Origin of the sequence: Mesorhizobium sp. M8A.F.Ca.ET.161.01.1.1 (genome assembly GCF_004792105.1) — a bacterium.
GTDB lineage: Bacteria > Pseudomonadota > Alphaproteobacteria > Rhizobiales > Rhizobiaceae > Mesorhizobium.
Window position 1 is genome coordinate 113,242 of sequence record NZ_SRTD01000010.1, and the last position, 56,464, is coordinate 169,705.

Below are 56,464 nucleotides of genomic sequence, written 5' to 3' on the forward strand. Positions count from 1 at the left end.
CAAGAATCGGGTATGTGCGCGCACTCCTCATCCATTGTCGCCAACGAACCATATCGCTTGCCCGCATGACTGAACCTTCGCAGACCAGACTGCTATCCCGCAAAATTTCTGACTACTGCCGCATCCGTCTCGACCCTCTGTTCCCTCCTCAAGAAAGCGCGCGCGTCAGGGCCTTTTTGCTCAACCTCATCTCCTGTGCTGAAACACCGCCGCGAAAACTGCGCGGCTATGATTGGCAAGAAATTGGCATTCTTTGCGACCTCGACGGTGAAGCGCTTCGATCTGCCCGAACTGCAATCGAACCAGCATTGGACGCGATCGCTCGAAATACGAAAGCTGCACCGAGGCGCGCGACCACCGCGGGCCCTCGCAATACTAAACCGCAGTGCCATGAGCTGGAACGTCCACAGCCGCCGGCAGGGAAGGTGCCTCCTCCAAGTCGTTACAAAAAGCTCGAGCGATTGGAGCAGGAGGCTGCTGTAGACCGGCAGAAGCCCGGGATAAATCCGCGTGCTATCGAGGAGTTCCCACAGCCTCTCTTTGAGGACATATCTGATCATCCGAGCTTCCAGGCGGCGCTGGATTTCCAGATGCGCCGCCATGGCGACAGCTATTGGCATCTTCATCGTGCTGTTGTCCGAGACGATGAGAGTCTTGACCGCTCGACAATTCGTCACTGGCTGCAGGGATCAAAATCGCCGCGCAGCGTGGCGAGCATGGAAGTACTAGCTCGGATCGAGCGTCGTTATCGCCTTTCAGCAGGGTATTTTAAAGCGAGACTCCCGCTTCAGGCGCGCTCCGCCTCCGGCCACATTCTCGATGATATCGGCTCGGCTGAACGCCGTCGGCTTGCGTGGCACTTGCCCGACGACTTCAACACGCGTCGTTCCGAGGAGCAGGAAGAAATCTTGGAGTGGGTTCGGCGGGTGATTATCAGCGGGTCGACTGATTACCGGAAATTCCAGGCGGCCGCGTTGAAACAGCGTTACGCTATCCGCTTCCCGGGTATCACCTATGGTCAGTCCGATGTTGCAAATGACGGCTATCGACTTCAGCGCGAGCAACAGGACGATGATGGTGCGCAGTTCACAGACCCCGACCTGATGTCCGGCGTCATAGACGCACCACCCGTCCTTGGCATGGAAATGGCGGATTTGATCCGCTTCAAGACAGCGACGCTCACTGCGTTCGGTTTGCAGCGCAACGGTGTTTGGGGCGAGGAGACGGCATCGCAGAAAGTTGAGCATCTCGGTTTGATGTTCGGTGCGTTGGCCGCGCATCCGCGCGGACCCGTACGTGGCTATGGCGTTCCGACGCAGCATTTAACTTTTGGCCTGCTCGTCTTCCCCTCTGTCTGGGACTGGTATGTGCAATGGCGCGAGAGGCGGCGCGGGTTCTACACTGCTTGGGAGGTGGACATGTTGCGAATTTCGCTCGCGCTCACCCGCAAAGACACGGGCTGGCTGAGGCAGCAACCCCATCTGGCGTCGAGAATCCGCACTATTAATGGACTGGTTTCACAGACAGACATTGATCGCGCCTGCGGGGATTGGGACGACGCCTGCGATGTCTACTTCAAGCACGCCTCCTCCCGCGTGAAGGAGATCCAGCGCGTCGCGCGTGTGCACCGTGATCCCTTTGAACCAATCATGCCGGTGCTGGAAGCCGAGAGCCCAGTCGGCGAGTACCGAAAGATCACGGAAGAGATTCTTCGGCTCATGCCTGATGAACGCATTCATCGCCGTCCTGCCGCCGAAGCAGTGCGCTCGTTCCTGATGCTTCGGTTCGGGCTGCATCTTGGGTTGCGGCAGAAGAACTTGCGCCAGCTGATGGTCAGTGAGCGTGGGAGACTGCCGCGGTCTGAGCGCCAGCTAGCTGACATGAAGCGAGGTGAACTCCGCTGGAGCGAACGTGAACAGGGCTGGGAGGTGCTCATTCCTTCAGTCGCTTTCAAGAATGCGAACTCATCCTTTTTCGGGAGCAAGCCATTTCGGCTCGTCCTGCCGAACCTTGGCGGTCTTTACGAACACATCGAAGCGTATATCGATCGCCACCGCCGAGTGCTGCTTGGAGGAACAGAAGACCCCGGCACCTTCTTCATCAAAACGGTTAAGGCGACCAGCAAGGACGCTGCGTACGATCGAAATACATTCTATGAGGCATGGCGCCAGGTCATCCAGCGATATGGCATCTACAATCCATATACGCATCGCGGCGTGATCGTCGGCCTTCTCCCGCACGGGCCGCACAATGTTCGTGACGTGCTGGCAACGCACATACTGAAACAGACCGGCTCATATGAGCAGGCAAGTTACGCGATCCAGGACACGCCCGACATGGTGGCGCACCACTACGGTCGCTTCTTGCCGCAAGACAAAGCCGCGCTTGCTGCGCGGATATTGAATCAAGTCTGGCAGGCTGCCTAAAGAACGTTAGGGTGTAAGACCAATTTTTATGCTGACTTTGTCGGGATCGCGCGGAGTTTCCGTGGAACGACCGTTGCAATGTTTTACACAAGAGGCAGTACGGTGACCGATACGACGTTGGACGAGGAGCTCGCCGTGTATTCCCTTCTCCCACATAAGCTAGGTCTCTGCGAAGCGTCCAACATCAATCTATAAAGGGTTGCCGTCGCAGTCGACTTGGCTCAGGTTGTATGAACCATAAATGTTCCTTGAGTTATCGTTTCGACCGTCGCCAGCCAGCCGCCACGGCGTCCGCTTCTGAGCAGAACCACCGTTCGCCTTTGGTTTGGTTGATGATGGTTACGCTGTAATATTTTTGTCCCGGAACGTGATAAATACGGTTGCCGTCCACCGAAATGTTACCCTTGATGTTGCAGCCGGCGTTGCCGCTGCCGAACGCGAAGACCGGTGCGGACGTTGTTTGCCCATCGCCACTTTGCTGTACTCGCCAGTCCCAAGGTGTTTGAAACGATCCTACCCACAAGCCGACTTTCGACGCCTTTGCCTTCGCCTGTTGCGATGAAAAAGCACCATCGCTGTATTTTGGCCAATCGAGCGCTTGGCCGTGTTCGACCATCCAGGCGGCTACGCTTGCTCCGTCCGCACGTCGGCAGTCGCCAACATAACGCCCATAGCGATCCCATGTAACAAATGAGCATTTGACGGGCCTGGAGGCCGCTAGAAACCCGTCGAGCGCCTCGGCAGAACGCCGCCCGCAGGGATATTCGAAACCCTTTGCGTCGTCGCAATACTGGCGGCTCTCCGGGGCGTCGATCCCGTTGAAGCGGATGCGTTGGCCGTGCACTTCGATCGTGTCACCGTCAACAACCGATGCGGTTCCGGCTATCGGGCCGGGGTCGTTCATGGTGCCGAGTATTGGAACCCTATCCAAATTGAAGCGGTCAGCGCTGACGAAGCTAGCAGCGGCTGCAAGGCCGACGAAAATTGCGGCTATCCAAATAGGAACACGGAAGAGCCGTTGACCGCGAGGCTGGCGCGACTGCTTCATCTTATATTGAGTTGACTTCGCCATACGGCTAGTTGCCCGCTTCGTGCCCGGTTCGACCGCCATCTTTCGCTTCGGCAGAACGTTCGCCGCAACTTCTCCCTATGCTATCGACTTGCGTCCTTAGATCGCACGGATGGTCACCGTCGTTCCCGACGTTGACAACAATGCCGTTCCGCGCCGGGGGCACTAAGGTTGTTCCGCGAAAGCGTTGGACGACACCCGCCACGCGTTGCCCGTCACTTTGAATGTGCGTGTTTTGACTATTCGGATTGAACGGATCGACGGCCTGCAAAAGCTGGTTGGCGTGGTTCGAATCGCCGGCTGCGAGCGCCACGGTGTCATAATTATTCAAATAGTCAGTAGTGCAGCCCGAGATAAATGCCGCAAATATTGCGCCCGAAATCCAACGCCAATGCATGAAGGTATCCCCCGACACCAAGCTAGATCATGCACGTTTTGCATTTTGTTGTCGAATCTGCCGAACAACAATGATTGTGCGGCTCAGGATTTGTCGCCGGTTGGCGAGCACTTCAATCTCGATCTAAGACGTCACTCTCAGGCGTTTCCTTCAACCGTGCAGTCATCGCCAAGCCCATACGGCAACTCGCGGCTCCGTTAATTGAAGGATTGAAAAATCTATGAGCGTGAGGTGGTCGACGTGAATTGCGTCTGCAGAAATACATGCGCGAGGCGGTTCTTCCAGGAGCGTACGAGCGCGACGGTGCTAGTTTTGTTTCACGCTACGATAAGGAGGCAACATATTTGGTTTTGCTGCAAGGGAGCCCATCTGCCCAATCAATACTGATCCGAGACATATTGCGGAATTGGCGATGAGTCATCTGGTCTTGGTATAGTCGGAATGAAAATCGCCCCGGCCTTAACTACGACCCGGGATATTTGCCGATTACCGGCTCAGAACAGTTGCGGACATAGTTACTTTCCGGTGTAATGCAATCAGATCCGTGTGTGTGGGTTTGGCGGATCGGGGGCGTAATATGCAAACAACGATGAGTCAAAAGCTCGCTACCTATGGGCAGTGGACCTATAGGGGGGCATGGGCGCTTGAGCTCGCAGCGGCGACTATCGGTCTTATGACTGGTGTGGCTCTTGGCTATCAAGCTTTCGCGGCGAGCGAGTCAGTCACTGCGATGGACCTGACGCTTGCAAGCGCACCATTTCTGATGGTCGCCATTGCGGAACTCACCAAGATCCCAATTGCAACTCTGCTTTTCAGCGTGTCTTGGGTTTGGAAGCCCATAGTGCTCGTCTTCCTATTAATCCTCGCAGGTATCACGTTCGAGACCGTTTTCATGGGAATGGAGCGTGCAGGCGCCCTTCGTCAGCTTCGCTACGAAGATTTGGTGAACAAGATTGACGCGCTTGAACAGGAGGCTTCGAAACTTGCCTCGGTAGATGAACTCGGTAGGAAAGCCGATCAGGTCGACCAGGCTCGCGCCGAATTTGAGGAGATGACCGCCCTTGCCGAAAAGTCCCGTGCTGGCTTCCAGGCACAAATTGCAGAGGTGGACGCTGAACTGCAGGGGGCAACAGCTCTAACTCCAGAGGCATCTCGTGTTCGAGACCAGATCGAAGAAAAGAACACGGTTCGATCTTCTCTGATTGAGCAGCGCGATGCTGAGATAAGAGACGCCGTCACCCAATTTGAAGGCCAGCGTGACAGCTTCGTCCAGCGCATCAAGATGGCGCGAGACTCAGGCGACAGCGATTCAGCTCGTAAGTTGGAAGATGAGGTCGCCAAGCTGGCAAATCCGAGGTCCAAAATCGGCGCCAAGTTTGACGCTCAAATCGATCCGCTGGATCAGGAAATAGCGTCACTTCGATCGGATTTTGATCGACAACGCGCAAGCAGTCCGCCGATGACGGCCGACCAGAGGCAAAAGCTTGCAGATCGGCGATCGAATCTTGAGCAGATACGCGATGCAGACGCCGCTAGTTGGCAGAAGCGACTTGACGAGGCGGGCAAAAGGCTAGCCGCCGCCCAAGGCGCTGAAGCCAACAAAGCGACCGTGGCCGCGCAAAATCAGGTTAGACAGGATCAAATAGCCAAGGAGCTCGTGACCCTCGAGAAGGAGCGGATTCCAATGGCGCGTACCGACCAGGTCAGGCGCATCGCTGCAAGATGGTACGGTGCAAAGCCAGAGCAGGTGACTCCCGAACAGGCGGGCGTGATCTCAGTCATTTGGTTCAGCTCGCTTGCCGTGATCGCGGCGCTCGCCGGGCCGATCACAGCCATGGTGGCGCTCGCTCTTCAACGAATAGCCGCTCGCGGCGAAGTTCAGTCCCATAGCCGACTGTCGTCGCTCATTCGCCGCATGCTCTTGAGCTGGCGGTGGCGCCGCATTCGCACGATCGAGGTGCCGGTCGAGAAGGTCGTCGAGAAGGAAGTCGAGAAGCGCGTCGAGGTCCCCGTCGAGATTGAAAAGGTCGTCAAAGAGATACTCTATGTTCCGCTGTTTACCGATGATCCAGAGGTGCTTCGAACGGCTCTGAATAAGGAGCTGCCGCCAGATGTTGCCGATCTGGTCAGGTTATCGATGAAGGGGCAGGGCAATGCTCGTCCGGCATAGCACCGTCCTTCTCGAGCAGGCCGTCGGTCTAATCGTAAAGCGATCTTCTATACCGACACTGCAAGCCGAAGCCGCGGCTCAGGAGAAAATCTCCAGAGCGGCTGCATTGCGTCGGATTGCAACCGGAGGTGCAATTGCGGTAGCCGCAATTGGAATCGGCTTGGGTTTGAAGCTTGGACTTTGGGACACTCGCCCCACAATCCCAGAACCGAACACTCCTCGCACAGAAGTGCCCGCTCAGCCCGCAGAAACCAAAGCAGATAAGCCTTCCATCCCACTACCTACTCCACGGCCCACGCAAGTGCCGACCCCGCCAACGCCTTCAAAGGACCCTGACGTCGTCACCGTGGACTTCACAAAGTTCGCGACGAAGACGATCGACTTCCAGGGAGACAAATGGGAGTTGATTTCAGGCCATCACTTCAAGGACGAGAAGGATAGCTCCTGGGACACTGCGTGGTGCTACTCGCATCGTATGGTCAATGGCGTCGACGTCAACGTTCAACTGGCAAACAGGGTGGGTCCAGAAACACAGCCTGTCTCGCCAATATCTGCACGCGAGACCTTGGCACAGGCCGGTTTGACAGATGCCACGGCAATTCAGCTTGCAACGAATTGTGCATGGCTCGATGGCCGCACTTTTACAGCTTCGGATTTTGCCACCGATCCTCATCGGGAAGTGGGCGGCGTATCCACGCAGCCCCCGGTGATGACCACAGCGACCGATCCTGACACCGGCTTTGTCGTCGTATCGGGATGGGACGCGATTGGAAATGACCTACCCAACATGCCAATCCGTGGCGTTACTGCAGAGCAGTGCCAGAGCGCCTGCGATCGCGATTTTACGTGTTTGGCAGTGACGTATAATACCAAATACCAAGCGTGTTTCATGAAGGGTGACGCGTCCATTCTTGTAAAGAGCGAAGATTCGCTGATGGCTGCGAAGAAGGTTGTTGAGAGCAATCTCCATTATTCGAACCTTGTGTTTGCAAAGAACACTGAAGTTTCGGGAACCAGCTATTGGACGGGACAACTCAGGTATCCCGACTGCATTTTACAATGCGTGAATGAAAAGTCGTGTTTAGGATTCAATTTCCGGAGCAAGGAGATTATGTGCACGCTACTAAGCAGCGTAACCCAATCATCAGACAATTCGGCTGTCGCGTCCGGAATTAAAAGCGTCGGCAACTAGATGAGGTCTCCGAAGGAGTGACCTGCAACGATCACACGACGCACGGCGCCGACTTCGGTGCAGACGGAAGTTGCTTCGCGAGAATAGCAAAGTTAAACGTGCAGCCTGCACAGCACTCGCGGGGGCGCAGTGGGGTTTAGATACAGAAAGTCATTGAGGCTCACTCCCGGCGTTCGCCTAAACGTCACCGGGAAAGGGCTGAGTAGTGCCTCCTTTGGCAAGCCCGGCTCCACGCTGAACATGGGCCGAGGCGGCATTCAGAGCACGGTCGGTCTGCCCGGTTCGGGCATGTCCTATTCTTCCAAGCGCAGTGGTAAATCAGCTCTTTTTCTGGGTTTATTGATCGCAGCACTCGTGACCCTGATCTACCACGCCGCCAGGGGAAGCCGGGTGGCGCAAGTGTCCTTGCTCGCTATAGGCGTCGTCGGTGTGGGGGCGGCCTTGCTGGCCCAGAATTCCGACACAAAATCCGGCGCTGCGCCAAGCGTGACATCGCCACCCCGAACCGTCCGCCAGGAACCAGTACAGATCCAACTGCTGCCGCCGGTAAGACGCGACATCAGCCCTTCGAATCTGCCGCCATTTGTGGAAGCAGCCAAAGCGCCGGTTCAGCAGGACGCTCCCGTTGGCAATAGCTCGCCCACCTCCGCTGGTGTTCAGAAACCGCCAAGCACTTCATCGGGAACCGATCTGGGTTCCTCGGTAGCGGTCGAGCAGCCGCAAAGCGAGCAATTCCCAACGGCAGTCGTGACCAGGACCGCGAATATCCGTTCGGATCCTTCCATGGGCGGCACCGTGGTGAGGCAGGTGCCGGCCGGAACCGCTCTGACGGTGGTCGAAATCAATGGTCGCTGGGCCCGGGTCAGCAAGGACGAAGTCACATTCGGGTGGATCAACCGCTCGCTGCTGGCGGCACAGCCCTCCTACCAGTAGCACACCGGGCTTCTGCCGCCTGGCCTGCTGTAAGCGCTCCGGCCCCCGCACAAACGCCCATTGCGCATCAGGTCGTATGGGCAGTCGCATCTGCCGACCACGGGGTCTCTGACAGGATCGCCCGAAGCATGCTCCGAAACGGTGCCGGCATCTGATACAGCCCCTGGCGCGACCGGTATGGTCGAAGTCAGCTCGACCGGCTTCGCCTCGCTGAGGTAGTCGCCATGGATCCATCCGATCCGTGCCGAGACCGTCACATTGTACCAGTCACCTTGTTGACCATTGGTCTGGACCAGGTCGCCCAGCGGAAGCGTGGTGATGATACGCGCCCCGGTGTCCGGCGCGACCCTGACACGGACGTTTTTCGTGGTGTACAGCCAGCGAACCAACGTGATGGGGTTGGGCTTCTGAGCAGCCACCGTGTCGGGTTTTGCATAGGCAATCGAGCTGTTGTTCGGCTGTGCCTGAGGTGCCGCGGTGGTGGTTGCCGCGGGGACCGCGGGCGGGGCGGGGGGTGGCGATCGGGCGTCGATGCTCGACATGGCCCACCCGATAGCGCAGAAAACCGCGATGCCCCAGCCGATCCGTTGTTGGCTGACCATTTCACCCTCCCTGCACAATACAAAACAGAGCAGTCCACGAAAGTCGAATCGACTTTTCGGTGGCTAAATCTCAAGTCAATTGACAGCAGAAAGCGAGCATCTGTAGATAGGGAAGGGGATTAAAAATTGGGGGCGGGCAAGCGCATCGATGCGCTTTGCAATTCCGGTTTCAATAATTTTTGGACGCTACCTGCCGAATGCCGGAAGACCCGGGCTTGCGGGAAGCGATACCTTGGCGAAAAGGCGAGTAAAATGTCCAACCAGTTTGATCAGATACCATTTGGGGCTGCAGAGTTCGCGGATAACCCAGAACCTCGCTGTCCATGCCTCCTTCTGCTCGACACGTCCTATTCTATGAACGGAGCGCCGATCGACGCGCTGAACCAGGGCCTTGTCGCGTTCAAGGACGAGCTCGCGGCCGACAGCCTGGCGATGAAACGCGTCGAGGTCGCCATCGTCACCTTCGGACCGGTGAACATCGTTGCGCCTTTCCAGACCGCTGACCTATTCACGCCCAGCACGCTGGCGACCAGTGGCGACACCCCAATGGGTGCGGCGATCGAGCAAGGCCTCGAGATGTTGCGACGTCGGAAAGATGAGTACCGCGCGAACGGCATCTCCTATTACCGCCCCTGGGTCTTTCTGATGACGGACGGCGCGCCCACGGACAGCATCGTTGCTGCCGAACACGCGGTCAAATCCGGCGAGGCCGCAAAGGCGTTTTCGTTCTTCGCCGTTGGCGTCGAGGGTGCCAACATGGACATCCTTGCCAAGCTCTCCACGCGCCAGCCGCTGAAGCTAAGTGGCCTCAAATTCCGCGAGCTGTTCTCATGGCTCTCGGCATCGCTGTCGGGCGTCTCGCAGTCGCAGGTCGGACAGACCGTGGCGCTCCAATCTCCCGCAGGTTGGGCCGAGGTGTGATGTCTTGGCGCATAGCGTCGGCTAGCGCCATCGGCACTTCGCATGTCACGGCCGGCAAGCCCTGTCAGGATAATTCGGTCCATGCCCTGATCGAGGGCAGGGAAGGTCCAATCCTGGCGGCCGCTGTTTGCGACGGCGCTGGCAGTGCGGCGCACTCGGAGGTTGGGTCTTGGCTAGCCGGGCAGAACCTGCTGGAGCTCATTTTCGTGCACTTCACAGAGAACGGGGCGCTCGATCAGATCGACCGGCCAAAAGCGTTGGGCTGGGTGACCGAAATTGCCGAGCGCATCGCCGCTCATGCTCGCGCACTCGGACACGAGGTGCGCGATTATGCATGCACGCTGCTGGTTGCCATCCTCGGCCCCACAAGCACCGTGTTCTTTCAGGTCGGTGACGGCGCAATGGTTGTTTCGCACGGCAGTGAAGACGGATGGTCTTACGTGTTCTGGCCGCAGCACGGCGAGTTTGCCAACACGACCAACTTCGTCACGTCGTCAAATGTCGCGGATGTCCTCGAATTCGAGTTCGCGCCGCGGCGCATTGATGAGGTTGCGCTGTTCTCGGACGGTATCGAGAACCTCGTCTTGCACCAGGCTTCGCGCAGCGTTCATCAGCCTTTCTTCGATACGATGTTCCCGGCTGTCAGACGATCGGCGGCGGCGGGCGAGGATTCCACGCTGTCGGATGGATTGAAGGCTTATCTGTTGTCGCCGCAGATCTGCGAGAGGACCGATGATGACAAGTCGTTGATCCTGGCTACGAGATCGCATGCTGGAGCGATGGTGGCCGCAAAATGAACGCCAAGGTCCGCGAGGTGTTCACCCTGCGAGGGGAATCCCTCAAACTTGGCGAGATCGTCGGCCAAGGCGGCGAGGGCGCCGTCTACGATCTGGCTGCACACAAGAACCATGTCGCCAAAATCTACCACCGGCCGCTCGAGCAGCAGAGGATCGACAAGATCCGGGCCATGGGCAAGATCAAGACCGATTCGCTCGAAAAGCTGACGGCCTGGCCGACGGGGCTGGTCTGCTCCAAGGACAGCAAGCCCATCGGGCTGATCATGCCAAAGATCAGCGGTCGCAAGAGCATCCATCAGCTCTACAGCCCCAAAAGCCGCAGAACGGACTTTCAGCGGGTTGATTGGCGATTTCTGACACGTGTGGCGGCAAACACCGCCCGGGCATTTGCGGCTGTTCACGACAACGCCTGCGTCATCGGCGATGTGAATCACGGCGGTGTGCTCGTGGCGCAGGACGCTACCGTGCGCCTGATCGACTGCGACAGTTTCCAGGTCTCCTATCTGGGACAGCAATATCTTTGCGAGGTGGGAATCGAGACCTTCACACCGCCGGAGCTGCAGGGCAGATCGTTTTCGGGAATCGTGAGGACGCCCAATCACGACAATTTCGGTTTGGCCGTGATGGTGTTCCTGTTGCTGTTCATGGGAAAACACCCCTTTGCCGGCCGCTACGCGGGAACCGGCGACATGCCGATTTCGAAGGCGATCGAGGAGTACCGCTTTCCCTACGGGGCGAACGCCGCCGCGGTCGGAATGGCGAGGCCTCCGAGTTCCCCCGAACTCGCCATCGTCGGCCCACGACTTGCAAAAATGTTTGAGGATGCCTTCTCGCAAAGGGGAACGTCGGCTGGCAGGCCGGTGGCCCGGGAATGGGTGGCTGCCCTGGCGGAATTAGAAGCGAACCTCAAGCAGTGCTCCTCCAATTCCAGCCACTGGTCACTTGGCCCATCGCCATGCCCTTGGTGCAAAATGGAAGGCGCTACCGGCGTCCCGCTGTTCTCAACGGTTGTTCCCGCCGGCGGGGCTACGCTTTTCGATATCGCCGGATTCCAGCGGCAGGTGGACGCCATCCCGCATCCCGGGCCGGTGCCGACCGTCCCCGAAAAGAATTTAACACCAGATCCCAACGCCCTGAAGCTCAGGGGGCACGCGCGCCGCACCAACTTCCGGGCAGGAATAGCGGCCGCAGTGGTCGGCGTCGCCGGCTTGATGATGGCGCAGGTCTGGGTGCTGGGCATCGCCTTGGGAGTCTTTCTGGGACTGAGAGGTCTGCTGAACAGGGACAGTGAGGCTGCGGAATACCGGCGCGTCGCCGCCGAGGCCGCCGCCCAGTGGAAAAACGCGCAAACAACGTGGATGCAGAGGGCCGGGCCGGATGCTTTCGACAGGCAAAAAACGATACTCGCCGGGCTCAGGCGCGAATGGGACATCTTACCTTCCAAACGGGTAGCCAGGATCTCGGAGCTCGAGCGCAACCGCCGTCAGGCGCAACTGCACCGGTTCCTAGACAACTTTGAAATCTCATCGGCAAAGATCGAGAGCATAGGACCGGGCAAGAAACAGGTCCTGGAGTCGTATGGCATCGAAACAGCGCTCGATGTCGAGAGAAACAAGCTTTACAGCGTGCCCGGATTCGGCCCTAAAACCGCGCAGAAGTTGTTGAATTGGCGAAAGTCCGTCGAAGCCCGCTTCGTCTTCGATCCCTCACGAGCGATCGATCCACGCGATATCGCGCAGATCGACCAGGACATTCTCGGTGACCGCAAGCGGCTGCAAGGCGCCTTGGTTCTCGGTCTTGAGCAGCTCAAGCAGACAAGAGCCCAGATCCTTGCCGCCCGCGAACACAGTCGCCCGGAAATGGAGCGATTGCGGCTGGCATTGGATCAGTCAACGGCCAACGCCGCCGCGAGTTCAGGTTGAGGCGGCCAACGCTGGTTCGCTAATCAGGCTCGGTGGGTTGTGGCATACCTTCATCACCCTGTTTGTGCGTCGGTGTAAAATACCCATTTCGTACTGAGGCGGTTGTGACCGTTGTGATCAAATGGACGGCTTTGCATTGCACGCCGCTTGCCGACCACCGCTACATTCGCTCCCTCTTTTGGTCTTCATGCCGTTCCGAATCGAACGCCTCCTTTCCCTTCCCGGCCCACAGGTTCCGCGCATGCCCGCCTTCAATACTTTGCAGCTTGGCGGCGATCCAAAGCAGAGCGCCGTATATCGTGGCGCGATCATCATTGGTGAGCTCGACAATGCCCGCCTTGACGATGAGCCCGCCGAGTTCGATCAGATGTCGGGTGCGCCTGCGGCGCTCGATTTGCCAGGCGCGCATGTCATTGCGAGCTTGTGCCGCTTGCCGTCGATTGCGCGCTGCCTGGTTGTGTTGGAGCGCTGCGAGGGTTGCGCTGAGATGCCGGAGGAGTTCGCCGGGACCGGCTCTCGAAAAACATCACTCCGCGCTTGGCCCATGCCTCGCGCTTTGAGGTGTCTTTCGTCTCGGCAATTGCGACCAGTGCGCCGGCCAGTTCGTCGGTATTGAACTGATCGGCACCGGTGGCGATCACCAGCTCGCCAAGTTGCTGCACCTTTCGCGTTTTAAGCTCTTGCGCTTTTTCTTCCAGGGCCTTCAGTTCCGCGTCGAAGTCTCGTGGTTTTCGCATGGCTGTCTCCATTGATTGTTGATGCGGCAATGATAGTTGAGCGTCGGTCGGAAGGCTTCAGAGTTGCCGAGACAGCCCGGGACGGGCTGGTCCATCCCGAGATTTTTTCGAGGGAGGGCGCGCTTATACGTCGTGCCGACGTGCGCTTTGACGTGCAAATGATCCAGTCGCGATGGCGATCTATCATCTCCATGTCAAGGTCATTGGCCGCAAGGCAGGATCGAGTGCTGTGGCGTCTGCCGCATACCGCTCGGCTTCTCGACTGCGCGACGAGCGCATTGATCGAAGCCACGACTTCTCGGCCAAGCGCGGTGTTGTCCATTCCGAGGTGATGCTGCCGGAGAATGCACCGGAGGTCTGGAGTGGCCGCGAACGGCTGTGGAATGACGTTGAGGCGTTCGAGATCAGGAAGGATGCGCAGCTTGCCCGCGAGGTGGAGTTCGCCCTCCCGCGCGAACTGAGCCAAGCGCAAGGCATCGAGCTGGCGCGCGACTTCGTTGAAGCCGAGTTCGTCGGCCGAGGCATGGTCGCCGACCTCAATGTGCATTGGGACAGGACGGAGGATGGCAGTCCGAAACCGCATGCCCATGTCATGCTCACAATGCGGTCGGTGGACGAGAATGGCTTTGGCGCAAAGGTGCGAGACTGGAACCAAACCGAGCTGGTCGAGCGCTGGCGCGAGCGATGGGCGGAGCTTGCCAATGAGCGCTTGGCTGAACTCGACATCGACGCCCGCATCGATCATCGCAGCCTGGAAGCGCAGGGCATTGCCCTGGAGCCGCAAACCCAGATCGGGGCCTCGGCACAACGCATTGAGAACGGCGGCCTCGGCGCTGCCGGCATCGAAGCAGATCGCGCCGAGCTGCATCGCGAGATCGCGCGCAACAATGGCGCGCGCATCATTGCCGATCCATCCGTGGCGCTGGATGCCATCACGCATCAGCAATCGACTTTCACCCGCAACGACATAGCGAGATTTGCGCATCGCCACAGCGACGGAATGGAGCAGTTCGACGCAGTGATGCGAGCGATCAGCAGAGCGCCCGACCTGGTCGAACTCGGCGACGAAGGACGCGGCGAGGATCGCTTCACCACGCAGCAGATGATCGAGACGGAGCAGCGCCTGCATCGCGCGGCAGAACGCATGGCCGGCGAGCGGCAGCATGCGGTTAGTGACCGAGATCGTGCGACGGCGTTGGCGGACACCAAGCGTCGTGGCCTTGGTCTCTCTGGGGAGCAGGCCGATGCACTGGATCACATCACCGACGGCCGCGGCCTTGGCGTCGTTGTCGGGTTTGCCGGCACCGGAAAGAGCGCGATGCTGGGTGTCGCGGGCCAGGCATGGGCAGCCGCTGGCTATGAGGTCCGGGGTGCCGCACTCTCCGGCATTGCGGCCGAGAATCTCGAAAGCGGATCAGGTATCCCGTCTCGAACCATCGCGGGCATGGAACACAGTTGGGGGCAGGGCCGCGATCTGCTCAGCGCGCGTGATGTCCTGGTGATCGACGAAGCGGGCATGGTCGGCACGCGCCAGTTGGAGCGCGTGCTCTCCCATGCCGCGGATGCGGGCGCGAAGGTCGTGCTGGTCGGCGATCCGCAGCAGTTGCAGGCGATCGAGGCGGGCGCTGCGTTCCGTTCGATCCACGAACGCCACGGCGGCGTCGAGATAGGCCAGGTGCGCCGGCAGCGCGAGGACTGGCAGCGTGACGCGACGCGCGATCTGGCGACCGGCAGGATCGGTGCTGCGATCGGCACCTATGACGAGAAAGGCATGGTGCACCAGGCTCCCTCTCGCGACGAGGCGCGCAATGATCTTGTCGAGCACTGGGACCGCGACAGGCAGGCACATCCTGATGCGAGCCGGATCATTCTCACTCACACGAACGACGAAGTGCGCGCGCTGAACGAGGCGGCACGCGAACGCATGCGTGCTGCTGGAGATCTCGGCGACGATGTCCACGTGGATGTGGAACGCGGTGCGAGAAACTTCGCGAGCGGTGACCGGGTCATGTTCCTGCGCAACGAGCGCTCGCTCAGCGTCAAGAACGGCACGCTCGGCGTGATCGAAGAGGTCAGCGGGCAGAGCATGACGGTTCGAACTGACGATGGCCGGTCGGTGCGCTTTGACCTGAAAGACTATGCCCACATCGACCACGGCTATGCCGCGACCATTCACAAGGCACAGGGCATGACGGTCGACCGCACGCATGTGCTTGCGACGCCAGGCATAGATGCCCATAGCAGCTACGTTGCCCTGTCGCGGCATCGCGACAGGATGGACCTGCATTACGCCAGCGATGACTTCACGACCCGCGAACGGCTCGTCCGGACGCTGTCACGAGACCGCGCGAAGGACATGGCGTCGGATTACGAGCAGATCGATCCGGCGCAGACCTATGCGGCGCGGCGCGGCATCAGCTTCCGACAGCGCGTGGTCGAGATCGTGCGCCGGTTCGTTCCTGAGACGCTTCGCGACAGGATCGGTGGGTTGCTCGACGGTCTGCGCTCTCCTGCAGAAGCCGAGCCCGGCCATGACCGTAAGCCTAAGCCGGGAAGGGAAGACGTTGGAGTGCAAAACGGCGAGGCCGGCGCCGCGCCCGGAAGAGAAGTTTCCGCGAGGGGAATGCGGCGCGGAACGGATTTGCCGGTGGACTCGGAAGCGGCGTTGCGTAGCGCTCGCACGAAGGCGCTTGTGCGCCACGTACGCGCGCTCGACGCGATCCTCAGCACTGGAAACGCGGATGGCCAGGGCAGTCCCGAGCAGATGCGCGAATTGAGAGATGCGCGCAATGCTTTCGAGAAGGTTCGGCCACATGGCTGGCGCGACGCCGAAGCGGCTTATGTCAAGAATCCCCAGCTGGTTCGTGAAGCGGCCGCCGGTCGCGTCAACCGCATCGTGCTCGCTCTCCAGCTTGAAACGGAAATCCGCACCGGGCTGGAAGCCGATCCGATCCGCCGCGCCGATCGTTTCGTGGAACGCTGGCAGAAGCTCCACCGGACAAGCCAGGACCAATTCCAGGCGGGCGACATGTCCGGCTACAAGTCAACGCGCTCGGCCATGTCCGACATGGCCAAGAGCCTTGAACGCGATCCGCAACTTGAGTCCCTGCTTGCCAATCATAAGAAGGCGCTTGGCATCCAGTTCGAATCCGGCCGGCGCCTGGGTGTAGAACTTGCGTTCAATCACGGCATTGGCAAAGGGCGCGGCATAGGGATCTAAACCCTCCGATTTGCCGCCGTTCACACGCCCCAGGTCGATGGGGCGACAAATCGAATTGCGCGAGCCTTGGGTGGTCCTGCCTGTTCCAGCAGGTGTCAAATGCTCTCAACGAAAGGCAAGTCGCGATGCCTGAACCTGATCGTATTGTTCGCCTCAGGACCGTCCTCGCGCGGACCGGCCTGTCCCGCTCGACGATGTACCGCAAAATCGCCGAAGGCACGTTCCCAGCTCAGATCAAGATCAGCGTAAATGGTGCCGGATGGCGGGAATCTGATATCAATCTTTGGGTCGCTGATCCTGTGTCCTGGAGAGCGGGACGACAAAACAGCGACTGATGGCGGTCGGATGGAAGTTGCTGCCACTTTGAGCAGCCGCGCATCGGGTGGGCTACGCTTGCAACAGATCAAGTTCAGGGTCGATCGACTCTGCCTATTGGCGAAGCGGTGAAGGCCCGCATCGCCAAGCCAGCCGTCGAAACAGACGATGAGCCGAAGACTGAGGGCTGAAAATCAGAAATGCTCTTGGATGGTACCGGGTTGGGAATCGGTCGAGGCGATGTGCAGCCGGTGTTATCAAGGCCGCTTGGCCAAGCGCACACCTGCCCCTCCGCCGTTTTCTGGGATGAATTGAATCCCCGCAGCTTCAAGGGTTGTTCGGAGTGACGCCACGGTAGAAATCTTAAGCTGTTCGCCTCGTTCAAAGCGGGCGACGGTATCCGGCGATACGCCCGCGTTATGGGCTAAATCTCTTGTTCCCCAACCAAGTGCCACACGTGCCATTTTACATTGAACTGCATTCATTTTCGTAACATCGATACGATTCTTGTTGATCCGCGGTCTCGACCGCGTTATCGTATCCCTGATACGATTGTGCCTGCGACTGCGGCTGCTGACGGTGTTGAGACCACCTCCAGCAGCCTAACCATAACCTAAGCTTTCAGGGAGCTCGGATCATGGCTGATTCCGACCATAGCACGACTTTGTCTTCCGTCACGCGGCGGCTGCTGATGACGCAGATCGTTGCGTGGGCTGCTCTACGGCCGTTCGGGGCACGGGCGCGTGAATACATTCAGGTCAGGGGCCGGCAGGACGATCCTGCTCTTCGCCTGTGTAAGAGCTGGCACGAGATTCACAGCTCCACCTCGGGTCTGTGCCAGGAACAACAGCGACTTGAGACATATCTAGTAAAAACCATCGGCTTTCCCGCTGCTAGTCTGCGGCTTTGCGATGGCCAGGAACAGACGGTCTATTCTCCCGAAAGTCTCAACGATCTCTATTCACCCGAAAATGAGATCGTATGGGGCAGGGCGCTTGCGGACTTAGCGGCACATCAAGCTCGTTGGGACGCCGCTGATGCCGAGATCGGGTATTCGAGAACAGACGAATTAATACGAGAGTCGGAAGTGGCGGAACAGGCTCTTCTGGATGATCTGCCGCAGTCTCCAGCATGCACCGTGGAAGGTGCATTGGCTAAGCTCCTGGTCGTCCTGCGCTACGGCGAGCAATGGGAAGATCCAGACGATTTCCCGTGGCCCCATATCCGCTCTGTGCTTGACGACCTTGCCCGGCATCACAACATCGATCCTGCAAGCATCGGCGCATCAAGCGGAGTGAGGTAGAGGAAGTACAAACAAGCCTGCTCTGGCGGACCCCGTCGAATGACACAAGGTGGGATTAGGCGGAGAGGACACTCCAAGAATGGCGCCATAGCTCTTGCGCTTTTGAAGGACAAGACGTGCGGGATTCGTAGCCTCTTTATGAGATTTCGCGACCCAGTAACAATGCTTTTTCAAAGCCTATGTGTGAATATTTATGCTGGCGATTCACACGGTAGGGGTCACAGGTCCGAATCCTGTACCGCCCACCAATGGTCTCAATCAGTTGAATGATTGTAACACCGTTGGCGCCAGGCCATATCACATTGATGTCACGGAACGGGCTTGTTTTGTAAACCGAAGGTCGGGAGTTCGATCCTCTCTGCCGGCACCATTGTTTTCAATGGTTTCCGTGAAGATTTCCCGTCCGAACTATTTCCATGTAACTTTCATGTAACCGGGGGGGGCGACGTCGAATGCGGCCATTCGACGGGCCGGCATCTCCGAAGTCGATCAACGGGAAATCCCATCGCGTTAGCTTGGCCCCTGGGCGCCAGGAGTGTCAGGGGAGGCGATCGGAATGCAGGTGTCAGGATCCAGGCCATAGAAGTGCTCGAATTGTCTCTTGGCGATGGCGATGAGTCCGGCATTTTCGGAGTGGCCGGTGAGCCATTTGAAGTCGTAACGGAAAGGCCCCGGCTCGAGGACCCATTGCAGAGCGAGGTCGAATACGAGCATCCCGCCAAAGAATGTGTTGACGAGCTTATTGATGTTTTCGGGGCTCCTACCGCGCACGGCGCGCGGAAAAATCTGTTCCGTGTCATCCCTGTCCTGAAACAGGGACAGATGGCTGATAAAGAGCGACCCGGCCTCAGGTGTGAAATTGTTTCCCGCCATCCAGATGCCCGGCCAGCAGAAAAATTCGGGACGCCGCCTTTTGTCCCGGCAAAACGCTATGTAATGCGAGACCATGACCCTGACAGGCACATTCACACTGGCATAGGCGAAGGTACGGTGCTCCTCCATCAGCGCATCAACAGGCCCCTTGTCCCCTAGCAGTCTGATGACGGCATCGAGACCTGTACGCGGATCATCATAGCCACATCGATCGGTCAGTCGTGCCGCGACCTGCTCATATTCCAAAGCAGAGAAGGTCTGAACGGCTTGGGCCAGCTCAGGTGATTCCGCAGCAGCAAGGCAAAGTCGCGTAAAGCGTGCGCCCGGGTCGACGTCGCAAATGAAATCCTCGAAAGACTCGATGTCGAGCGGAAATCCCCTTGTTGGGTTGATAGCAAGATCGCAGACCAACAGAAACAGTCCGACGACCGGGCTGTCGTGTCGCTCAGGCCACTCTATCCCGGTGAGTCGCAGGAACAGTTCAAACGCGTTGACGTAGACAGGCGTAAAATACCCTTGGTCCCGGTACGTCTGAAGGAGTTCGGGACCTCCTGATGAAGCCAAAAACTGGATCTGGCAAAAGCGGGCCTGGCCTTCAAATATTTCTTGTATACCGACCTCTGCATAAGGTGGGCGCGAGCTATGATAAAAGCCTTCGCATCGGCGGAGTTGAAGCTCGAGGAACTGCGGATCCCAGAGGCCTGGATCAGGGAACTGGCCTTCCGTTAGATCACATGAGCCGGTGATTGCGTGGACGGTTTCACCATAGGTTTTAAGGTAGCTGTGGCCCACGCTTTCGAAATAGGGGGTGCGTTCGAGCGCGAGCACAGCCTTCGGCGAGCAAGCGAGTTGTTTGTAGAAGCTTATGTCGAGCGCGTTGTTGACCGCGACGTTGGCGGCAGCAAGAACTGGGTCGGAATGCGTCTTCCCGTCAACCATTGCCTTATGGGCCCAAGCCTTTATCGGTTTCACGCCACCGGCGCCCCGCGCAAAGGTCTGAAGAAACTCCATGCTGCCGTAGATCTGTGCCGGGTACGCCAAGCTGAGGATAAGCCCTGCAGTGGAGCCCATGTGCTGCCACCAATGCACGGTTTCATGCAGATAGGTCGAATACGCCTGGAACAGTTCGCCTATGTCGTAGCCCTCCGTTTGTCCCCGAGTAAGAGCGTCGACGAGCTCATGGGTGCGAGGACTCAGGCGCAGAACGAAATGTTCCGTCGTATAGGTTCCATGGGCCCCCAGCGTCGCGTCGAACACCAACGGATCACGAGCGGGATTGAGTAGGTGGGAATCAAGGTTCGAAAAAAGGAGCATGGGGAAGTATAGCAGAGATTGACGCTGCTTTGCCCCAGTCACGCTAGGCGCAATGTGGTGTAGAGACGTGCCCAAATGCTGCTCACAGGGGCCCGTTTGGTGAGACGGTTGCGCCGTGGCAGGCATTGGGACGGGGCAGTCGACCCCATATCACCGCGCGACATAATTCGCACACCTGCGCCGCAAAATGATGCAACGACAGATAATTTTGGCGCAACAAGTTGCCAAATTTCGCAACGATATTGCTTGCAAATCCATCAACGAGGTGGCAAAATGCAACGCATGTCGGATTCTAACAACCTGAAGGCCAGAACCATGGACCATTTCCCTATTGTGCAGGCGCTTTGTCGCGCCGCCATGGCCACGCCGAACCCTGCCCTTCGGAAGCAGATCGAGCGGCTCTCAGCTGCTCTCAAGGAGTCGGGGGAGGCGAAACAGGCTGGAACGTTGAACAGCATTCTCACGAATGCAGAACGCGCTGCAGAGATGGCACCAAGTCGGCTTGTTCGCTCGAAGGCTGCGTTCGCAGGCGAGACGCTAACGCCGAATACTCCGCTCCCGGTCGACAAGGAAACTTCGAGTGTTTTGGCGGAAGTAATCTTTCCTCAACAGATCAGCGTGACAGGGCCGCTTTTCAGCGCTCCGGTTGAAGCGGCCGTTAAGAGTTTGCTTGACGAATGGAACCACCTAAGCGAGCTCGAAGCTCTCGACGTTGCCCCCGCGAAGTCGTGCTTGATCTTCGGTGCACCGGGAACCGGAAAGACCAGGCTGGCCTACTGGATAGCGAAACAGCTCGACTTGCCGCTTGTTGTCGCGCGCCTCGATAGTCTTATGTCCTCCTTCTTAGGGACGTCTGCCCGCAATATTGGTGCTCTCTTCTCGTTTGCGGGGAGATATCGCTGCATCCTTCTGTTGGATGAATTTGATTCTCTCGCCAAGCTGCGTGATGACCCGCAAGAAGTCGGCGAGATCAAACGCATCGTGAATACGCTGCTCCAGAACCTGGATGCACGCGATGATGTGGGCCTCACAATCGGCATCACCAACCATCCGCAGCTTTTGGATTCGGCTGTGTGGAGACGCTTTGAGATACAGCTCGAAATTCCAAGTCCAGACTTGGCCCTAAGGCTGGAAATGGCACGTGCGTTCATGGTGCCGGCGGATGTTCCGGAGTCGCACATTAAGCTGCTGGCGTGGTTTACGGATGGTGCAACCGGCGCCGAACTAGAAACACTAGTCCGCAGCTATAAAAAGCTCCGTGCTGTACGAGGTGATGCGTCAGAAGAGGTCTTTGACGTGTTCCGGCAGTTCGCCACGATGAACAGCGGCCGGCTTAGCAAGCCTAAGCGCGCGCTTCTTTTCGGAGATCAGGCGAACCTGATCTCCGCACTTCACGATGCAGAAAGCCCACCCTTTTCCATGACGGAGTTGGGCGAGTTGATGGGGCGGGACAAGTCGACGATCAGCCGCATCATTAAGCAGGATCGCAAAACGAAAAAGAGCGATTAGCCATGGCCACTCCCGTTCAAATTGTCCTCAACGCCAATAACTTCTCGGAAGACCGTGACGTGCCATCAGGACGTGGCAACCGGACAGATTTCTTCCAGGACAATGAAAGTGCGTTCCCAGCTCACCGGGAGAAGATCGCCGCGCAACTCGAGGGTGTGGCAGAAGAGATTCGTCGCAACATGGTCTCATTTGGCGAGGTCGGCCATATCAAAGTCATCCTACGCCGCCGCGCCTGGGCGAAAAGCCATCGCCCCTTGACTGCGCTGTTCCCCAACGATCGAACCCCGTTGGTTGGTGGCTTAGATCTCGGCGAGCTCATTTTAGAGGTCACGCCCCGTTCCCTGGACCATGCGGCGGGGCAAGTCCGATTGGCGGAAGACCGTGTGAAGTGGGAAAAGAACAAGATCACCAACAAACTCGAAGCTCACCCGACCGCCCGGCGCAGCGAGACCGGCGCTATCGAAAGGATTGAGATTTATGGCGCTGCCGATCGTCGTCGCTTCGACATCGAAAAGGCCGTCGTCTGGCTCTCAAATAGCAAGACCGGAGGACAGTATGAGGTCGAATTGTTCGATTCTCCGCCACCGCAGGGAGATTGGGACGCGACCGGAGTAAGGCAACGCCTCTACGTATCCTTTCTGAAGGGACTGCAAGGCTTCGGAAGTGGCCTGACGGTAAACCGTCTGGCGGATAAATCATCACGCAGCATGGCGCGAGTATCCGTCCGACTTGAACGCTCTTCGCTTCCTCCCCGCGTCCAGATTACCGGGGAGGGACCCGCCCCAAACCAGAAATTCTCTGCTCCGGCGCCATTCGACGACAGGATGGAGCGTCATATGCAGGTTCTCAAATTCCTTGAGAGCCACCCCTTGGTCAAGCGCATTGAGTTGCCTGGTATCTTGGTGCCGAGCGCAGTCACATCGAAGCCCAGTCGAACATTGCCAAGCGGTTTCGTCATGCCTGTTCGGGATACTGGACGGAGTTGGCCGCGAGTTGGCGTCATTGATGGTGGAATTAGTGACGCGGCCTTGGGCGACTGGCTGATTGGCAGATGGGATCAATTGGCCGATGGCGATATTGATGCGACGCACGGTACCTTTATCGGCGGCCTGTTGGTCGCCGGCTCCACCCTCAATGGACCCGACACGTGCGCCGATCCCGATGGCACTGAAATATACGATGTTGCTGTGCTGCCTTCTACTGACACGGCATTCACAACTTACCATGGCGACCTCAACGGATTTTTTGAGCAGGTCGAATACGCCATCATCGAGGCGCGAACCCGCCATAACGTGCGGATCTTTAATTTCAGCATGAACGTGCAAACGCTCGTGGCCTCCAACAATTACAGCAAGATCGCTGAGCGGCTCGACCAAATCGCGGACACACACGACGTTCTGATCTGCATCTCCGCGGGCAATCTCACTGCGTCCCGTCAAGAATGGAGCGCCGACGTTACCTCTGTGCTGCAGATGATGGCGGCCAGCCAGAATGACGGCATATTTATCCCTGCGGAGAGCGCGCGGAACATCTCGGTAGGGGCATTGAACCCGGCTTCCCTGGACGGTGCTATCGGCCATGTGCCGGCGAACTATTCCCGTCGCGGGCCAGGAATCCAGTGCCTCGTCAAACCAGACTTTGCCCACGTCGGCGGATGCGGGCATGGACTAGCGTCCAAAGCGCATGGTCACTATTCAGTTGATCCAAGTGGAAACGTCACCGAAAGCTGCGGTACCAGCTTCGCTGCACCGCTTCTGGCCAAACAGGCAGCCCTGCTCGATGCACAGATCGAGGGCAATGTGTCGAGGGAGACACTCATCGCGCTGCTGACCCACCATGCCAAAACCCCGTCGGGGATGGGCGCAAAAGAGTTAAGTGTGATCGGGCGCCAGCTGGTTGGGCATGGAACACCGCCCTCGGTAGGCGAGATCCTGGATGGTGACGATAGCCAAATTACCTTGGTTTTCGCGGCACGCCTGATGCCTGGGAAACAACTGAAGTTCGAGTTCGCATGGCCGGCCTGTTTAGTGGAAAACGGCAGATGCCGTGGCAAGGTTCGGCTGACGCTCGTCGCCAGCCCACCGCTCGATCAGCGCTTTGGCGCCGAGTTTGTGCGTGTCAATGTGGAAGCCGCACTCCAGCAGGAAGCGGTCAAGGATGGGAAGCACAGTTGGAAAGGGCAGCTGAAGCCCCTTTACCTACCAGAGTCGTCCGTCGACCATCCGGTCGAGGCAGAACGCATCGAGCATGGTCTGAAGTGGAGTCCGGTCAAAGTCTACGGGGATGAGATGCCGCAGGGCCGGGGATCGTCTTCCACTTGGAGGCTGTTGGTCAGTTATCTTTCGCGAACGGACAACACGGCTGTTCCCCAAGAAGGTATCCCGTTCACCGCCATTCTCACGATTGAAGACATGGCCGGGGAGGAGCCTGTGTTCAATGTCATGCGGCAGCAGTTGGCCGCAAGTCCGTTCCAGATATCTGACATTCGGACGGCCGCTCGCGTGACGACACGCGTTTAGGATCATAGTTGAGGTCTAGCGCGCGGGAATGCCAGATCCGCTGAAACATCATTTTTTGCCGATCTTCTACCTCAAGCGATGGATGCGCCCCGAGGACAAGAAGCTTGTCGAATACAGGAAGGCATTCGACGGCGATGTTCGTGCGAAGTCGGTATACCCGGCGGCCACCGCATATGTTCACCGACTCTATGAGAAGAAAGGTATGGCGCCAGAGGTGGCGCTAGAGTTTGAGAGCACGTTTTTGGCTCCGGTCGACAGCGGTGCGGCCCAAGCCATGCAGTTGATGCTAAGGTGCGAGCATGGTGACACGCTTTCCGCGCATCACCGTCAGGCCTGGACTCAATTCCTGCTGAGCCTAGAGTTTCGGATGCCGGCCGATATCCGTGCTTTGAAAGCCAATGTCCGTGACGACTGGATCCTTTCGATCTCAGACATGGAGGACCGCTATGCGGGGGCCCGCCGCCCTAGTGACCCAGAGTCGCTAGGCGAGTTTTTGGATGCTCAGGATTCCTCGGTTTATGAGGAATCCGCCATGTCGATCGCGAAGCGGATGATCACGCATGAGAACGTCTCGCGCACCATCCGCAAGATGTACTGGTCGGTCGTGTCGCTCGAAGCTTCAGACTTCGAATTGCTGACCTCCGACAGGCCGGTGATAACGACAGAGCAATTCAACCGCCGAGACTCTTATATTGTGCTGCCCATCGGCCCGCGGCATCTGTTCGTGGCGCTCTTCAGCCGTGGCCACTCCACCTTCCTGAGAAGCCGGACACAAACGCAACTTGCGCGGTGGGTGAATTTGCGAATTACGGAAGGTGCGACCCAACTGGTTTATAGCCGAGATGACCGGCAGAAATCGTTCGTCGTCAGCCATTTCGGCATCAACAGGCCACCATCCCACCTCGAACGCCTTCAGGCGTTCCGCCGTGACCGGGCCGCAGACTTGCTAGGACACAGCACCAAGTGATTGCGCGTCCGGCTTTGGTGGTATTTGCCGTCTGCGTGTCTCCACCACGACAACGGCCGTTCAGTGCGTCCACAGGCGGCAGTACCGAAGCTTCAAAAGGGTCGACAGCTTCTGGGTTTTCGTCGCACATCGCGCCGCAGTGATCCGATTTTGCTTACACAAATCCTTGCACATCGAAATCAGAAATGCCAAATATCGCTGTGTAAGCAACAAGTTGTGAGAAGGCTATTCGGTCTCCAAAACCGCTGACCCTCCATCCATGGAATCGATTGAGTCTTATTCCGACAGGCGCCTCGTTCCTTCATCCGCACGTCATGAAAATCGAAGTCGTGGATGTCCAGGTCAGCACACCTTCGGTGGAAGGCGGCGCGACTGACCAATCATTAAAATTCGAGAATTCGATCGTCGTCACTACTTCGCTGGCCAACTGGTCCTCGACGGTAGCCCGAGCGTCGTATCTGGCTGTGGCAGATCTCAACCTTTCCGGCGAACACATGTGGAATGCCGGCGAGGAAAAGCAATCGTTATGCAGCTTCCTTGAATGCGGCTTTACGCTTCTTCTTCGTCAGCATCTCGCGGACAAACTTGTCCCATCGCGCCATGGCAGCGCGCTTTTCCGGCATATAATTCCAGCGATCGTAGCTCTTGGAACTGACGTCCTGCAAAGCGTGGTTCTGTAATCGGTCTCGGATTTCTTTTGAGAGCCCTGCCTTGCCGGCAAGCGTCTTCCAGGTTCGCCGGAGATCGCGGTTCGTCACGACGGGGATGACCTCGCGATCGCGTTGGCGCCACATGAATGAGTAGAGCGTGCCATGGCTGACTGGCTTGGACGGATCGGTCGCGGATGGAAAAAACCAGCCAAATTCATTCGGCTTGATCGACCCGATAAGCTCCGCCGCAATCTTAGGCACGGGGATGGCGTGAGGCTTTCCATTCTTTGTTTTGGACCAATCGACGATGCGTTCGGCCGCATCCCATTGATCGACGTGTAGCCGAGCGATCTCCTCGACGCGCTGGCCCGTCAGCATAAGAATTCTTACGGCACGCGTGTAAGGGGGGTGAACCGGCGCATCGGGAGATTCGAGCCAACGATAAAGACGGACAAATTCCTCTTCGTCCAACCAACGCGTTCCGACGTTTTTCGGTTCGGTCGGAATACCTGCAGCTGGATTGTAGACGAGACGAAAGCGACGGACCGAGGTTGAACGGTAGTCATGCTCGGACTTCAGTCCCCAACTGTAGGCTGAGCGAACATAGCTCCGAACATGATCGGCCATGGACCGTTTGCCTCGCTGATAAATAGGGCGAATGATGTCCCTAATCTCATCAGGCTCGATATCGCGGGCAGGGCGGTTGCGACCGAGCGAATCGGCGATCTTGTTCAACCCCCTTTCGGCCTCCTTCCAGGACGGTTTTCCATCCGCCTTGAGCGACGCCACGTAAGCCTCGAACAGATCGGCGATCGTGCCGGGTCGCGTGTCGCCCACAATCTTGATGCTGCGTCCCTTCTGGATCATGTCGGCGAAGTCGCGTCTGAAAACCTCGCGGGCCTGGCTAAGGCCCATTGACGGATACGAGCCGAGCTTTTTCTTGAGACGCTTTTGGTCTCGCCACTGCTGTGCCATCCAGTCCGCGGTCACGCGGGTCGGCATTGGCTTTATCACGAGAACGAGGCGGCCTGTTCCGTGGCCCTCGCCATCCACAAGGTTCTGCTGCTTTCCGGTCTCGTCGACCTGCTTCAAAGCGCGGCGAATCTCTCCATCGGTAAGGCTTGGCACTGGGATCTCCCGTAGGCTTTCGAGTGGGATCGGCTGACAGGTAGTAGGGGTCTGTGGTTGGGCTCAAAACGGGCTTCGATCCCCCTAAAACCGACCCCAATATGCCACAATGTCCGACTCTGCGACAAGTCGAAAAAGTTATATGTATCAATGTGCTAAAGCGTGATCGTGCGTGATCGAAAAGAGGCAAGTGGGATGATTGTGGACCAGGATGATGGCCGTGGCGGACAGTTCGAGCGCGCGCTTGACCACTTCCCTGGGATAGACGGGCGTGTGGTCGACCGTGCCGGTCTGCTGCACTTCGTCTGATATCAGCGCGTTCTTCTTGTCGAGGAACAGGATGCGGAATTGCTCGCGCGCCTCGAACGCCATGGCCGAGCGGCAATAGTCGAGAAGCTGCTGCCATGAGGCCAGGACTTCGCGGCCGTGGATCTCGCCGCGCGCCATGCGCTGGGCGGTCGCCGCGACCACCTTCAGTTCGAGCGCCACGGCCGGGCCGATGCCCTTGACCTCCTGCAACAGGCCGACGGGCGCGCCGAGCACCTCGGCCAAGGTGCCGAAGCGGGCGAGCAGCGCCTTGGCCACCGGCTTGGTGTCGGCGCGCGGGATCAGGCGGAAGAGCAGGAGTTCCAGAAGCTCATAGTCGGGCAAGGCATCCGGGCCGGCCGACGCAAAGCGCTCGCGCAGGCGATCGCGATGGCCGAGATAATGCGGCTTTTCATCGGCTGCCGCCTTGGCTCTCGCCGCCGACCGCACCGGCACCTCGGAGAAGAAACTCCGCTCATCGTCGTCGCCTTGTGTCGCCATGCGCCGCCCATATCCAGCCCGCAGCTGAGCAATGATCGCTGATCCCCACGAAATACTAGGACGGCGGACAGGGGCGGTCGAGGTCTTTTGTCTTTTCAACGCTGTCAATCAGCCCACAGCCGTCGAGCAGCCGGAATTGCTCCCCAGTCGGCGGCAAGGAATGAGTAGTTTCCAACTTTCGCGCAATGTTGCGGCAATGGGGGGCGCCCAAGCCGGGAGATCCTGCGCATGCTGGATCGCCGCGAGCGTTATCGGGAAAGGCACGACTAATACCCGCGCGAACGCTTCGATCCATGCACCGATGGCAGGGTCAGCGATGGCCGTCCGCGCAGTTGCCGCGAAATAATGCGCTGGTTCCGAGACCAGGACGAGGACGAAGACCGGCGGCCACGCAAACACTGGAAATAGGCGCGAAAACAACCAGACGATAGAGAGGACGGCCTCCTAGGCGGGCAAGCCGGGGCGGTCGAGCTTTTTGGGCGACAGCGTAAAGATCTCGCAGCCGGTGTCGGTTACGCCGACAGTGTGCTCGTATTGCGCCGACAGCGAGCGGTCGCGTGTCACCGCTGTCCAGCCATCCGACAGCACCTTCACATGCGGTCGGCCGAGGTTGATCATCGGCTCGATGGTGAAGATCATGCCGGGGCGCATTTCCACGCCTTCATTGGCATTGCCGTAGTGCAGGATGTTGGGGGCGTCGTGGAACAGCTGGCCGACTCCGTGGCCGCAGAAATCGCGCACCACCGAGCAGCGCTCGGCTTCGGCATAAGTCTGGATGGCGGCGCCGATGGCGCCGGTACGCGCGCCTGGCCTGACGGCGGCGATGCCGCGCATCAGGCATTCGTGGGTGACCTCGAGAAGGCGTTCGGCCGCCCGCTTGATCGTGCCGACCGGATACATGCGCGAGGAATCGCCGTGCCAGCCATCGAGGATGTAGGTGACGTCGATGTTAACGATATCGCCATCCTTCAGCGGCTTGTTGTCGGGAATGCCGTGACAGACGACGTGGTTGATCGAGGTGCAGGACGATTTCGTATAGCCGCGATAGTTGAGCGTGGCCGGCAGTGCGCCGTGGTCCATGCCGAACTCGAAGACGAAACGGTCGATCGTGTCGGTGGTGACGCCGGGGCCGACCATCGGCACCAGTTCGTCAAGGCAGCGCGCGGTGAGGTCGCATGCCTTGCGCATGCCGGCAAAGCCTTCCTCGCCATAAAGGCGGATCTGGCCGGTGTTTCTGAGCGGTGCCGTGGCGGCGTCGAGATAGGTGACCATTTTGTCCGTATAGAAGGTGGCGCGCCGCAGGAGTGCTGGCGCTAAGATGTCACCAGATTTGGCACTTGGGGGCGAAAGGTTCAAGGAAGAACTGCCTGATGCGGCTCCAGCGCCGGGATATTCGCATGCCGAGGCGATCCTTTTCCCGGTTTTGCATGGCGTTCGCTTTCCTTTGTGGCCATCGTGCGTTAGGCGGATTGATGTTTTGGAGATCGCATCCGTTCCCGGCGGTCAGGCGCATCAAGTCCCTTGAATCGCCACTGACGGCAGCCTGCTCATGTCTGATGGGCCTGGTGCTGCTGGCGATGCTGTGTCTCGGCCGGCCGGACACGCCCATTTCCTGGGATGCCGCGCAAGGCGGTGCCAGCGTTGGCCTTGAACGGTCGGGTGAGGTCGCAGCGCTGCTGCGTGTCGCCAACAAGGCCCACGCGCTGGAGGTTCGCGGCGCCCGGCCGGTGCTTGCGAAGTTCGCCGGCGGCCATCCGGCCCTCCCGGTTCCGCAGGCTGTCTTCCGTCGCCCCGCCCCGACGTCGCCGGAGATGTTTGTCGCCGGCCATGGGCCGGTCTGCGCGCCCCGTGTCAGCACCAACCAGCCGCGTGCGCCTCCCTCCACGCGAGCCTGAGCGGTCCGGGACCGCACGTTCACCTCCATTCCAAGCCATTCGCGTCGCAACCCGTGCGGCGGCCGAGAGCCGCGCATTGGTGGCGCGGCGCGTCATTTTCGGATCAATGCAATGCAACAGCGTATCAAGACATTCAAAAGCCTGTCACGCGCGGCCTCGGCTGCTTCATTTCTTTCCGTCCAGGCGCTCATCGGTATCGGAACCGTTTATTGGGCGATCGCCGAGACGCTCTATTTGTCGAGAACCGGAGCGCTCGTCCTCGGCGCCCTGTTCGCCTTGCCGTCAGCCTACGTTCTGCTGACGGTGGCGCGGATGGCCTTCGACGCGGAGACCGATCCGGCCAACCAGTGACCGAGGGTTCAAGACGTCCGTGTTCGAAAGTTCACGGGCGTCTGCTGGTCCTTGCCGCAGCAAACGGTCGCGGTTGACTGCGGCAAATCGTCCGCTTCCGCAGTGGCGACACATTCTCACGACATAAGATGGCGAGCAACTTTTTACGACGAGCGGCGTTGCTTGGGCGATGCCGGTTCGGGAGATGTCGGATGGACAGATTGCAATTCGAGGTGCCGGTGCGCATTGCACCAGGTCCCGGCTTGCCCGTCGAGGAAATCTACGGCGTCGAGCAGGCGCTCGATTTTCTGCAGGACTGGCCGGCACGCCGGCAGGGGCCCGTGTATCAGAAAGCCTTCAATGCCTGTTTTGGCGCGACCGTCGATGTGGTCAAGACCGAAGACGCCTGCCGGGCGTTCATGGCGTTCTGCCGCGTCACCGGACTTATGGCGGGCGACATGATGGCGCCACGCAAGCGCGGCGGTGAGGCGCGAGCACTGCAGGCTTGAGAGCCGCGCCGAATGGCGTAAACCAGTTCAGCTTCGAGTGCGTATGACAATTCGCGTGCGGGGAATGCATTGGCCGGCGCCGTTAAGCTTCCGTTTCCACTTTCGCGGTTAGCCATTGCTTGTTCGGCAATGGTTGATTCGTTGCGTCAGTTTCATGGTTCGGAAGATGTCCCCAGAAAAAGTCCGTGCGTTCCCGATCGATCGTCAGTTATTCTTGGTCAGGGAAGTTGCCGCCAGGCTCGGCAATCTGCATGGCGAGACCGCCACCTCGTTCTGGAAGGCAAAAGCGGCGGAGTTGCTCGATCTCGTTGTCGGGACGGGCAGGGACAGAACGGCGGCCAGTGACGAAGTACGCAGGTTTTTCGTTGCCGTACAAAGAGAACTGTTGGCTGGGTCGGTTGCTGAGCCAGCTCCAGTTCTTTCCGCCTGAAGCAGATATCATCCCAAAGATCGCGCTACTGGTTCGAGTTTTCTTGGCTCATCCTTCGAGTCGGCCACTGCCGGTGCCGTCGCATGTTGTTGGGGCCAGACGGCGCTGATCCCAGTTCGCGGTGATAGGTCCTAAGCCGGGCCGCTTGATCCTGTCCCCATACCGGCTCCCCCATGCAGCGCGGCGTGGTCGTTTCGTCCGGGAACGGTAAACAGCCGGCGCCCCGTCCGTTGGCCCCCTGTTCGTCCAGATGGCCGCGTGCACCCATTAAGAATGGCGGCCTTCATCAAAAATGAGCCAAAGTTTTTAGCGTTCATTCATACATGCGTGTTTTCTAATGGATTATGGCGTTCAACTGCTTCACCCGAATCCGGCTCATGGCGGCCAGCATGCGCCGCAGCAGATCGGCGAATGTCGCCACCATCTTTGCCCTCACCTTGCCGATCGTTGTCGGTGCGGCGGGTTTTGGCGTGGAAACCTCCTATTGGTACTATAACAGCTTGAGACTGCAGGCCACGGCGGATGCCGCGGCCTATGCCGGCGCACTGGAGCAGATCTCGGGTTCGGATACGCCGACGATCGTCGCTGCCGCGACCCAGTCTGCTGCAACGAATGGTCTTGGCGCCGGCACGATCGTCGTCAATACACCGCCGGCATCCGGGCCGAACACGGCCAAGAAAGCGGTTGAAGTTATCGTCGGCCAAAAGCTCAATCGTATGTTCACCCTGATCTTCACCCAGAGTCAGGTTCCAGAACAGGCGAGGGCGGTGGCGCTCATCACTGACGCATCCAAGGCCTGCCTCCGGGCGCTCGATCCCTCGGCCTCGCAGTCGGTGCTCGTCTCCGGCAGCGCCAGCATGAAGCTCACCGGCTGCGTCATCATGACGAATTCGATCGCCCAAGACGCCATTAAGGTGCAGGGATCGGCGGCTCTCCAGGCCGACTGCCTGATCTCGGCGGGCGGCGTCGTGCTGAACAATCCGGTGACCACGATCTGCAAGGCGCCGATCACCCAGGCCTTGCCCATACCCGATCCGTTCGCCAGCGTGCCAGCGCCTGCCGCCAGCAACCCATGCCAGACTCTCAAAAATAATAAGACGACGCAAACAATCCAGCCCGGGACTTATTGCAGTGGCATGGACCTCTCCGGAAATGTCACGCTTTCGCCCGGCGTCTATGTCGTTCAGGGGAATTTGAAGATCAACGCGGGAGCGGTCGTCACGGGCAGCGGCGTCACCATCTTCATGGCGGGCAGCAGCACCGTCAGCATGAACGGGAATGCGACCGTGACGCTCAGCGCGCCTCAGTCGGGCACCTATTCCGGTATGCTGTTCTACGGTGACAGGACAGGCATGGCGGCGCAGAGCACCTTCAACGGTACTGCAGATTCCTTGCTGACAGGCGCCATCTATTTCTCCAAGCAGCAAGTCAACTACCTGGGCAACTTCTCAGGCAAGAATGGCTGCACACAGGTTGTCGCCGACACTATCCAGTGGTCCGGCAATTCCACGATCAATCAGGACTGCTCGAGTCTGGGAATGAAGGACCTCCCGGCGGCGGCGTCAGTCGCGATTGTCGAATGAAGCCCGGGGCCTATCGATTGATTCCAGCCATTCGCGAAGACGCGGGCACTGCCGCGGTTGAGTTCGCGATGGTCTTGCCCATCCTGTGTCTGGTACTGCTCGGCATAGCCGACGGCTGGTCATACGTCACGAGTTCGCTGTCGATGCGCGCCAGCGTGAAGACGGCAGCGAACATGCTCTTGGCGGGCTCGGCCGACGACAGCGCGACGCAGGCCGCAGCACTGGCGAACTGGGAGAGGATGCCGGACGACGGTCAGGTCACGCTGAGCCGGATCTACAAATGCGGAACGACCGTGGTCGACGCTTCGACCTTGTGCAGCGGGCCGAAGGCACCGTCGGTCTTTGTCCAGATCGACGCATCGGCGACATGGACACCTCCCTTCACCTTCGGCGTCTTTTCCGCCCCCAGCACGATCGGCCAGCAGGAGCTGATCCGTGTTCGGTAATGCGGGAGGCTTCAAGGCCGATCGATCGGGCGGAGCCGCGCTCGAATTCGCGCTCATCGCACCGTTCCTTATCATGCTGCTATTCGGAATCTTCGCCTTCGGCTGGTCGATGAATTCGGCCTCCAGCGTTCGCTACACGCTGGAGGCGTCCGCACGGTCCCTGCAACTTAACAACACGTTGTCCCAAACTGCCCTCCAGTCGATCGCGACGCAGAAATTGCAGGCCCTGGGCCTTCACGATGTCAACGTCACGATCGCCATCGATCCGGCGAGCGGCGGCTTTCGCATGGCGCATCTGACCGCCACCTATGCCTTCGTCATAGACTTCCCATACTTCGACGACTTCCCGATCAATTACGCGACGACGGTGACCGTGCCGCTGGTCGGCAGTTAGACACGCAGTCTGACCACGAAGCTGCTGGCCTCGAGCCCCGGGGGCAGGCTCTTTTCCGCAATGGGGTGTTGCCGAAACTTTTACCCAAGACATGAAGAATCTTTAAACTTCTGCACGTTACCAAAGCACGCATGGCCTCGTGGCGGAGCGGCTACGCTAGAGACTGCAAATCTCGGAAGCCTCGGTTCGATTCCGAGGCGAGGCCTCCAAAATTCCGAAGCAATGGACTGGCTCGGGCGGAAGTAAATCCCATTCCCGGTTCATTTCCGCGTCACGCCGAGCGATTCCGCGTGGCCGCAAAAAGCTCTATCGGAACAGATATTTCGAGACCTCGGGATTGCCGCGGCGCCACATCACATTGTCCAGGAAATAGTGGTGCACGTTGATGAAAATCAACACGATGAAGAAGAACAGCGACGATCCCAGCACCTCCTGGTCATAGGGGATAAGGGCCGTCAGCGCGGTCGGAATCAGCCAGAAACCCAGACCGCCGAGGAGGAGGCCAGCACTGATGAACTCCAGAAGCCGCACCCTGTAGGCCGGACCAAGAATGGACAGGATTCCGGACGGCGGAACTTTCTCGGCATCGCGCCCGTCACGCTCGACATTGCTCTGGTAGCGCCATACCACCGCCAGGTACTGCAAGGAATGGAGCGCCGGCACCACGAGCAGCCAGAGCGGATTTGTCCTTACAATCAGAATCCAGAGATAGAGCGACGCGACGTAGGCGATGACGCCGTTATATGGCAGGCTGCCGCCATTCCTGCCCCAACGATTGATCAGCATCACGGCAGTGGCGGCCGTTGACGCGGCCGCGGCCGACAGCGCAATCGCATTGAGCCATGCAGGGGTGGCAAACGTATAATACTCCAGTCCCAGGTACTTTCCCCGGCTGACCGCCGTGTTGGTCTGAAGCCATGCGAACAGCCAGACGGCATAGCTGTTGATCAGCAGGATTTTCTTGTCCGGATCGGTGAAGAACCTGCGCTTCAGGACGGCATCCACCATCAACATGCCGTAGCCTTGCTTGACGTAGTGCCAGCCGACGAAAAAGAACATCGCGTTGGTTGCGTTTCCCAGCAGCCGGGCGTTCGCCGTGATCGAGCCGTAGGCAAAAAATGCGCCCATGAGCAGGGGAACGACGATGCCGGCGAAGATGTAGCGGAGCTGGAGGTTCCTGTCGTAGCCGTCGCCGCGCAGCTTCCGTCCGAAATTGCGGTAGAAGAGTTGGTATGAGTGGGCGAAGTGCGGATAGTTGATCACATAAGCCAGGAAGAGCATCGTCGCCGCCACCAGACTTTCGTACCTCAGTGGCACGAAGTACAGCGCCGGCAATATCAGGAATGCGCTGCCGCCAAGCATCAGAAAATCCGCGAGCGGACCAAAGAGATATTTTGGGGGCGTTGCCGCGGGAGCGCGTACATCGGCCGAAAGGTGAACCGTCATATGAGCGCTCCTTTCGCATCCATTTAATCACCGGCCCGTCCGCTCGACAAGATAGAGGAGCCGAGCGGTCAGCGCGAAGGCATGGCTGCAGCCGACGTCGTAACCCGCGATATTATCGACATGGTGCCGCCCCCGCCAAATCGCATCGGCCAGGCATTCGCCGCGTAGGATCGGGAGAGAGACCGAGGTCTGATAGACTGGCGTTGGTGGCCATGAGGAGCGCGCCGTTGCGGCCTCGCAAGCTCGTTTTTGCCGCGCCGATCGACCATCCCGCCACGAGCGAAAGAGCCGAGACCCGGGTTGTCATTTGAGGATGAAGTAGATTGGGATGAGGATGGAAAAAGCCGCGACGCCAGTGAGAAATAGGTCTGTGGTCATGCACCGTCGCGGTGCGCGACGTACACGAAATGTCGGTATCTACGCAAAACCCGCCCCCATTTGCCCCAACTGAGCATCGCGTAATCACGGCAGGAGCGCAAGCATCGTCTAAATTAGGAGTGCGCAATCATCTAACCGTAGCGCAAGCTTCACGGTTCCGACCGCGGTCTATCCCCGGTCGTGACCGCCTTGCGCGGTACCAGGGGATAACCGATCTGGCCAAAGATGTTTGAGGGGATCGGATCGTCGACGCCGTACTTGGCCGGCATTGAGGCTGTAGGCACGCGATAGGTGCCAAACACCAGGTCGATGAGCGCCAGTTGGCCGGCGAAGTTGCGGTCATAGGCGGCTCGCTCGCCGGCATGGTGCCAGTGATGGAACTGCGGACCGGCGATCAGCCAGGTCAGCGGCCCGAAGCCGATCTTGGTGTTGGAATGGACCAGCATCGTGTGCCCCATATAAATCACCGAATAGAGCGCGATGGCCTCGCCGCTGAAGCCGAGCAGGAACACCGGCAGCAGCGCCGTTGCCTTGGTGACGATCTGGTCGACGGGGTGGACGTGGAAGGCGGCGAGGCAGTCCATTTCCTCGACGCTGTGATGGATGGCATGGAAGCGCCAGAGGATCGGGACGGCATGAAAGGTGCGGTGCGCGGCGTAGACGCCAAGGTCGGTCAGCACGATGATTTCCAGTACCTGCATCCAGGTCTGCTGGCCCGCCACCCCCGTCGTCACCCTGTCCGGCACCAGCAAGGCGAGCGCGCTGAAGATCGGCACGAAGATCAGGCCGCCGACGAAGTTGACGACGAAGCCGTTGAAGGCCGCGTAGGACAGGTCGTTGAAAAAGCCCTTGCGAAAAATCCGTTGCAGCCGCCGCAACGGAAACAGCCGTTCCAGCGGAATGAAGATCAGCAGGCCGATCGCGACCGCCTTCAGGCCGAACAGGTCGGCGATCTGCTGTATCGCATCCACGCCCCCAACCCTCCCAACGGACAGAGAGGATATCCAAAGCACCGCGATCACTGCCGTGCAAGGCGGAAGGTGTATAGGAGGTTAATTCCTGTTCGGCGCTAGGTCAGCCAAAGCGCGTAACGCTTTATCCATGCCTCGTCTCTTTGACGCCTCAGTTCGTATTCCGGCACCAATGCCGAGTTTACGACGGCGGCTGGATGCCTCGGCCATATATGATCGCCGGCTTTCTGCACGCCCCAAATGGCGATCAGCACGACGGTCGTTACACCGCAGACTCGTCCAAAAGATAGTCGTTCCATCGGCACCGGTCCCCTCTGCCGCCAGGGATGATGAGCAAATAGTCCCAACAAAGCATGAACGAGCGGTCCGCTGAACGGTCCCTCGCAAACGTCAACCTCTCTTTGCACGGCTTTCATGGATAATCAGCGCGATTACCAGACGTTCGAATTGGAGGCACTGCGTGCGCGACCACGGACTGAAGGACCGCCGACCAAGGGCTGGACACCATGGAAAGCCGGCGCCGGTATTCCTCCGTCCGCAGCCGAACTGTTCAAGCAAATTCACTGGCGTTATTCGTCGGATATTCGACGCATCGTCTCAAAACGGAGCTCAGTGCTTGAAAGATCTGGTACGCCCAAGGGGAATCGAACCCCTGTTACCGCCGTGAAAGGGCGGTGTCCTAACCGCTAGACGATGGGCGCGCTCAGACGAAGCGGCTTATACTGACGTTGCGCGCAACCGGCAACCCGTTAGGTGCCGCCTTGGACAACTTTTTTCCGGCCCGCCAGATCGGCGATTTCGCCCGGGTTGGCAGGGCCTGGTAATTTGCGGTGACGTCAGTCGCTTCGTCGTCCTCGGGCCGTCGCGGCAAGGCTTCGCGTCTGCTTCGCACAGGAGTGACGAAGTCGAGTCGGCTTCGGCCAATCTTGAAGGTTCACGGGACCGCTATTGGCGGAGCCCAACAGGCTCAGGTCCATTGACGCTGTCAGCCGTCGCCACCGCCACTGCGCCGGCGGCAGCGCCAGTTCCAGTCGCGCTCGGGGCCGACGTCGACATGGACCGATTCGGTGTGGCAATAAGTGCCGACGCCGCCGCGGCCTGGCATGGTCCTGATGTAGTTCGCCAGCTCCCATTTGGAGACGCCGGGCACCTGGATGTCGGCGGCGGCGCAATACATGTGCAGCGAATTCTTGGCGCCGTTGGCGCGGCGGTTGCGGGCCGGGTCGCGATAGCCGGAGGTCACCATCATCTTGCGGCCGTAGTGGCCTTCGATCGTCTTCAGCACGCGCACGAGGGACGGCTTCAGGCAGGCGACGTCCACGCTCTCATTCTGCTTCAGGAGACCGTTGGGCGCCAGGCGGGCCATGCCGGCGGCCGACGCAACCTGATAGCTGCCACCCGAGCCTTCGTCCTCGTTGAGGTCGACGTCGCTTTCGTCGTCGAGGCCGGATTTGCGCTTGATCTCGAACAGGGCCGTCTGGCGCACGCCGGGCAAGGCATCGCTACCGGTGATGTGACCGGCTTCGTCACCGGTCGAAGCCAACTGTATCGGCTTTGCCGTGGAATCGGCCGAGGCCAAAGTGATGATCGGCTTTGCCGGAGCGGGCTTGGCCTGCACGGTCGGCTGTTCGCCCGATCGTGGGTTGAGCAGCGGCGCGGGCGTCGCCGAAGCGGGGGTGGCGCCGAACATCGAGGCCAGGAAGCCTTTCTTCTTCGGAGCCTCGGCTTGCGGCGCCTCGCCGGCGGTCACATAGACCGGATTGTTCATCACCGGTGCCGCGGCCGGCTTCGGCGCCGTCGCGGCGGCATCGGCGGCGGCGATCTTCTGGGCGACCGCGTCGGTCTGCTGCGCCGTCTGTACCGGCTGCTGCAGGGCCTGCGGCGTCTGTCCCGCGATCGTTTCCGCGCCGGCCGGCGTGGGAAGCGGGAAAGCGGCCTGGGGCTTGGCCACGGGTACGTAGGCAACTGTCTCGGGGAGTGCCGCGTCGCTTTCGCTCATCACGGTCGTCTGCTCCGTCGCCACCTGCGACGACGAATCGGTGGCGGCTGGGGGCTTGCCCGTGGAGGCGGCGTGGATGTCCGATGCGGAAGCATTATAGCCCGGCATTCCAACCGACATCGTCGGGTCGCCAGCCGATGTGCAGGAGGCCAGAAGCACGGAGCAGAGCGCTGCCACAATGGCGCGGCGTTCTCCCTTTGCGAGGCTCCATCCTGCTGATTTCAAAGTCAAATTCCCCCTCGACGTCCGGTCGGTACATCCATGTCGCTGACTGGCATGTCCGCGTCAGGGTGACCTTTGTCTCCGATCCGGAAACGAGACCTGTGTCAAATCAGCAAGCCTGTAAGTATTTTTGCAGCGATTGCCGAATTGCGGCTGCTTGATGGTTGACGACACCATTTCGCCCGCTTTTAGGGGGCCGTCAACTCACCACACATTACAGTCCGTTACACACGCACCTTGACATAGGTACCGGGAGCATCGCCCAAGGTTTTCATATGCTTGCCGGGTTTGCGGGCAGGTACGCGGGTGTTGTCCTTGGCCTCTATCCAGCTTTGCCAATGCGGCCACCAGGATCCGGGATGGTCCGTGGCCCTTTCTATCCACTGATCGAAGTCGCCTTTCGGCGGGCCGCCGGTCCAGTACTGGTACTTGTTGGATGCGGGCGGATTGACGACGCCCGCTATATGTCCCGATCCCGCCATCACGTACTCGACCGGGCCGCCGAAATATTTCGAGCCGAGGAAGACGGACAGCGCCGGCGCGATGTGATCTTCCCGGGAGGCGAGATTGTAGACCGGGATGGTGACATCGCCGAGCGAGACCGTGTGGCCCGCCAGCTCCATCGTGCCGCGCGAGAGGTTGTTCTCGAGATAGCAGTTGCGCAGGTAGAAGGAATGGTTGGCCGCCGCCATGCGGGTCGAATCGGCGTTCCAGTAGAGCAGGTCGAAGGGCAGGGGATCCTTGCCGCGCATGTAGTTGTTGACGACATAGGGCCAGATCAGGTCACCCGAGCGCAGCATGTTGAAGGCGGTGGCCATCTTGGTGCCGTCGAGATAGCCTTTTTCGTTCATCGACTTTTCCACCGCCGCGACCTGTTCCTCGTCGACGAACACTTTCAAATCGCCGGCATGGGTGAAGTCGACCTGCGTGGTGAAAAAGGTCGCCGACTTGATGCGGTCGTCGCCTTCCCCAGCCATCAGCGCCAGTGCCGCCGCCAGCAGCGTGCCGCCGACGCAGTAGCCGATCGCGTTGACGTCGCGTTCGCCGGTCGCCTTCTCGATCGTGTCGAGGCCGTATTGCAGGCCCTCCCGGATATAGGCTTCCCAGTTCTTGGCGCCGTGACGTTCGTCCGGATTGATCCAGGAGATGACGAAAACGGTGTGGCCTTGCTCGATCGCCCAGCGGATGAAGGATTTCTGCGGGTTGAGATCGAGGATGTAGAACTTGTTGATCCAGGGCGGGCAGATCAGCAGTGGGCGCTTCAGCACCGTCTCGGTCGCCGCATCATACTGGATGATCTCGGCGACATCGCTGCGCCCGACCACCTTGCCGGGCGTGGTGGCGATGTTCCTGCCGATCTCGAAGGGCGAATAGTCGGCCTGGCGCAATTTCAGGTCGCCCTTGCCTGCGGCGATGTCCTCGGCCAGCATCTTCATGCCGCGCACCAGGTTCTCGCCGTTGGAGGCGACGGTTTCGCGAAACAATTCGGGATTGGTCAGGATGAAATTGGACGGCGAGATGGCGTTGGATACCTGCTTGACGTAGAAGCTCGCCTTGTGGCGGGTATGCTCGTCCAGGCCTTCGGCGTGGTCGACCAGTTCGGACGCCCAGCGCGAGGTGACGAGATAGGCCTGCTTGAGGAAATCGAAGAAGGCGTTGCGGCCCCATTCCGGATCCTGGAAGCGCTTGTCGCCGCGCTCCGGCTTGACGGCATCGTCGGCACCCTCGGCGTTGGGGCTGACGCGCTGGATGGCGTTCGCCCAAACCGTCATATAGCCGGCGAACAGCCGCGTCTGCGCTTCGAGCGCGCGCTGCGGATCGGCAAGCCAGTATTCACTGAGCTTGGAGAAAGTCTTGACCATGTCGACGACAGGCTCGGCGACGTGGTCGCGCACCTCACCCTTTTCGCGCGGTTCAGCCCAGGCGGACGCCGCCTTGCCGGCCTGTTCGATCATCCGCGCCATGTTCAGCGCGAAGCGTTCCGGGTCCTTCACCAGATATTGCTCGACCGTCGAAGGTCCGCCATCTTCCGCTTTGCCCGAATCGGGTGTTTTGGACATGGTTCGCGGGGTTCCTCCGGAAGCGTTTTCTTGACATATTAACATGGGACATCCGACAGGGTCCAATCTCGCTCTACCCCGGCTGCCAAGGAAACAATATGACGATTAAGTTTGGCGAGACTGTTTTTTTCGGTGCGGGCCATTTTTTCCGCATCGGCGCTGCGATCATGTTCGTGGCCATCGCCGGATGCTCGAGCACGAATACCGGCGGTCCGGTGCCGATGGCCACCGACGCGGGGCCGAAGGATACCGGCACCTTTCCGAACCTCAACATCCCGCCGCAAGTGGCGGCGAAACAGTTCACCGAGGCCGAGAAGAACGCCAAGCTGGCCCAGTTGAAGGCCGACGAGAACGCGCAGCGTGCCAAAAGAGGCGGCGCTGCCGTCACCAACCAGGCGGCGCTAACCGATCTCGCGAAGAAACATGGTCCGCAGACGCTGACGCAGATCGAAGGCAAATGCGACCCCGCCCTCGACCCTACCTGCAAATGAGTATATAGCGCGCGCCCAATGCCCTAACATATCCGGGGCTCCCTTTGCTGTCTGGAACTGCCATGGAAGAATTTCACAAGGTCCGCCGGCTTCCGCCTTATGTGTTCGAGCAGGTCAACCGGCTCAAGGCCAGCGCCCGTTCGCGCGGCGCCGACATCGTCGACCTCGGCATGGGCAATCCGGACCTGCCGACGCCCAAGGCCATCGTCGACAAATTATGCGAGGTCGTGCGCGATCCGCGCACGCACCGCTATTCCTCATCGCGCGGCATTCCCGGCCTGCGCCGCGCCCAGGCAAACTACTATGCCCGCCGCTTCGGCGTGAAGCTCAACCCCGACACCCAGGTGGTGGCCACGCTTGGCTCGAAGGAAGGCTTCGCCAACATGGCGCAGGCGATCACCGCGCCCGGCGACGTGATCCTGTGCCCCAATCCGACCTATCCGATCCACGCCTTCGGCTTCATCATGTCGGGCGGCGTCATCCGTTCGCTGCAGGTCGAGCCCGATGACGGCTTCATCCCAGCGCTCGAGCGCGGCGTCCGCCATTCGATCCCGAAGCCGCTGGCGCTGATCCTCAACTATCCGTCGAACCCGACGGCGCTGGTGGCCTCGCTCGATTTCTACAAGGACGTGGTGGCCTTCGCCAAGAAGAACGACATCATCATCCTGTCCGACCTTGCCTATTCGGAAATCTACTTCGACGGCAATCCGCCGCCTTCCGTGCTGCAGGTGCCGGGCGCCATGGACGTCTGCGTCGAGTTCACCTCGATGTCGAAGACCTTCTCCATGCCCGGTTGGCGCATGGGCTTCGCCGTCGGCAATGAGCGGCTGATCTCGGCGCTGACCCGGGTCAAATCCTATCTCGATTACGGTGCCTTCACGCCGATCCAGGTGGCGGCCGCGCACGCGCTCAATGGCGACGGCGCCGATATCGCCGAGGTGCGTGACATCTATCACAAGCGCCGCGACGTGATGGTCGATGCCTTCGGCCGCGCCGGATGGACCGTTCCCGCACCAGCGGCCTCGATGTTCGCCTGGGCGCCGATCCCGGAGCCGTTCCGTCATCTCGGCTCGCTCGAATTCTCCAAGCTGCTCATCGAACACGCCGATGTGGCGGTGGCGCCTGGTGTCGGTTTCGGCGAGCATGGCGATGATTTCGTGCGCGTGGCGCTGGTCGAGAACGAGCACCGGATCCGCCAGGCGGCGCGCAACATCAAGCGCTTCCTGTCGACCAGCGCCAAGCAGCCCAACAATGTGGTGCCGCTTTCCGCCCACCGGTAAATACAAATTCGATCTGATTTGAGGGGCGTCGCCTTCCATGGCTGAAGCACTGCGTGTTGGAATTGCCGGACTCGGCACGGTCGGCGCATCGGTGGCGCGCGTGTTGCGCGACAAGGCGACGGAACTGACCCGCCAATGCGGGCGCGACATCATCGTGTCGGCGGTTTCGGCGCGCGACCGGAAACGCGACCGTGGCATCGATCTAAGCGCCGCGAACTGGTTCGACGATCCGGTTAAGATGGCGCAGACCGCCGAGCTCGACGTTTTCGTCGAGCTGATCGGCGGCGATGAGGGGCCGGCGCGGGCCTCGGTGAAAGCCGCGCTCGAAGCCGGCCGTCATGTCGTCACCGCCAACAAGGCGCTGCTTGCCAAGCATGGCGTGGCGCTTGCCGAAATCGCCGAGAAGAAGGGCGTGCTGCTCAACTACGAGGCCGCTGTAGCCGGTGGCATTCCCGTCATCAAGACGATGCGTGAAGCGATGGCCGGCAACTCGGTCAACCGTGTGTTCGGCATTCTCAACGGCACCTGCAACTATATCCTGACCCGCATGGAGGCCGAGGGCGTCTCCTTCGACGTCGTGCTGAAGGACGCGCAGCGGCTGGGCTATGCCGAAGCCGATCCGACCTTCGACATCGAGGGCCATGACACCGCGCACAAGCTGTCGATTCTGACCAGCCTAGCCTTCGGCACCAGGATCGCGGCGAACGACATCTACATGGAAGGCATTTCCAACATTACCCAGGCCGACATCCGTGCGGCAGGCGATCTCGGCTACCGGATCAAGCTGCTCGGCGTCGCCCAGCGCACGGAGAGCGGCATCGAGCAGCGCGTCCATCCGACCATGGTGCCGACGGCTTCCGTCATCGCGCAGGTGCACGGCGTCACCAATGCGGTGGCCATCGAGACCGATATTCTGGGCGAATTGCTGCTCTCCGGCCCCGGCGCCGGCGGCAATGCCACCGCCTCGGCGGTCATCGGCGACGTCGCCGACATCGCCAAGAGCCGGCCCGGCTTCCAGCATGGTCCTGTCTTCGGCCGGCCGGCGAAGGAGCTGAAACCCTACAGGAAGGCGCAGATGCGCAGCCATGCCGGCGGCTACTTCATCCGGCTGACCGTGCATGACCGCATCGGCGTGTTCGCGGCGATCGCAAAGCGTATGGCCGACAATGATATTTCGCTGGAATCGATCGTCCAGCATGCGGTCAGCGGCGAGGCGGCGGCGCAGAAGACGGTGATCCTCGTCACCCACGAGACCACCGAGGCCGCCGTGCGCAAGGCCGTCGACGGCATCACCAAGGACGGCCATCTGACCGACAAGCCGCAGGTCATCCGCATCGAGCGGGCAGGGTAGCAGGCCCCCGGAATCTCTGGGCATAACCACTGCCGGCACATTTCGGTTCGATGGGGATATCCCGGAACGAATTGGCGTCGGCGCCGTTCTCTTGGTCAGCAACCAAGGGAGCCGCTTCATGGCCGATACCAACAAATCCGACAGCCCTGACATCGGCGACATCCAGAAGACGTTGGAAAAGCAGATCGCAGACCTGCGCAAGGAGATCACCAAGATCAACAAGAGCATTTCGGCGCGTAGCGCGGAAATGCTCGATGATGCCAGCGAACAGGCATCGGATTTCTACGAGACAGCCGCTTCGCGTGCCTCGCGGACGGCACAGCAGTTGCGCAGCCAGGCCCAGGCGGTTTCGGACGTCGCGCGCGAAAATCCGGGCACGACGACCGCCGTGGTTGGCCTTATCGGCCTGCTCGGCTTTCTGGCCGGGATAGCCGTCGGCCAGTCGATGAACGACACGTCGCGCCGCTGGTACTGAGCGCGCCGGCATTGAGCCGGCGCTGCCGGCTCGCTTCGTTTCAGGACATCATTTGAAGGAGGGCACCATGGCTTCGTCCGTGTTGATCGGCATCCTGATCACGTTTCTCGTCATCATTCTCGTTCTCTATCTGGTGCAGCGGCTGCCGCTCGACGCCAGAATGAGGCAGATCGTGCAGATCATCGTCATCATCATCGGCATTATTTCGCTGCTCAAATACCTCGCGGTTTTCTAGGCCACCAACGGCGGCAACTTCCTGTTTCCTGCCGGCCCGGTTCGTCTCGAACCGGGCCGACATTGTTTCAAGAATAAGGTTCAATCGATTGATATTGCTATCCTTTCGATAAAACTGGCGACAGGTCTTGCCGTTGTCATGCTCGTTTGACAAAACAGGCGCGCCTCCGGCGGGAGGCGGCGTCAAACGAGGATTTGCCGAATGAATGTGGCCCAGAATATCGTCGCCGGCCTTGACCGGATACTCACCATGGAACTGGTGCGCGTCACCGAACGAGCCGCCGTCGCGGCCGCCAGGCTGCGCGGCCGCGGCGACGAAAAGGCCGCCGACCAGGTCGCAGTCGACGCCATGCGCGAGGAGCTCAACCGCCTTGCCATCAAGGGCACGGTGGTGATCGGCGAGGGCGAGCGGGACGAGGCGCCGATGCTCTATATCGGCGAAGAGGTCGGTACCGGCAAAGGCCCGGCGGTCGATATCGCGCTTGATCCGCTCGAAGGCACGACGATTTGCGCCAAGAACCTGCCGAACGCGCTCGCCGTGATCGCGATCGCCGAGAAGGGCAGCCTGCTGTTCGCACCCGACGTCTACATGGACAAGATCGCGATCGGTCCGGGTTATGCAGAAGGCGTCATCGACATCGATGCCTCGCCGGCCGACAACATCGCCAGTGTCGCCCGGGCGAAGGGCGCCGCCGTATCCGACATCACGGCCTGCATCCTCGACCGGCCGCGCCACGCCAAGCTGATCGACGCCGTGCGTGCCACCGGCGCCGCGATCCGCCTGATCGGCGACGGCGACGTCGCCGGCGTCATTCACACCACCGACCCGGAAGAAACCGGCATCGACATCTATCTCGGTACCGGAGGCGCGCCGGAAGGCGTTCTGGCCGCGGCCGCGCTGCGCTGCACCGGCGGCCAGATGCAAGGCAGGCTGATCCTCGATACGCCGGAGAAGATCGCCCGTGCGGCAAAGATGGGCATTGCCGATCCGAAGCGGGTTTATCGGGCCGAGGACATGGCGCGCGGCGACGTGCTGTTCGCGGCCACCGGCGTCACCGACGGCAACATGCTGGCCGGCGTCAGGTTCGGCCGCACCTACATCACCACGCATACGATCGTGCTGCGCTCCTCGTCGCGCACCGTGCGGGAGATCAAGGCCCGGCACCAGGATCTGGATAAGTTCTAGACCTGCTTGCGGAGCCGGGTCGCAGTTGTTAGCCATTGGCGGCATCTGAACCTGGCCGCGCAAGGATTGACGATGAAGGCGTTTGACTGGCACGCGGATCCGATCCTGCGTGCCACTCCCATCACAAAATCCTATCGCAACACCCAGAACGCGCGCCGCTTTCTCACCCGTGAATGCGGCGTCACGTTCAGGTTCGATCGACCCTTCATGGCCTGGCTCAAGGACGGTCGGGAAAAGACGAGGGGAGATGCAGCCGACGACAGGCTGAAAAGCGGAAAGCGTAGTTGTTCTTGAATTCTTCTGCGACGCCTACTGCCGCGAACCGCTTGGCCTTGCCGGCCTTTGGCCCTAAAGCGCGTCGCGTTAACGCGACGCGCTTTCGGGTGTTGTTTGTGCATGTGGTTATCCCAAAACCGCTGCACACTTTTTGGCGACATGCATTATTCTGCGGCCAACCATGAGTTGGCAAAGCGCATGACAGGCGAAAGGCGCCTCTTCCTCGATGTCAGGCAGTCGGCTACCGGTCTCTCCTGGGAGCACCGGCTGACCGAACGGCAGGACATGATCGCGCTCGCCATCGCGCAAGGCCATGGCGTGCCGGACATCGTCGCGCGCGTTCTTGCCGGACGCGGCGTGACCGCTGATGAGACCGAGCGGTTTCTCGACCCGACGATCCGCGACCTGTTGCCGAACCCGGCCTCATTGACCGACATGGACAAGGCCGCCATCCGCATCGCCGCCGCCGTCGTGGCCCGGGAAAAAATAGCGATCTTCGGTGACTACGACGTCGATGGCGCGGCCTCGTCGGCCTTGCTGAAGCGGTTTCTCGCGCATTTCTCGGTGCCGTCGGAAATCTATATCCCGGATCGTATTTTCGAAGGCTACGGTCCCAATCCCGATGCCATGCGCGAACTGGTCTCGCGCGGCGCGACGCTGATCGTCACCGTCGATTGCGGCACCAACAGCGCCGCTTCCGTCGAGGCAGCCAAGGAGGCGGGCGCCGATGTCGTGGTGCTGGACCACCACCAGGTTGGCGGCGCGCTACCGGCGGCGCATGCCGTCGTCAATCCCAATCGCGACGACGACCTTTCCGGGCAGGGCCATCTCTGTGCCGCCGGCGTGGTCTTTCTCGCTCTGGTGCAGACTGCGAAGGTGCTGCGCGCGATGACCGACGCCGCGCCGCCGGACCTGCTTTCCCTGCTCGATCTCGTGGCGCTTGCGACCGTCTGCGACGTGGTGCCGCTCACCGGCGTCAATCGCGCCTTCGTCGTCAAGGGCCTGCAAATGGCGCGGCAGCAGAAGAATGAAGGGATGGCTGCCCTTGCGCGGGTGTCGCGCATCGGCGAGCCGATCAGCACCTTCCATCTCGCCTATCTGATCGGCCCGCGCATCAATGCGGGCGGACGCATCGGCGATGCGGCGCTCGGCAGCCGGCTGCTTGCAACGGACGATCCGGTCGAGGCGCAGACCATCGCCGAGACGCTCGACCGGCTGAACCAGGAGCGGCAGCTGATGGAGCAGGAGATGCTTGCCGCCGCGCGCGCCGAGGCCGATGCCGAGCTGGCGGGCGGCAGCGGCCCGGCGATCGTCGTCACCGCCAGCAACAACTGGCATCCCGGCATTGTCGGCCTGCTGGCCTCGCGATTGAAGGATCATGCGCGGCGGCCGGCTTTCGCCATCGCCTTCAACGCTGTGGGCATCGGTACCGGTTCGGGCCGTTCGGTGTCGGGTTTCGATCTTGGCCGGCTGGTACGCGAGGCGGCCATTGCCGGGCTCATCGTCAAGGGCGGCGGCCATGGCATGGCCGCCGGCATCACCGTCGAGCGCGCAAGGCTGGGCGAACTCAGGGCCTTCTTCGAGGAGCGCGCGGCTGCCGACGTTTTCCGGTTGCAGGATGAGGAAAGCCTGGCGATCGACGGCGCGCTTGCCGCGGAAGGCGCGACGCTCGGCCTGCTCGACGCGCTGGAGAAGGCGGGCCCCTTCGGCGCCGGGCATGTCGCGCCGGTTTTCGTGCTGCCGCGCCATCGGCTGGTCGATATCAGGCCGGTCGGCACCAACCATATTCGGGCTGATTTGCAGTCGGAGAGCGGCGGCCGCATCCAGGCGATCGCCTTTCGCGCCGTCGACACCGTGCTTGGCGAATTCCTGTTCAAGAACCGAGGCAAGACCGTGCATGTCGCCGGCTCGCTGTCGGGCAATCACTGGAACGGCAACCGCACGGTGCAGTTTCGCATCATCGATGCTGCGCGGGCATAGCCGCGCGGCGGAAACCGGGCAATTCAGCTGGCCGGTGCATAACGCAGCAACGTCACGCCCTGGGTAAGACTTTCCGTGCCGAGCGGTTTCAGCGTCAGCGACAGGCCGGATTGGAAGTATGGCTTGCCGCCACCCACCACCACAGGATGCATGTAGAGCCGGTATTCATCAATGAGACCGGCTCGTGCCAGGGACGCCGCAAGATCGGCGCCGCCGAGGATGACGAGGCCATCGGCCCGTGCCTTGAGAGACTTTACCGTGTTCTCGGCATCGTCATCCACCAGCCGGGCATTGGCCCCGACTTGCTGAAGCGTGGTCGAGAAGACGATCTTCGGCGTCTCCCGCCATGCACGGGCAAAATCCCGCTCGACCTCGGTGGCGCCGGTCTCGCGCTCAGGGCTGTCCCAGAAGCGCATGGTCTCGTACATGCGCCGTCCCGCGAGCACGGCGGAGGCCTGTCTCATCATGTCGTTGAAATGCTGGTGCAGCTCTGCTTCGGGTACCGGCAAGCCGATGTCCTCGTCCGATCGGGCGATGTAGCCGTCCAACGACGTCAGCATGGAATAGACAATCCTGGCCATCGGCACCTCCGCTTCAATTGGCGCAGATCACCATGACCAATTGCATCTTGCAATCAGTTTGTGCGCAAGCGAATAGAGCTAGATGATCTAGGCGAGAACCGTCTGCAGCCGTGTCAGTTCGCCGATCTGCGCCATCGTCGCCTGGTAACCGAGCTGGATCGCTTCGTCGGCCCGGTGGAATTCGGTCAGGCCGATATGGCTGAGCTTGGGCTGCAGCGACATGTCGGGCGGATCCCCGGCAAGCCTGGCGCGCGAAATGCGGTCCTGGATGATGTTGAAGGCTTCGACCATCACGCCGGTGATGCCCAGACGCGTCTGGTGCGATTGGTGCTGGGCGTTGACCTGGCCGGGCCTTGGGGCGTCCTTTTCGATAACCAGTTCGCCGGCACTGTGCTTGATCACGGCGGCGCGGCCGAACAGGTCGTAGTGCAGGTTGACCGCCACGACGAGCGGCTGCTCGTAGGCGCGGCAGACCGAAACGGGCACCGGATTGACCAGCGCGCCGTCGACCAGCACACGACCATTGCAATCGACCGGCTCGAACACGCCGGGCAGTGCGTAGGATGCGCGCATGGCCGTGATCAGCGAACCGCTCGACAGCCAGATCTCGTGGCCGGTGCGGATTTCCGATGCGACGCAGACAAACGGCTTTGGCAGATCGTCGAAGCGGATACCGGCCACGTGCTCGCGCAGGCGCGCGTCCAGTTTCATGCCGCCGAAGAGGCCGCTGCCGCGCAGGTTGAGATCGAGCAGGCCGAAGATGCGCCGTCTGGTGAGGCTGCGGGCGAACTCTTCCAGCTCATCCAGTTTGCCGGCAAGATAACAGCCGCCGACCAGAGCACCGATCGAGGTACCGGCAATCATCGAAACTTCGATGCCGGCTTCATCGAGCGCGCGCAGCACGCCGATATGCGCCCAGCCTCTGGCGCAACCGCCGCCGAGCGCCAGCGAAATACCTGTTTTCTTGGGGGATTTTGTTTCGGATGCGCCGCCGGTCGAGGACAGGCCGTTGGCCTCCCTGACGTCTGGTCTGCTACGCAATGACGCCCATTCGAGCATCATGATCTCCCTTGTCCCAAAGCTAATATACGGATGGGCCGTATCGAAATGATGAATCTGTGTGGTTGATGTGAGGCAGAAGGTTCAAGCTGATGGCTTCCGATACGTGTTTTCCGCATCGAACAGCGGCTTGCTGCCGTCGTCGGCAAGCGTCCCCTTGCCGTCGATCAGCCCCACCGTCCGATAAAAGCATGAACGTCGGCCAGTGTGACAAGTTGCGTCGTGGCCCAACACTTTCACGCGCAACCACAACGCATCCTGGTCACAATCCGTGAGCATCTCGACGACATGCTGGAAATTGCCAGAGGTTTCGCCCTTCTTCCAGAGCGTGTTGCGCGAGCGCGACCAGTAGTGGGCGATGCCTGTCTCCAGCGTCAGTGCCAGCGCTTGCGCATTCATATGCGCGACCATCAGCAGCATGCCGTCGGCGGCATCGCTGACGACGACGGTGACCAGGCCGTTGGCGTCGAAGCGCGGCGAGAACACCGCGCCTTCTTCCAGGGTCTTCTTGTCTGACGGAGCTTTTGGGAATTCCAGTGCCGACATATCAGGTCTATTTTCCTGTTGACCGTGACGTCGGCAAGGGGCTCACGCCCCGCCGCCGCGCACCATGGTGACAAAACGAACCTGCTCTTCAGGCGTATCCTTGAAGACGCCGGTGAAGGTTGAGGTCAGCGTGGTTGAGCCCTGCTTGCGGATGCCGCGCATGGCCATGCACATGTGCTCGGCCTCGATCATGACGGCGACGCCGCGCGGGTTGAGTACGTCCTGGATGACACCGGCAATCTGCGCGGTCAACGCTTCCTGCGTCTGCAGGCGATGGGCGAAGATATCGACGACGCGGGCGATCTTCGACAAGCCGACCACCTTGCCATCGGGCAGATAGCCGACATGCGCCTTGCCGATGATCGGCACCATGTGATGCTCGCAATGCGAATGGAACTGGATGTCCTTGACGATGACCAGGTCATCGTAGCCGGCGACCTCCTCGAAGGTGCGGCCGAGCTCGTCCGCCGGGCACATGTCGTAGCCGCCGAACATTTCACGGTAGGCCTTGGCCACGCGCTTGGGGGTGTCGATCAAACCCTCGCGATCCGGATTGTCGCCGGTCCAACGTAGCAAGGTGTGCACGGCAGCCTCGACTTCGGCTTCGCTCGGGCGGTCGGTGACCGGCTTTTCCATGTAGGCGGACTGGGGCATGAGCTTCTTGATGACGGCATCCATAAAAGGCGTCTCCCGTAGTTCCTCTCTCAGGAGGAACGAGTTGAACGGACCACGACCTTTCGGTGTCGGAAACTCGCCCCGTTTCCAGCCCCGTAAGCGGCGTGAACTTCCCGGCAAGGACGGTGGCGTTCGCCGCCTTGTCGATACCGGACTGCCAGCATTATATATGGTCGTGCCGAGCGAATGAAAGACGCAACAACGGCAATCGCTGTTCGCTTGGCGGCGACGGATTGGAAAATAATGATCAACGACGTCTACAACGCGAAAATTCTCGGTTTTGCCGGAAACATCGCCCGCATCGGCCGGCTCGATCATCCAGACGCGACCGCGAAGGCGCATTCCAAGCTGTGCGGTTCGACCGTTACCGTCGATCTCAAGATGGAGGACGGCGTGGTTACCGACTTCGCCCACGACGTGAAAGCCTGCGCGCTCGGCCAGGCATCGTCCTCGATCATGGCGCAACATGTCGTCGGCGCCAGCGCCGAGGAATTGCGCGCGGTGCGCGAGACCATGCTGAAGATGCTGAAGGAGAACGGCGCGCCGCCGGAAGGCCGCTTCGCCGACCTCGGCTATTTGGAGCCGGTGCGCGACTACAAGGCGCGCCATGCGTCCACCATGCTGACCTTCGACGCGGTGGTCGACGCGATCGGCCAGATCGAGAAGAAGCGCGCCGACGAAGCGGCCTGAGCGTGGGCTTTGGCCTTACGGCGGCGGGCGGGTCCAGCCAGGGCACAGCCGGTCATTCATGCAATAACCTCATGTTCGCCGGCATTCTTGCCGCTTCACTTGTGTCGAGCGGCGGCTCGTGCGGGGCGGAACCAGCGGTCCAGCGCGATATCGGCGACTATCTCATGAAGGCTATCCAAGCCTGTTGGAGCATGCCCACAAGCATTGCACGCGATCGGATCAGCCTGAACAAGGACGGATCGCTCGCCGGCCCGCCAAAAATCGTCGGCCCCGTGACACCGCCACGGGATAAGGTTGCCGAAGCCGCCATTCGGGCAATCACACGCTGCGCGCCGTTTCCCGGGCTGGCATCCTACGCCGCCCACTATGATTTGTGGCGGGACATCGTCGTCACATTCAACCCGGCAGACGACCCTGCGGCGGGACATCCGCCCCTGGACGTCAACGATCTCGACAAACTTTTCGAAAATACAAAGCAAAGTAGCGGAATCTTGCCAGGGCAATGGCTCAGGCCGGCGCTTTCAGCGCCAGCCTGCTGTCGGCAAATTCGCCCCTCAGCCAATCGGCGAAGGCCGCTGCCGGTTCGGAGAGATCGTGCAAACTCCTGGCCACCAGCCAATAAGCGCCGGACGCGACATCGATGTCGAACGGCTTGACCAGTGCCCCGGTCGCCAATTCTTCGCCAATCTGAAGGATATCGCCCAGCGCCACCCCATGTCCAAGCAGCGCGGCCTGCTTCGAGAGCGAGGCGTCCGCAAGCATCGGCCCGCGCGCGGGCACGGCATCGGCAGGCACGCCCGCCGCCTCGAACCAGCGCGCCCAACCCTGGCGGTTTTCCTCGTGCAAAAGCGTGAAGCGAGCAAGATCGGCCGGCTTCTCGAGGGTTGGGCCCGATGAAAGCAGCGCCGGCGACAGAACCGGCGAATCGACTGTTGAAGCCAGCCGTTCGGCCTCGCTACGGGGCCATGACGTCGAGCGTGAGCTGAAACGCAAGGCAAGTTCGGGCTGGTCGCTGCGGAACTCGATCAGCCTTGGGTCGACTTCGAGGGAAACGTCGATGTCGGGCCGCAACTGCCGGAACCGGTTGAGCCTCGGCACCAGCCACACCGCTGCGAGCGAAGGTTCGACGCTGACGCGAACCACGAACTGGGCCGGGCTGGCGGCCAGATCGTCGAGCAGGCGGTCAATCGCATCGAAGCTCGTCATCAGTTGAGCAAGCAGCCGGCGGCCCGCATCCGTCAGTTCGACGCGGCGATGGTGCCGTTCGAAAAGCGGTTGGCGCAGGAAGGTTTCGAGTTCGCGGATCTGCCGGCTGATCGCCGCCTGCGAGACCAAAAGCTCCTCGGCGGCCTTGCTGAAGCTCACATGCCGCCCAGCCGCCTCGAAGCTCCTCAATGCCGTCAGGGGCAGGCGTCCACGCTTCATTTTCGCATAACCCAGGATTATCCGAAGCGGAAATTATACTCGTTTGAAGGCGAAGGCCAGCAGCGGTCTAATCCGGTCAAAGGAGACACGACCATGATCCAGTTCCTGAACATCCTCGGCGATGTCATGCGGATCGCGACGTTTCAATGGCGTGACGAAAGACGCGATGCAAGGCATCACGACGAGTGGCCCCACCCTGGCCGGTGGGTACCTCCGGTCGACCGGCAGCCATTTCGCCGTTACCGCCCGTGACGGCGGGGCGAGCGGGATTGCGTTCTCCGGCGCAAGCGCACATCTATCAGCTGGAAACGCGGAGATCGCAGTGGGCGACCAGCACGGGCATGCGCATACAGCCGGAGCGTCGAGGCGCGGCCGCAATTGGCCCGGCCCTTGGCGCAAGACACCCGGCCGCGTGCTCGGCACCTCGCTCGTGCGGCTTTACCAACTGACGCTGTCCGGCTTTGTCGGCAATTCCTGCCGGCATCTGCCGACCTGTTCGGAATATGCGCATGAGGCAATCGCCCGTCATGGTCTTTGGGCCGGTGGCTGGATGGGGTTGTTCCGCGTGCTGCGCTGCGGTCCATTCGGCACGCACGGCATCGACCTCGTGCCGGAGGTTCTGGCGCCCCGCTACGCCTGGTTCATGCCATGGCGGTACTGGGGGATCGGCCGTAAGCGAGGCGAAGCGCAGGGATGAGGAAGCTGCTCACGCGGCGCCAGCCGCGCCGGTTTACGATCCGGTAGGGTTAACGCTCGCCTGCACAACAACTGCGCATTTGAGACAAAATCGAGACAAGAGCCCTCGCTAAGCCCGCTCGCGAACCCCTCCTGGAGCGAGCATCCCATGCGCAACATCGACCGTCTTCCCTTCATCTTTGCCGGAATCCTGTTCCTGCTTGCCTGGCTGTTGGGATTTCCGATGCGTGCTCAATCGGCGCCGCTCGCGGATGTGCATTGTACGCTCATCGCCGACGCCCAGAGCGGCAAGACGCTTTACCAGGATGGTACCTGCGACCAGCGCTTCAGCCCGGCATCGACGTTCAAGGTGCCGCTTTCGCTGATCGGCTACGACGCAGGCATCCTCACCGATCAACACACTCCGGCATGGGACTACAACCCTGAGTTCAAGGCGGTGAAGCGCGACCAGAAAACCGTCGATCCGACGATCTGGGAACGTGATTCCATCATCTGGTTCTCACGCGAGATCACCCGCAGGCTTGGAGCCGAGAAATTTGCCGGCTATGTATCGAAGCTCAACTACGGCAACGGCGACGTTTCCGGCAAACCCGGCAAGGATGACGGACTGACCCATTCCTGGGTGAACTCCTCGCTCGAGATCACGCCGGTCGAAAAGGTCGCCTTCCTGCGGCAACTGCTCGCCGGCACGATGCCAGTGTCGGCCAAGGCGCATGAAATGACACGGGCCATCATACCGAGCTTCAAGGCCGGCGATTGGGCCGTTCAGGGCAAGACCGGCAGCACCAGGCTCGTCGAGGGCGGCAAGGACAAGCGCTCGCTCGGCTGGTTTGTCGGCTGGGCGCGGAAAGATGGCCGCCAGATCGTGTTCGCCCGGCTCGTCGTCGATGCGAAGCGGACCGACATGCCGAAGGGGTTGGCGACACGGGCCGCGTTCCTGAAGGACCTGCCGCAGCTGGTGAAATGAGTTTGATTTCCACGCAATTCCCAAGGGGAAGCGCTACGCGCTTCTCCCGGGAGAACGCAGCACGCTTTTCCTGGATTTGCTTAAGCGCTTCGGCGGGCGCGGATGATGTGGCCGCCGGAATTGCTCGTCATTGCCTTCGGTGCTCCGGAAAAGCGAGCGGCGATATCGCCGCTCTTGAGATCTTCGATCTCGTCGAAGCCGAGTTCAGTCAGGGATTTCGCCAGCTCTGCCGGAACAAAGAAGCTGATCCAAGGCTCCCCGACAGACGCGACGCGCGCCGCATGGAAGGCCTGGGCCGCCTGTCCCGCCGCATCGCGGTTCTCGGTCGGCTCGCTGTAGTCGAACACGACCTCCGAGCCGGGGATACCGGCTATCCAGGACAATGTGTTGAAGATCGCTTCCTTCGTCAGGTAGGGTACGACCCCCAGCCAGATGAAGAAGGCCGGCGCGGTCGACTGCAAACCGGCCTCGGCCAGTTCCGCAGACAGGCTTTGCCGCTCGAAATCGACCGGCACGAATCTGGTGGCGGCTGGCTCGGCAAGACCGCTATCGGCAATGCATTTGCGTTTCCAGGCTTGCGTGGCCGGGTGATCGACTTCGAACACGCTGAGGTCCGGATACGGATTGCGCAGCGAAAACGTATCGAGGCCGGCGCCAAGTACGACGAGTTGGCGGACACCGCGACGCACTGCCGCCGCCAGCCAGTCCTCGGCGAAGCGGGCGCGCGCTGCCACGAACAGGCGCATGCGCAGGCGGCGCTCGTCTTCCTGCTCAAGCTCCTGCGCCGCGGGAGCGGCTTCACCCAGAATCGCGATCGCGTAGGCATCGCGAAACAACCCTGCCTGCGGTGAAAATTGATGCAGAGCCCTCATGCGGGCGACGCCAAGGGCGGTTCGGCTGGGTGTTGCGTTTTCCATATCGACAATTCCAGACGATTGCGGGGATGTGCGCAAGCCTGGGCGACGTGTCTGCGACATCTCTGCCGACATTTCCTGACGGCCGGGCCAGTCAGCACTCTTTACCTGGCCCGGCACTGCCTCTAAAACCCGCGCGCTGCCGTTTGTCCATGTGATTGGCGCTTCCGGCTTTATCTTGTGCATGTCGTAATCCAGGACCGCCATACATTTTTGGGCGACATGCATTTCAACCACCCGCGCTCGTTTGCGGGACTGGATAGGAGAACCATATGCTGAATTCCGTTTCCCTGACATTTCCCGATGGCTCCGTCCGCGACTATGACGCGGCAATGACCGGTGCCGGCCTTGCCGAGTCGATCTCCAAGTCGCTGGCCAAGAAGGCCGTGGCCTATGCCATCGACGGCACCGTGCGCGACCTCAGTGATCCCGTGGGCAAATCCGGCAAGGTCGAGATCATCACCCGCGAAGACCCGCGTGCGCTGGAACTCATCCGCCATGACACCGCGCATGTGCTGGCGGAAGCCGTGCAGGAATTGTGGCCGGGCACGCAGGTGACCATCGGGCCGGTGATCGAGAACGGATTCTATTACGACTTTGCCCGCAACGAGCCGTTCACCCCGGACGATTTCCCGGTGATCGAGAAGAAGATGCGCGAGATCATCGCGCGCAACAAGCCGTTCACCAAAGAGGTCTGGTCGCGCGACAGGGCAAAAAAGGTCTTTGCCGACAAGGGCGAGCGCTACAAGCTCGAACTGATCGACGCCATTCCCGAGGATCAGGATCTCAAGATCTATGCGCAGGGCGACTGGTTCGACCTTTGCCGTGGTCCGCACATGGCCTCGACCGGCCAGATCGGCAACGCCTTCAAGCTGATGAAGGTGGCCGGCGCCTATTGGCGCGGCGATTCGAACAATCCGATGCTGACACGCATCTATGGCACGGCCTGGGCCGACCAGGCGCAGCTCGAAGGCTACCAGACGATGCTGGAGGAGGCCGAGAAGCGCGACCACCGCAAGCTTGGCCGCGAAATGGACCTGTTCCATTTTCAGGAAGAGGGGCCGGGCGTGGTTTTCTGGCACGCCAAGGGCTGGAAGATGTTCCAGAACCTGGTCAACTACATGCGTCGCCGCCTCGACGAGCAGGGCTATCAGGAGGTCAATGCCCCCCAGGTACTCGACAAGAGCCTGTGGGAGACGTCGGG

The 56,464-nt window shown here is 60.4% G+C and carries 53 protein-coding genes and 2 tRNA genes (1 of these 55 cut by a window edge); 34 read left to right on the forward strand and 21 right to left on the reverse strand.

What is annotated here, in order from left to right:
* Nucleotides 1–65: 65 nt before the first annotated feature.
* Entirely contained in the window at nt 66–2,426 is a 2,361-nt protein-coding gene (locus EN804_RS23090) for a hypothetical protein (protein WP_135921458.1), read from the forward strand.
* Between the two features lie 253 nt (nt 2,427–2,679).
* On the opposite strand, the gene EN804_RS23095 is transcribed toward EN804_RS23090, so the two are convergent.
* Entirely contained in the window at nt 2,680–3,537 is an 858-nt protein-coding gene (locus tag EN804_RS23095; protein WP_246693468.1) for a thermonuclease family protein, read from the reverse strand.
* Entirely contained in the window at nt 3,503–3,892 is a 390-nt protein-coding gene (locus EN804_RS23100) for a hypothetical protein (protein ID WP_135921459.1), read from the reverse strand. Before EN804_RS23100 ends, EN804_RS23095 begins: the two co-directional genes overlap by 35 nt.
* Nucleotides 3,893–4,481: 589 nt before the next feature.
* Between EN804_RS23100 and EN804_RS37675 the strand changes: the two genes are divergently transcribed.
* The 3 genes from EN804_RS37675 (at nt 4,482) to EN804_RS37300 (ending at nt 8,187) form a co-directional block, all read left to right on the forward strand.
* Entirely contained in the window at nt 4,482–6,062 is a 1,581-nt protein-coding gene (locus EN804_RS37675) for a hypothetical protein (RefSeq protein ID WP_210237372.1), read from the forward strand.
* A complete protein-coding gene (locus tag EN804_RS23110) occupies nt 6,046–7,254 on the forward strand; it encodes a PAN domain-containing protein (protein WP_135921460.1) in 1,209 nt (402 codons plus the stop codon). Before EN804_RS37675 ends, EN804_RS23110 begins: the two co-directional genes overlap by 17 nt.
* A 288-nt stretch (nt 7,255–7,542) precedes the next feature.
* The gene (locus tag EN804_RS37300; protein WP_246693469.1) at nt 7,543–8,187 is read left to right on the forward strand and encodes an SH3 domain-containing protein; all 645 of its coding nucleotides are present in this window, start codon (nt 7,543–7,545) and stop codon (nt 8,185–8,187) included.
* Here the strand turns inward: EN804_RS37300 and EN804_RS23120 are convergent.
* Nucleotides 8,178–8,789, reverse strand: coding sequence for an SH3 domain-containing protein (locus EN804_RS23120; RefSeq protein WP_135921461.1), 612 nt, complete (start codon nt 8,787–8,789; stop codon nt 8,178–8,180). The two genes, EN804_RS37300 and EN804_RS23120, sit on opposite strands and share 10 nt — an antisense overlap.
* 252 nt (nt 8,790–9,041) lie before the next feature.
* On the opposite strand from EN804_RS23120, the gene EN804_RS23125 reads away from it, so the two are divergent.
* The 3 genes from EN804_RS23125 to EN804_RS23135 are packed head-to-tail and all read left to right on the forward strand — an operon-like array spanning nt 9,042 to nt 12,429.
* A complete protein-coding gene (locus EN804_RS23125; protein WP_135921462.1) occupies nt 9,042–9,710 on the forward strand; it encodes a VWA domain-containing protein in 669 nt (222 codons plus the stop codon).
* Nucleotides 9,710–10,507, forward strand: coding sequence for a PP2C family serine/threonine-protein phosphatase (locus EN804_RS23130; protein WP_210237374.1), 798 nt, complete (start codon nt 9,710–9,712; stop codon nt 10,505–10,507). Before EN804_RS23125 ends, EN804_RS23130 begins: the two co-directional genes overlap by 1 nt.
* Nucleotides 10,504–12,429, forward strand: coding sequence for a hypothetical protein (locus EN804_RS23135; protein WP_135921463.1), 1,926 nt, complete (start codon nt 10,504–10,506; stop codon nt 12,427–12,429). The genes EN804_RS23130 and EN804_RS23135 overlap by 4 nt, the downstream gene beginning before the upstream one ends.
* Before the next feature lie 160 nt (nt 12,430–12,589).
* Here the strand turns inward: EN804_RS23135 and EN804_RS23140 are convergent, their stop codons facing one another.
* Nucleotides 12,590–12,838, reverse strand: coding sequence for a conjugal transfer protein TraD (locus EN804_RS23140; RefSeq protein ID WP_135921464.1), 249 nt, complete (start codon nt 12,836–12,838; stop codon nt 12,590–12,592).
* Between the two features lies 1 nt (nt 12,839).
* Nucleotides 12,840–13,166 (reverse strand): conjugal transfer protein TraD, encoded by a 327-nt coding sequence (locus tag EN804_RS23145; RefSeq protein WP_135921465.1) that lies wholly within the window; start codon nt 13,164–13,166, stop codon nt 12,840–12,842.
* Between the two features lie 172 nt (nt 13,167–13,338).
* On the opposite strand from EN804_RS23145, the gene traA reads away from it, so the two are divergent.
* Together traA and EN804_RS23155 are read left to right on the forward strand one after the other, a co-directional pair.
* Complete coding sequence (gene traA / locus EN804_RS23150) at nt 13,339–16,386, forward strand: Ti-type conjugative transfer relaxase TraA (RefSeq protein ID WP_135921466.1); 3,048 nt, start codon at nt 13,339–13,341, stop codon at nt 16,384–16,386.
* Between the two features lie 125 nt (nt 16,387–16,511).
* Nucleotides 16,512–16,721 carry an AlpA family phage regulatory protein gene (locus EN804_RS23155; protein WP_135921467.1) on the forward strand — a complete coding sequence of 70 codons (210 nt, stop codon included), beginning with the start codon at nt 16,512–16,514 and terminating at the stop codon, nt 16,719–16,721.
* A 237-nt stretch (nt 16,722–16,958) separates the two neighbouring features.
* On the opposite strand, the gene EN804_RS38075 is transcribed toward EN804_RS23155, so the two are convergent.
* Nucleotides 16,959–17,186 carry a helix-turn-helix transcriptional regulator gene (locus EN804_RS38075; RefSeq protein ID WP_246693470.1) on the reverse strand — a complete coding sequence of 76 codons (228 nt, stop codon included), beginning with the start codon at nt 17,184–17,186 and terminating at the stop codon, nt 16,959–16,961.
* A 152-nt stretch (nt 17,187–17,338) separates the two neighbouring features.
* Here EN804_RS38075 and EN804_RS23165 point away from each other — a divergent pair, with 152 nt between their 5' ends.
* Nucleotides 17,339–18,004: a hypothetical protein gene (locus EN804_RS23165; protein ID WP_135921468.1), complete on the forward strand. Its 666-nt coding sequence runs from the start codon at nt 17,339–17,341 to the stop codon at nt 18,002–18,004.
* A 510-nt stretch (nt 18,005–18,514) separates the two neighbouring features.
* Here the strand turns inward: EN804_RS23165 and EN804_RS23170 are convergent.
* Entirely contained in the window at nt 18,515–20,134 is a 1,620-nt protein-coding gene (locus EN804_RS23170) for a hypothetical protein (RefSeq protein ID WP_135921469.1), read from the reverse strand.
* Nucleotides 20,135–20,464: 330 nt separating this feature from the next.
* Here EN804_RS23170 and EN804_RS23175 point away from each other — a divergent pair, with 330 nt between their 5' ends.
* From EN804_RS23175 to EN804_RS23185, 3 genes are read left to right on the forward strand one after another with little or no spacing between them, the layout of a single operon-like run.
* A complete protein-coding gene (locus tag EN804_RS23175; protein WP_246693471.1) occupies nt 20,465–21,700 on the forward strand; it encodes an ATP-binding protein in 1,236 nt (411 codons plus the stop codon).
* A 2-nt stretch (nt 21,701–21,702) separates the two neighbouring features.
* Nucleotides 21,703–24,219, forward strand: coding sequence for a S8 family peptidase (locus EN804_RS23180; protein ID WP_135921470.1), 2,517 nt, complete (start codon nt 21,703–21,705; stop codon nt 24,217–24,219).
* 28 nt (nt 24,220–24,247) lie between these two features.
* The gene (locus tag EN804_RS23185; RefSeq protein ID WP_135921471.1) at nt 24,248–25,186 is read left to right on the forward strand and encodes a DUF4238 domain-containing protein; all 939 of its coding nucleotides are present in this window, start codon (nt 24,248–24,250) and stop codon (nt 25,184–25,186) included.
* Nucleotides 25,187–25,710: 524 nt separating this feature from the next.
* On the opposite strand, the gene EN804_RS23190 is transcribed toward EN804_RS23185, so the two are convergent.
* The 3 genes from EN804_RS23190 to map all read right to left on the reverse strand — a co-directional run bounded on the left by EN804_RS23190 (nt 25,711) and on the right by map (nt 29,043).
* Nucleotides 25,711–26,964, reverse strand: coding sequence for a site-specific integrase (locus tag EN804_RS23190; protein WP_135921472.1), 1,254 nt, complete (start codon nt 26,962–26,964; stop codon nt 25,711–25,713).
* Between the two features lie 147 nt (nt 26,965–27,111).
* A complete protein-coding gene (locus EN804_RS23195; protein WP_135921473.1) occupies nt 27,112–27,771 on the reverse strand; it encodes a RadC family protein in 660 nt (219 codons plus the stop codon).
* 444 nt (nt 27,772–28,215) lie between these two features.
* Nucleotides 28,216–29,043 (reverse strand): type I methionyl aminopeptidase, encoded by an 828-nt coding sequence (map, locus tag EN804_RS23200; protein WP_135880661.1) that lies wholly within the window; start codon nt 29,041–29,043, stop codon nt 28,216–28,218.
* Nucleotides 29,044–29,243: 200 nt separating this feature from the next.
* Here map and EN804_RS23205 point away from each other — a divergent pair, with 200 nt between their 5' ends.
* The 8 genes from EN804_RS23205 to EN804_RS23240 all read left to right on the forward strand — a co-directional run bounded on the left by EN804_RS23205 (nt 29,244) and on the right by EN804_RS23240 (nt 33,567).
* The gene (locus tag EN804_RS23205; RefSeq protein ID WP_135880523.1) at nt 29,244–29,666 is read left to right on the forward strand and encodes a hypothetical protein; all 423 of its coding nucleotides are present in this window, start codon (nt 29,244–29,246) and stop codon (nt 29,664–29,666) included.
* A gap of 111 nt (nt 29,667–29,777) precedes the next feature.
* Nucleotides 29,778–30,017 (forward strand): hypothetical protein, encoded by a 240-nt coding sequence (locus tag EN804_RS23210; protein WP_127872640.1) that lies wholly within the window; start codon nt 29,778–29,780, stop codon nt 30,015–30,017.
* A 191-nt stretch (nt 30,018–30,208) separates the two neighbouring features.
* Nucleotides 30,209–30,505: a DUF982 domain-containing protein gene (locus tag EN804_RS23215; protein WP_127276690.1), complete on the forward strand. Its 297-nt coding sequence runs from the start codon at nt 30,209–30,211 to the stop codon at nt 30,503–30,505.
* Between the two features lie 166 nt (nt 30,506–30,671).
* On the forward strand, nt 30,672–30,935 hold the full coding sequence (locus tag EN804_RS23220; RefSeq protein ID WP_127276698.1) for a DUF6074 family protein: 264 nt from the start codon (nt 30,672–30,674) through the stop codon (nt 30,933–30,935).
* A 344-nt stretch (nt 30,936–31,279) separates the two neighbouring features.
* Nucleotides 31,280–32,518, forward strand: coding sequence for a pilus assembly protein TadG-related protein (locus EN804_RS23225; protein ID WP_189524554.1), 1,239 nt, complete (start codon nt 31,280–31,282; stop codon nt 32,516–32,518).
* The gene (locus EN804_RS23230; protein ID WP_127276692.1) at nt 32,515–32,964 is read left to right on the forward strand and encodes a TadE/TadG family type IV pilus assembly protein; all 450 of its coding nucleotides are present in this window, start codon (nt 32,515–32,517) and stop codon (nt 32,962–32,964) included. The genes EN804_RS23225 and EN804_RS23230 overlap by 4 nt, the downstream gene beginning before the upstream one ends.
* Nucleotides 32,954–33,358, forward strand: a complete 405-nt coding sequence (locus tag EN804_RS23235; protein ID WP_135921474.1) for a TadE/TadG family type IV pilus assembly protein — start codon at nt 32,954–32,956, stop codon at nt 33,356–33,358. The genes EN804_RS23230 and EN804_RS23235 overlap by 11 nt, the downstream gene beginning before the upstream one ends.
* A 133-nt stretch (nt 33,359–33,491) precedes the next feature.
* Nucleotides 33,492–33,567: transfer RNA gene (locus EN804_RS23240), tRNA-Cys, on the forward strand.
* Between the two features lie 97 nt (nt 33,568–33,664).
* Here the strand turns inward: EN804_RS23240 and EN804_RS23245 are convergent.
* The 5 genes from EN804_RS23245 to phaC form a co-directional block, all read right to left on the reverse strand.
* A complete protein-coding gene (locus tag EN804_RS23245; RefSeq protein ID WP_135880521.1) occupies nt 33,665–34,804 on the reverse strand; it encodes a hypothetical protein in 1,140 nt (379 codons plus the stop codon).
* A gap of 527 nt (nt 34,805–35,331) precedes the next feature.
* A complete protein-coding gene (locus tag EN804_RS23250) occupies nt 35,332–36,153 on the reverse strand; it encodes a sterol desaturase family protein (RefSeq protein WP_245520682.1) in 822 nt (273 codons plus the stop codon).
* 626 nt (nt 36,154–36,779) lie between these two features.
* Nucleotides 36,780–36,854: transfer RNA gene (locus EN804_RS23255), tRNA-Glu, on the reverse strand.
* A 284-nt stretch (nt 36,855–37,138) separates the two neighbouring features.
* The gene (locus tag EN804_RS23260) at nt 37,139–38,383 is read right to left on the reverse strand and encodes a YcbK family protein (RefSeq protein WP_127279867.1); all 1,245 of its coding nucleotides are present in this window, start codon (nt 38,381–38,383) and stop codon (nt 37,139–37,141) included.
* Nucleotides 38,384–38,598: 215 nt separating this feature from the next.
* Nucleotides 38,599–40,434, reverse strand: coding sequence for a class I poly(R)-hydroxyalkanoic acid synthase (gene phaC / locus EN804_RS23265; protein WP_127279868.1), 1,836 nt, complete (start codon nt 40,432–40,434; stop codon nt 38,599–38,601).
* Nucleotides 40,435–40,532: 98 nt separating this feature from the next.
* Here phaC and EN804_RS23270 point away from each other — a divergent pair, with 98 nt between their 5' ends.
* From EN804_RS23270 to recJ, 8 genes are all read left to right on the forward strand, one after another.
* Entirely contained in the window at nt 40,533–40,925 is a 393-nt protein-coding gene (locus EN804_RS23270; protein ID WP_127279869.1) for a hypothetical protein, read from the forward strand.
* Nucleotides 40,926–40,987: 62 nt separating this feature from the next.
* Complete coding sequence (locus tag EN804_RS23275; protein ID WP_127872635.1) at nt 40,988–42,205, forward strand: LL-diaminopimelate aminotransferase; 1,218 nt, start codon at nt 40,988–40,990, stop codon at nt 42,203–42,205.
* Nucleotides 42,206–42,242: 37 nt separating this feature from the next.
* A complete protein-coding gene (locus EN804_RS23280; RefSeq protein ID WP_127280820.1) occupies nt 42,243–43,556 on the forward strand; it encodes a homoserine dehydrogenase in 1,314 nt (437 codons plus the stop codon).
* Nucleotides 43,557–43,674: 118 nt separating this feature from the next.
* Complete coding sequence (locus EN804_RS23285) at nt 43,675–44,031, forward strand: hypothetical protein (protein ID WP_127280821.1); 357 nt, start codon at nt 43,675–43,677, stop codon at nt 44,029–44,031.
* Nucleotides 44,032–44,098: 67 nt separating this feature from the next.
* Complete coding sequence (locus tag EN804_RS23290) at nt 44,099–44,266, forward strand: Thivi_2564 family membrane protein (RefSeq protein WP_081295122.1); 168 nt, start codon at nt 44,099–44,101, stop codon at nt 44,264–44,266.
* 201 nt (nt 44,267–44,467) lie between these two features.
* Entirely contained in the window at nt 44,468–45,451 is a 984-nt protein-coding gene (gene glpX, locus EN804_RS23295; RefSeq protein ID WP_135864345.1) for a class II fructose-bisphosphatase, read from the forward strand.
* Between the two features lie 72 nt (nt 45,452–45,523).
* Nucleotides 45,524–45,745, forward strand: a complete 222-nt coding sequence (locus EN804_RS23300) for a DUF6434 domain-containing protein (RefSeq protein WP_127281084.1) — start codon at nt 45,524–45,526, stop codon at nt 45,743–45,745.
* 180 nt (nt 45,746–45,925) lie between these two features.
* Nucleotides 45,926–47,707 carry a single-stranded-DNA-specific exonuclease RecJ gene (gene recJ / locus EN804_RS23305; RefSeq protein ID WP_135864349.1) on the forward strand — a complete coding sequence of 594 codons (1,782 nt, stop codon included), beginning with the start codon at nt 45,926–45,928 and terminating at the stop codon, nt 47,705–47,707.
* A 23-nt stretch (nt 47,708–47,730) separates the two neighbouring features.
* Here recJ and EN804_RS23310 read toward each other — a convergent pair whose 3' ends face one another.
* From EN804_RS23310 to folE, 4 genes are all read right to left on the reverse strand, one after another.
* The gene (locus EN804_RS23310; RefSeq protein ID WP_127277416.1) at nt 47,731–48,288 is read right to left on the reverse strand and encodes a dihydrofolate reductase family protein; all 558 of its coding nucleotides are present in this window, start codon (nt 48,286–48,288) and stop codon (nt 47,731–47,733) included.
* An 87-nt stretch (nt 48,289–48,375) separates the two neighbouring features.
* Nucleotides 48,376–49,347 carry a patatin family protein gene (locus EN804_RS23315; protein WP_127872630.1) on the reverse strand — a complete coding sequence of 324 codons (972 nt, stop codon included), beginning with the start codon at nt 49,345–49,347 and terminating at the stop codon, nt 48,376–48,378.
* An 84-nt stretch (nt 49,348–49,431) separates the two neighbouring features.
* A complete protein-coding gene (gene hisI, locus EN804_RS23320) occupies nt 49,432–49,893 on the reverse strand; it encodes a phosphoribosyl-AMP cyclohydrolase (RefSeq protein ID WP_127277422.1) in 462 nt (153 codons plus the stop codon).
* Between the two features lie 42 nt (nt 49,894–49,935).
* Nucleotides 49,936–50,571: a GTP cyclohydrolase I FolE gene (folE, locus tag EN804_RS23325; RefSeq protein ID WP_127277424.1), complete on the reverse strand. Its 636-nt coding sequence runs from the start codon at nt 50,569–50,571 to the stop codon at nt 49,936–49,938.
* Nucleotides 50,572–50,811: 240 nt separating this feature from the next.
* Here folE and EN804_RS23330 point away from each other — a divergent pair, with 240 nt between their 5' ends.
* Complete coding sequence (locus tag EN804_RS23330; RefSeq protein ID WP_015317578.1) at nt 50,812–51,258, forward strand: iron-sulfur cluster assembly scaffold protein; 447 nt, start codon at nt 50,812–50,814, stop codon at nt 51,256–51,258.
* Between the two features lie 507 nt (nt 51,259–51,765).
* Here EN804_RS23330 and EN804_RS23335 read toward each other — a convergent pair.
* Nucleotides 51,766–52,683, reverse strand: a complete 918-nt coding sequence (locus EN804_RS23335) for a LysR substrate-binding domain-containing protein (RefSeq protein WP_135921475.1) — start codon at nt 52,681–52,683, stop codon at nt 51,766–51,768.
* A gap of 93 nt (nt 52,684–52,776) precedes the next feature.
* Here EN804_RS23335 and EN804_RS37305 point away from each other — a divergent pair, with 93 nt between their 5' ends.
* From EN804_RS37305 to blaOXA, 3 genes are all read left to right on the forward strand, one after another.
* Nucleotides 52,777–52,935, forward strand: a complete 159-nt coding sequence (locus tag EN804_RS37305; RefSeq protein WP_189524555.1) for a hypothetical protein — start codon at nt 52,777–52,779, stop codon at nt 52,933–52,935.
* 70 nt (nt 52,936–53,005) lie between these two features.
* Complete coding sequence (yidD, locus tag EN804_RS23340) at nt 53,006–53,380, forward strand: membrane protein insertion efficiency factor YidD (protein WP_127872627.1); 375 nt, start codon at nt 53,006–53,008, stop codon at nt 53,378–53,380.
* Nucleotides 53,381–53,527: 147 nt separating this feature from the next.
* On the forward strand, nt 53,528–54,346 hold the full coding sequence (gene blaOXA / locus EN804_RS23345) for a class D beta-lactamase (RefSeq protein WP_135921476.1): 819 nt from the start codon (nt 53,528–53,530) through the stop codon (nt 54,344–54,346).
* Between the two features lie 80 nt (nt 54,347–54,426).
* Here blaOXA and EN804_RS23350 read toward each other — a convergent pair whose 3' ends face one another.
* Complete coding sequence (locus tag EN804_RS23350) at nt 54,427–55,488, reverse strand: class I SAM-dependent methyltransferase (protein ID WP_245520945.1); 1,062 nt, start codon at nt 55,486–55,488, stop codon at nt 54,427–54,429.
* A gap of 44 nt (nt 55,489–55,532) precedes the next feature.
* On the opposite strand from EN804_RS23350, the gene thrS reads away from it, so the two are divergent.
* Nucleotides 55,533–56,464, forward strand: partial view of a threonine--tRNA ligase gene (gene thrS / locus EN804_RS23355; RefSeq protein WP_135921477.1) — the beginning only. Its footprint extends 1,045 nt past the window's final position; only the first 932 of its 1,977 coding nucleotides appear in the window; it begins with the start codon at nt 55,533–55,535; its stop codon lies beyond the right edge, outside the window.

Excerpts from the sequence above, each read along its gene's own strand:
- EN804_RS23225 (WP_189524554.1), top strand. The coding sequence starts at position 31,280 with ATGGCGTTCAACTGCTTCACCCGAATCCGGCTCATGGCGGCCAGCATG.
- EN804_RS23205 (WP_135880523.1), top strand. The coding sequence starts at position 29,244 with ATGTTTTGGAGATCGCATCCGTTCCCGGCGGTCAGGCGCATCAAGTCC.
- EN804_RS23220 (WP_127276698.1), top strand. The coding sequence starts at position 30,672 with ATGTCCCCAGAAAAAGTCCGTGCGTTCCCGATCGATCGTCAGTTATTC.
- folE (WP_127277424.1), bottom strand. The coding sequence starts at position 50,571 with ATGGATGCCGTCATCAAGAAGCTCATGCCCCAGTCCGCCTACATGGAA.
- EN804_RS23290 (WP_081295122.1), top strand. The coding sequence starts at position 44,099 with ATGGCTTCGTCCGTGTTGATCGGCATCCTGATCACGTTTCTCGTCATC.
- EN804_RS23180 (WP_135921470.1), top strand. The coding sequence starts at position 21,703 with ATGGCCACTCCCGTTCAAATTGTCCTCAACGCCAATAACTTCTCGGAA.
- traA (WP_135921466.1), top strand. The coding sequence starts at position 13,339 with ATGGCGATCTATCATCTCCATGTCAAGGTCATTGGCCGCAAGGCAGGA.
- EN804_RS23210 (WP_127872640.1), top strand. The coding sequence starts at position 29,778 with ATGCAACAGCGTATCAAGACATTCAAAAGCCTGTCACGCGCGGCCTCG.
- EN804_RS23125 (WP_135921462.1), top strand. The coding sequence starts at position 9,042 with ATGTCCAACCAGTTTGATCAGATACCATTTGGGGCTGCAGAGTTCGCG.
- EN804_RS23155 (WP_135921467.1), top strand. The coding sequence starts at position 16,512 with ATGCCTGAACCTGATCGTATTGTTCGCCTCAGGACCGTCCTCGCGCGG.
- blaOXA (WP_135921476.1), top strand. The coding sequence starts at position 53,528 with ATGCGCAACATCGACCGTCTTCCCTTCATCTTTGCCGGAATCCTGTTC.
- phaC (WP_127279868.1), bottom strand. The coding sequence starts at position 40,434 with ATGTCCAAAACACCCGATTCGGGCAAAGCGGAAGATGGCGGACCTTCG.
- EN804_RS23315 (WP_127872630.1), bottom strand. The coding sequence starts at position 49,347 with ATGCTCGAATGGGCGTCATTGCGTAGCAGACCAGACGTCAGGGAGGCC.
- EN804_RS23195 (WP_135921473.1), bottom strand. The coding sequence starts at position 27,771 with ATGGCGACACAAGGCGACGACGATGAGCGGAGTTTCTTCTCCGAGGTG.
- EN804_RS23215 (WP_127276690.1), top strand. The coding sequence starts at position 30,209 with ATGGACAGATTGCAATTCGAGGTGCCGGTGCGCATTGCACCAGGTCCC.
- EN804_RS23335 (WP_135921475.1), bottom strand. The coding sequence starts at position 52,683 with ATGAAGCGTGGACGCCTGCCCCTGACGGCATTGAGGAGCTTCGAGGCG.
- EN804_RS23330 (WP_015317578.1), top strand. The coding sequence starts at position 50,812 with ATGATCAACGACGTCTACAACGCGAAAATTCTCGGTTTTGCCGGAAAC.
- EN804_RS23140 (WP_135921464.1), bottom strand. The coding sequence starts at position 12,838 with ATGCGCGCCTGGCAAATCGAGCGCCGCAGGCGCACCCGACATCTGATC.
- EN804_RS23120 (WP_135921461.1), bottom strand. The coding sequence starts at position 8,789 with ATGGTCAGCCAACAACGGATCGGCTGGGGCATCGCGGTTTTCTGCGCT.
- hisI (WP_127277422.1), bottom strand. The coding sequence starts at position 49,893 with ATGTCGGCACTGGAATTCCCAAAAGCTCCGTCAGACAAGAAGACCCTG.
- EN804_RS23230 (WP_127276692.1), top strand. The coding sequence starts at position 32,515 with ATGAAGCCCGGGGCCTATCGATTGATTCCAGCCATTCGCGAAGACGCG.
- recJ (WP_135864349.1), top strand. The coding sequence starts at position 45,926 with ATGACAGGCGAAAGGCGCCTCTTCCTCGATGTCAGGCAGTCGGCTACC.
- EN804_RS23245 (WP_135880521.1), bottom strand. The coding sequence starts at position 34,804 with ATGACGGTTCACCTTTCGGCCGATGTACGCGCTCCCGCGGCAACGCCC.
- EN804_RS23300 (WP_127281084.1), top strand. The coding sequence starts at position 45,524 with ATGAAGGCGTTTGACTGGCACGCGGATCCGATCCTGCGTGCCACTCCC.
- EN804_RS23310 (WP_127277416.1), bottom strand. The coding sequence starts at position 48,288 with ATGGCCAGGATTGTCTATTCCATGCTGACGTCGTTGGACGGCTACATC.
- EN804_RS38075 (WP_246693470.1), bottom strand. The coding sequence starts at position 17,186 with ATGAATGCAGTTCAATGTAAAATGGCACGTGTGGCACTTGGTTGGGGA.
- EN804_RS23130 (WP_210237374.1), top strand. The coding sequence starts at position 9,710 with ATGTCTTGGCGCATAGCGTCGGCTAGCGCCATCGGCACTTCGCATGTC.
- EN804_RS23285 (WP_127280821.1), top strand. The coding sequence starts at position 43,675 with ATGGCCGATACCAACAAATCCGACAGCCCTGACATCGGCGACATCCAG.
- map (WP_135880661.1), bottom strand. The coding sequence starts at position 29,043 with ATGGTCACCTATCTCGACGCCGCCACGGCACCGCTCAGAAACACCGGC.
- EN804_RS23095 (WP_246693468.1), bottom strand. The coding sequence starts at position 3,537 with ATGGCGGTCGAACCGGGCACGAAGCGGGCAACTAGCCGTATGGCGAAG.
- EN804_RS23175 (WP_246693471.1), top strand. The coding sequence starts at position 20,465 with ATGCAACGCATGTCGGATTCTAACAACCTGAAGGCCAGAACCATGGAC.
- EN804_RS23350 (WP_245520945.1), bottom strand. The coding sequence starts at position 55,488 with ATGCATGTCGCCCAAAAATGTATGGCGGTCCTGGATTACGACATGCAC.
- EN804_RS37675 (WP_210237372.1), top strand. The coding sequence starts at position 4,482 with ATGAGTCAAAAGCTCGCTACCTATGGGCAGTGGACCTATAGGGGGGCA.
- EN804_RS23280 (WP_127280820.1), top strand. The coding sequence starts at position 42,243 with ATGGCTGAAGCACTGCGTGTTGGAATTGCCGGACTCGGCACGGTCGGC.
- EN804_RS23185 (WP_135921471.1), top strand. The coding sequence starts at position 24,248 with ATGCCAGATCCGCTGAAACATCATTTTTTGCCGATCTTCTACCTCAAG.
- EN804_RS23100 (WP_135921459.1), bottom strand. The coding sequence starts at position 3,892 with ATGCATTGGCGTTGGATTTCGGGCGCAATATTTGCGGCATTTATCTCG.
- EN804_RS23110 (WP_135921460.1), top strand. The coding sequence starts at position 6,046 with ATGCTCGTCCGGCATAGCACCGTCCTTCTCGAGCAGGCCGTCGGTCTA.
- EN804_RS23165 (WP_135921468.1), top strand. The coding sequence starts at position 17,339 with ATGGCTGATTCCGACCATAGCACGACTTTGTCTTCCGTCACGCGGCGG.
- EN804_RS23145 (WP_135921465.1), bottom strand. The coding sequence starts at position 13,166 with ATGCGAAAACCACGAGACTTCGACGCGGAACTGAAGGCCCTGGAAGAA.
- glpX (WP_135864345.1), top strand. The coding sequence starts at position 44,468 with ATGAATGTGGCCCAGAATATCGTCGCCGGCCTTGACCGGATACTCACC.
- EN804_RS37305 (WP_189524555.1), top strand. The coding sequence starts at position 52,777 with ATGATCCAGTTCCTGAACATCCTCGGCGATGTCATGCGGATCGCGACG.
- EN804_RS23090 (WP_135921458.1), top strand. The coding sequence starts at position 66 with ATGACTGAACCTTCGCAGACCAGACTGCTATCCCGCAAAATTTCTGAC.
- EN804_RS23270 (WP_127279869.1), top strand. The coding sequence starts at position 40,533 with ATGACGATTAAGTTTGGCGAGACTGTTTTTTTCGGTGCGGGCCATTTT.
- EN804_RS23135 (WP_135921463.1), top strand. The coding sequence starts at position 10,504 with ATGAACGCCAAGGTCCGCGAGGTGTTCACCCTGCGAGGGGAATCCCTC.
- EN804_RS37300 (WP_246693469.1), top strand. The coding sequence starts at position 7,543 with ATGTCCTATTCTTCCAAGCGCAGTGGTAAATCAGCTCTTTTTCTGGGT.
- EN804_RS23275 (WP_127872635.1), top strand. The coding sequence starts at position 40,988 with ATGGAAGAATTTCACAAGGTCCGCCGGCTTCCGCCTTATGTGTTCGAG.